Annotated in this window: 55 protein-coding genes, 1 tRNA gene and 1 pseudogene (1 of these 57 running past the window's edge); 29 read left to right on the top strand and 28 right to left on the bottom strand. The window is 63.6% G+C overall.

What is annotated here, in order from left to right:
- On the bottom strand, positions 1 to 389 hold a 389-nt coding region (locus JQ616_RS21825; protein ID WP_433995985.1), incomplete at its 3' end, for a carboxyl transferase domain-containing protein.
- Positions 390 to 522: 133 nt separating this feature from the next.
- On the opposite strand from JQ616_RS21825, the gene JQ616_RS21820 reads away from it, so the two are divergent.
- Both JQ616_RS21820 and JQ616_RS21815 read left to right on the top strand, forming a co-directional pair.
- The gene (locus JQ616_RS21820) at positions 523 to 1,929 is read left to right on the top strand and encodes a helix-turn-helix domain-containing protein (protein ID WP_212017807.1); all 1,407 of its coding nucleotides are present in this window, start codon (positions 523 to 525) and stop codon (positions 1,927 to 1,929) included.
- 308 nt (positions 1,930 to 2,237) lie between these two features.
- A complete protein-coding gene (locus JQ616_RS21815; protein ID WP_212017805.1) occupies positions 2,238 to 2,873 on the top strand; it encodes an Lrp/AsnC family transcriptional regulator in 636 nt (211 codons plus the stop codon).
- Between the two features lie 176 nt (positions 2,874 to 3,049).
- Here JQ616_RS21815 and JQ616_RS21810 read toward each other — a convergent pair whose 3' ends face one another.
- Positions 3,050 to 3,373, bottom strand: a complete 324-nt coding sequence (locus JQ616_RS21810; RefSeq protein WP_212017804.1) for a DUF736 domain-containing protein — start codon at positions 3,371 to 3,373, stop codon at positions 3,050 to 3,052.
- A gap of 914 nt (positions 3,374 to 4,287) precedes the next feature.
- Between JQ616_RS21810 and JQ616_RS39365 the strand changes: the two genes are divergently transcribed.
- A complete protein-coding gene (locus tag JQ616_RS39365) occupies positions 4,288 to 4,662 on the top strand; it encodes an excisionase (RefSeq protein WP_249137043.1) in 375 nt (124 codons plus the stop codon).
- Here the strand turns inward: JQ616_RS39365 and JQ616_RS39820 are convergent.
- Complete coding sequence (locus JQ616_RS39820; RefSeq protein ID WP_349630032.1) at positions 4,659 to 5,081, bottom strand: hypothetical protein; 423 nt, start codon at positions 5,079 to 5,081, stop codon at positions 4,659 to 4,661. The two genes, JQ616_RS39365 and JQ616_RS39820, sit on opposite strands and share 4 nt — an antisense overlap.
- A 24-nt stretch (positions 5,082 to 5,105) precedes the next feature.
- Between JQ616_RS39820 and JQ616_RS39815 the strand changes: the two are divergent.
- Positions 5,106 to 5,534, top strand: a pseudogene (locus tag JQ616_RS39815) (tyrosine-type recombinase/integrase); the annotation flags it as partial.
- 168 nt (positions 5,535 to 5,702) lie between these two features.
- Here the strand turns inward: JQ616_RS39815 and JQ616_RS21800 are convergent.
- Positions 5,703 to 5,779 (bottom strand) — tRNA-Pro (locus tag JQ616_RS21800).
- 79 nt (positions 5,780 to 5,858) lie between these two features.
- Between JQ616_RS21800 and JQ616_RS21795 the strand changes: the two genes are divergently transcribed.
- Genes JQ616_RS21795 through JQ616_RS21780 form a run of 4 tightly spaced genes read left to right on the top strand, consistent with a single transcriptional unit; the run spans position 5,859 to position 9,359 of the window.
- Positions 5,859 to 6,845 carry an L-threonylcarbamoyladenylate synthase gene (locus JQ616_RS21795; protein ID WP_212017802.1) on the top strand — a complete coding sequence of 329 codons (987 nt, stop codon included), beginning with the start codon at positions 5,859 to 5,861 and terminating at the stop codon, positions 6,843 to 6,845.
- Positions 6,846 to 6,875: 30 nt separating this feature from the next.
- A complete protein-coding gene (locus JQ616_RS21790) occupies positions 6,876 to 8,303 on the top strand; it encodes an FAD-binding oxidoreductase (protein WP_212017800.1) in 1,428 nt (475 codons plus the stop codon).
- A 14-nt stretch (positions 8,304 to 8,317) separates the two neighbouring features.
- Positions 8,318 to 8,758, top strand: a complete 441-nt coding sequence (locus JQ616_RS21785; protein WP_212017798.1) for a GNAT family acetyltransferase — start codon at positions 8,318 to 8,320, stop codon at positions 8,756 to 8,758.
- Between the two features lie 19 nt (positions 8,759 to 8,777).
- Positions 8,778 to 9,359, top strand: a complete 582-nt coding sequence (locus tag JQ616_RS21780) for a GDP-mannose pyrophosphatase (RefSeq protein WP_212017796.1) — start codon at positions 8,778 to 8,780, stop codon at positions 9,357 to 9,359.
- A 257-nt stretch (positions 9,360 to 9,616) separates the two neighbouring features.
- Here JQ616_RS21780 and JQ616_RS21775 read toward each other — a convergent pair whose 3' ends face one another.
- The 3 genes from JQ616_RS21775 to JQ616_RS21765 all read right to left on the bottom strand — a co-directional run bounded on the left by JQ616_RS21775 (position 9,617) and on the right by JQ616_RS21765 (position 12,640).
- On the bottom strand, positions 9,617 to 10,771 hold the full coding sequence (locus JQ616_RS21775; protein ID WP_212017795.1) for an acyltransferase family protein: 1,155 nt from the start codon (positions 10,769 to 10,771) through the stop codon (positions 9,617 to 9,619).
- Positions 10,772 to 10,887: 116 nt separating this feature from the next.
- Complete coding sequence (locus JQ616_RS21770) at positions 10,888 to 11,910, bottom strand: AraC family transcriptional regulator (RefSeq protein WP_212017792.1); 1,023 nt, start codon at positions 11,908 to 11,910, stop codon at positions 10,888 to 10,890.
- Between the two features lie 289 nt (positions 11,911 to 12,199).
- A complete protein-coding gene (locus JQ616_RS21765; RefSeq protein ID WP_212017790.1) occupies positions 12,200 to 12,640 on the bottom strand; it encodes a hypothetical protein in 441 nt (146 codons plus the stop codon).
- Between the two features lie 274 nt (positions 12,641 to 12,914).
- On the opposite strand from JQ616_RS21765, the gene JQ616_RS21760 reads away from it, so the two are divergent.
- Positions 12,915 to 13,169, top strand: a complete 255-nt coding sequence (locus JQ616_RS21760) for a hypothetical protein (RefSeq protein WP_212017788.1) — start codon at positions 12,915 to 12,917, stop codon at positions 13,167 to 13,169.
- Positions 13,170 to 13,265: 96 nt separating this feature from the next.
- Here JQ616_RS21760 and JQ616_RS21755 read toward each other — a convergent pair whose 3' ends face one another.
- A complete protein-coding gene (locus tag JQ616_RS21755) occupies positions 13,266 to 13,739 on the bottom strand; it encodes a hypothetical protein (RefSeq protein WP_212017786.1) in 474 nt (157 codons plus the stop codon).
- A 125-nt stretch (positions 13,740 to 13,864) separates the two neighbouring features.
- Here JQ616_RS21755 and JQ616_RS21750 point away from each other — a divergent pair, with 125 nt between their 5' ends.
- Positions 13,865 to 14,632, top strand: coding sequence for an SDR family NAD(P)-dependent oxidoreductase (locus JQ616_RS21750; protein WP_212017784.1), 768 nt, complete (start codon positions 13,865 to 13,867; stop codon positions 14,630 to 14,632).
- A gap of 171 nt (positions 14,633 to 14,803) precedes the next feature.
- Entirely contained in the window at positions 14,804 to 15,064 is a 261-nt protein-coding gene (locus JQ616_RS21745; RefSeq protein ID WP_016840962.1) for a helix-turn-helix domain-containing protein, read from the top strand.
- Between the two features lie 186 nt (positions 15,065 to 15,250).
- Here JQ616_RS21745 and JQ616_RS21740 read toward each other — a convergent pair whose 3' ends face one another.
- On the bottom strand, positions 15,251 to 16,240 hold the full coding sequence (locus JQ616_RS21740; RefSeq protein ID WP_249137041.1) for a GNAT family N-acetyltransferase: 990 nt from the start codon (positions 16,238 to 16,240) through the stop codon (positions 15,251 to 15,253).
- A gap of 130 nt (positions 16,241 to 16,370) precedes the next feature.
- Here JQ616_RS21740 and JQ616_RS21735 point away from each other — a divergent pair, with 130 nt between their 5' ends.
- Positions 16,371 to 16,907, top strand: coding sequence for a collagen-like protein (locus tag JQ616_RS21735; RefSeq protein ID WP_212017782.1), 537 nt, complete (start codon positions 16,371 to 16,373; stop codon positions 16,905 to 16,907).
- A 53-nt stretch (positions 16,908 to 16,960) separates the two neighbouring features.
- Here JQ616_RS21735 and JQ616_RS21730 read toward each other — a convergent pair whose 3' ends face one another.
- Both JQ616_RS21730 and JQ616_RS21725 read right to left on the bottom strand, forming a co-directional pair.
- Complete coding sequence (locus JQ616_RS21730) at positions 16,961 to 17,188, bottom strand: hypothetical protein (RefSeq protein ID WP_212017780.1); 228 nt, start codon at positions 17,186 to 17,188, stop codon at positions 16,961 to 16,963.
- A gap of 109 nt (positions 17,189 to 17,297) precedes the next feature.
- A complete protein-coding gene (locus tag JQ616_RS21725; RefSeq protein WP_212017778.1) occupies positions 17,298 to 17,564 on the bottom strand; it encodes a DUF2277 domain-containing protein in 267 nt (88 codons plus the stop codon).
- Positions 17,565 to 17,682: 118 nt separating this feature from the next.
- Between JQ616_RS21725 and JQ616_RS21720 the strand changes: the two genes are divergently transcribed.
- The gene (locus JQ616_RS21720) at positions 17,683 to 17,928 is read left to right on the top strand and encodes a DUF2188 domain-containing protein (RefSeq protein ID WP_016840968.1); all 246 of its coding nucleotides are present in this window, start codon (positions 17,683 to 17,685) and stop codon (positions 17,926 to 17,928) included.
- Between the two features lie 15 nt (positions 17,929 to 17,943).
- Here the strand turns inward: JQ616_RS21720 and JQ616_RS21715 are convergent, their stop codons facing one another.
- The gene (locus JQ616_RS21715; RefSeq protein WP_249137040.1) at positions 17,944 to 18,696 is read right to left on the bottom strand and encodes an ArsR/SmtB family transcription factor; all 753 of its coding nucleotides are present in this window, start codon (positions 18,694 to 18,696) and stop codon (positions 17,944 to 17,946) included.
- A 77-nt stretch (positions 18,697 to 18,773) separates the two neighbouring features.
- Here JQ616_RS21715 and JQ616_RS21710 point away from each other — a divergent pair, with 77 nt between their 5' ends.
- The 5 genes from JQ616_RS21710 (at position 18,774) to JQ616_RS21690 (ending at position 21,942) form a co-directional block, all read left to right on the top strand.
- Complete coding sequence (locus JQ616_RS21710; RefSeq protein ID WP_249137039.1) at positions 18,774 to 19,172, top strand: nuclear transport factor 2 family protein; 399 nt, start codon at positions 18,774 to 18,776, stop codon at positions 19,170 to 19,172.
- A gap of 237 nt (positions 19,173 to 19,409) precedes the next feature.
- On the top strand, positions 19,410 to 20,471 hold the full coding sequence (locus JQ616_RS21705; protein WP_212017772.1) for an alpha/beta fold hydrolase: 1,062 nt from the start codon (positions 19,410 to 19,412) through the stop codon (positions 20,469 to 20,471).
- Positions 20,472 to 20,488: 17 nt separating this feature from the next.
- On the top strand, positions 20,489 to 20,836 hold the full coding sequence (locus JQ616_RS21700; protein ID WP_212017770.1) for an MmcQ/YjbR family DNA-binding protein: 348 nt from the start codon (positions 20,489 to 20,491) through the stop codon (positions 20,834 to 20,836).
- Positions 20,837 to 20,992: 156 nt separating this feature from the next.
- A complete protein-coding gene (locus tag JQ616_RS21695; protein ID WP_212017768.1) occupies positions 20,993 to 21,346 on the top strand; it encodes a hypothetical protein in 354 nt (117 codons plus the stop codon).
- 167 nt (positions 21,347 to 21,513) lie between these two features.
- A complete protein-coding gene (locus tag JQ616_RS21690) occupies positions 21,514 to 21,942 on the top strand; it encodes a hypothetical protein (RefSeq protein ID WP_212017766.1) in 429 nt (142 codons plus the stop codon).
- Positions 21,943 to 22,038: 96 nt separating this feature from the next.
- On the opposite strand, the gene bfr is transcribed toward JQ616_RS21690, so the two are convergent.
- Positions 22,039 to 22,527: a bacterioferritin gene (gene bfr, locus JQ616_RS21685; RefSeq protein ID WP_212017764.1), complete on the bottom strand. Its 489-nt coding sequence runs from the start codon at positions 22,525 to 22,527 to the stop codon at positions 22,039 to 22,041.
- A gap of 209 nt (positions 22,528 to 22,736) precedes the next feature.
- Positions 22,737 to 23,012, bottom strand: coding sequence for a (2Fe-2S)-binding protein (locus tag JQ616_RS21680; protein ID WP_212017922.1), 276 nt, complete (start codon positions 23,010 to 23,012; stop codon positions 22,737 to 22,739).
- A gap of 353 nt (positions 23,013 to 23,365) precedes the next feature.
- Here JQ616_RS21680 and JQ616_RS21675 point away from each other — a divergent pair, with 353 nt between their 5' ends.
- Together JQ616_RS21675 and JQ616_RS21670 are read left to right on the top strand one after the other, a co-directional pair.
- A complete protein-coding gene (locus tag JQ616_RS21675) occupies positions 23,366 to 23,671 on the top strand; it encodes a hypothetical protein (protein WP_212017762.1) in 306 nt (101 codons plus the stop codon).
- Positions 23,672 to 23,906: 235 nt separating this feature from the next.
- The gene (locus tag JQ616_RS21670; protein ID WP_029084043.1) at positions 23,907 to 24,191 is read left to right on the top strand and encodes a hypothetical protein; all 285 of its coding nucleotides are present in this window, start codon (positions 23,907 to 23,909) and stop codon (positions 24,189 to 24,191) included.
- A 109-nt stretch (positions 24,192 to 24,300) separates the two neighbouring features.
- Here JQ616_RS21670 and JQ616_RS21665 read toward each other — a convergent pair whose 3' ends face one another.
- Positions 24,301 to 25,533, bottom strand: coding sequence for a lytic murein transglycosylase (locus tag JQ616_RS21665; RefSeq protein WP_212017760.1), 1,233 nt, complete (start codon positions 25,531 to 25,533; stop codon positions 24,301 to 24,303).
- 83 nt (positions 25,534 to 25,616) lie between these two features.
- On the opposite strand from JQ616_RS21665, the gene JQ616_RS21660 reads away from it, so the two are divergent.
- Positions 25,617 to 26,789 (top strand): toll/interleukin-1 receptor domain-containing protein, encoded by a 1,173-nt coding sequence (locus JQ616_RS21660; RefSeq protein ID WP_212017758.1) that lies wholly within the window; start codon positions 25,617 to 25,619, stop codon positions 26,787 to 26,789.
- A 77-nt stretch (positions 26,790 to 26,866) separates the two neighbouring features.
- On the opposite strand, the gene JQ616_RS21655 is transcribed toward JQ616_RS21660, so the two are convergent.
- Positions 26,867 to 27,451, bottom strand: a complete 585-nt coding sequence (locus tag JQ616_RS21655; protein ID WP_212017756.1) for a TIGR00645 family protein — start codon at positions 27,449 to 27,451, stop codon at positions 26,867 to 26,869.
- Between the two features lie 192 nt (positions 27,452 to 27,643).
- On the opposite strand from JQ616_RS21655, the gene JQ616_RS21650 reads away from it, so the two are divergent.
- Positions 27,644 to 28,120 carry a hypothetical protein gene (locus tag JQ616_RS21650; RefSeq protein WP_212017754.1) on the top strand — a complete coding sequence of 159 codons (477 nt, stop codon included), beginning with the start codon at positions 27,644 to 27,646 and terminating at the stop codon, positions 28,118 to 28,120.
- Here JQ616_RS21650 and JQ616_RS21645 read toward each other — a convergent pair.
- Positions 28,104 to 28,943, bottom strand: coding sequence for a hypothetical protein (locus tag JQ616_RS21645; RefSeq protein ID WP_212017752.1), 840 nt, complete (start codon positions 28,941 to 28,943; stop codon positions 28,104 to 28,106). The two genes, JQ616_RS21650 and JQ616_RS21645, sit on opposite strands and share 17 nt — an antisense overlap.
- A 25-nt stretch (positions 28,944 to 28,968) precedes the next feature.
- Positions 28,969 to 30,618, bottom strand: coding sequence for an energy-dependent translational throttle protein EttA (gene ettA / locus JQ616_RS21640; RefSeq protein ID WP_212017750.1), 1,650 nt, complete (start codon positions 30,616 to 30,618; stop codon positions 28,969 to 28,971).
- A gap of 274 nt (positions 30,619 to 30,892) precedes the next feature.
- On the opposite strand from ettA, the gene JQ616_RS21635 reads away from it, so the two are divergent.
- Both JQ616_RS21635 and JQ616_RS21630 read left to right on the top strand, forming a co-directional pair.
- The gene (locus JQ616_RS21635) at positions 30,893 to 31,144 is read left to right on the top strand and encodes a hypothetical protein (RefSeq protein ID WP_212017748.1); all 252 of its coding nucleotides are present in this window, start codon (positions 30,893 to 30,895) and stop codon (positions 31,142 to 31,144) included.
- 117 nt (positions 31,145 to 31,261) lie between these two features.
- Complete coding sequence (locus JQ616_RS21630; RefSeq protein WP_212017746.1) at positions 31,262 to 32,224, top strand: D-2-hydroxyacid dehydrogenase family protein; 963 nt, start codon at positions 31,262 to 31,264, stop codon at positions 32,222 to 32,224.
- 61 nt (positions 32,225 to 32,285) lie between these two features.
- Here JQ616_RS21630 and JQ616_RS21625 read toward each other — a convergent pair whose 3' ends face one another.
- Positions 32,286 to 33,041 carry a DUF4336 domain-containing protein gene (locus tag JQ616_RS21625; protein ID WP_212017744.1) on the bottom strand — a complete coding sequence of 252 codons (756 nt, stop codon included), beginning with the start codon at positions 33,039 to 33,041 and terminating at the stop codon, positions 32,286 to 32,288.
- Positions 33,042 to 33,146: 105 nt separating this feature from the next.
- Positions 33,147 to 34,307 (bottom strand): L,D-transpeptidase family protein, encoded by a 1,161-nt coding sequence (locus JQ616_RS21620; RefSeq protein ID WP_212017742.1) that lies wholly within the window; start codon positions 34,305 to 34,307, stop codon positions 33,147 to 33,149.
- A gap of 326 nt (positions 34,308 to 34,633) precedes the next feature.
- On the opposite strand from JQ616_RS21620, the gene JQ616_RS21615 reads away from it, so the two are divergent.
- A complete protein-coding gene (locus JQ616_RS21615) occupies positions 34,634 to 35,476 on the top strand; it encodes a hypothetical protein (RefSeq protein WP_212017741.1) in 843 nt (280 codons plus the stop codon).
- Positions 35,477 to 35,480: 4 nt separating this feature from the next.
- Here JQ616_RS21615 and sseA read toward each other — a convergent pair whose 3' ends face one another.
- From sseA to JQ616_RS21600, 3 genes are read right to left on the bottom strand one after another with little or no spacing between them, the layout of a single operon-like run.
- Positions 35,481 to 36,338, bottom strand: coding sequence for a 3-mercaptopyruvate sulfurtransferase (sseA, locus tag JQ616_RS21610; protein ID WP_212017739.1), 858 nt, complete (start codon positions 36,336 to 36,338; stop codon positions 35,481 to 35,483).
- Between the two features lie 30 nt (positions 36,339 to 36,368).
- Positions 36,369 to 36,782 carry a rhodanese-like domain-containing protein gene (locus JQ616_RS21605; protein WP_050422006.1) on the bottom strand — a complete coding sequence of 138 codons (414 nt, stop codon included), beginning with the start codon at positions 36,780 to 36,782 and terminating at the stop codon, positions 36,369 to 36,371.
- 56 nt (positions 36,783 to 36,838) lie between these two features.
- Positions 36,839 to 38,014: a vWA domain-containing protein gene (locus JQ616_RS21600; RefSeq protein ID WP_212017737.1), complete on the bottom strand. Its 1,176-nt coding sequence runs from the start codon at positions 38,012 to 38,014 to the stop codon at positions 36,839 to 36,841.
- A gap of 182 nt (positions 38,015 to 38,196) precedes the next feature.
- On the opposite strand from JQ616_RS21600, the gene JQ616_RS21595 reads away from it, so the two are divergent.
- From JQ616_RS21595 to JQ616_RS21580, 4 genes are all read left to right on the top strand, one after another.
- The gene (locus JQ616_RS21595) at positions 38,197 to 40,095 is read left to right on the top strand and encodes a diguanylate cyclase (RefSeq protein WP_349630031.1); all 1,899 of its coding nucleotides are present in this window, start codon (positions 38,197 to 38,199) and stop codon (positions 40,093 to 40,095) included.
- 114 nt (positions 40,096 to 40,209) lie between these two features.
- Positions 40,210 to 40,455, top strand: coding sequence for a GlsB/YeaQ/YmgE family stress response membrane protein (locus tag JQ616_RS21590; protein ID WP_212017733.1), 246 nt, complete (start codon positions 40,210 to 40,212; stop codon positions 40,453 to 40,455).
- 92 nt (positions 40,456 to 40,547) lie between these two features.
- The gene (locus tag JQ616_RS21585; RefSeq protein WP_021076064.1) at positions 40,548 to 41,390 is read left to right on the top strand and encodes an AAA family ATPase; all 843 of its coding nucleotides are present in this window, start codon (positions 40,548 to 40,550) and stop codon (positions 41,388 to 41,390) included.
- A 90-nt stretch (positions 41,391 to 41,480) separates the two neighbouring features.
- Positions 41,481 to 42,983, top strand: a complete 1,503-nt coding sequence (locus tag JQ616_RS21580) for a flavin-containing monooxygenase (RefSeq protein ID WP_212017731.1) — start codon at positions 41,481 to 41,483, stop codon at positions 42,981 to 42,983.
- Between the two features lie 176 nt (positions 42,984 to 43,159).
- On the opposite strand, the gene JQ616_RS21575 is transcribed toward JQ616_RS21580, so the two are convergent.
- The 5 genes from JQ616_RS21575 to JQ616_RS21555 all read right to left on the bottom strand — a co-directional run.
- Positions 43,160 to 44,803: a GMC family oxidoreductase gene (locus JQ616_RS21575; protein ID WP_212017729.1), complete on the bottom strand. Its 1,644-nt coding sequence runs from the start codon at positions 44,801 to 44,803 to the stop codon at positions 43,160 to 43,162.
- A 28-nt stretch (positions 44,804 to 44,831) separates the two neighbouring features.
- Positions 44,832 to 45,425, bottom strand: coding sequence for a GNAT family N-acetyltransferase (locus JQ616_RS21570; protein WP_212017727.1), 594 nt, complete (start codon positions 45,423 to 45,425; stop codon positions 44,832 to 44,834).
- A 134-nt stretch (positions 45,426 to 45,559) separates the two neighbouring features.
- Entirely contained in the window at positions 45,560 to 46,486 is a 927-nt protein-coding gene (locus JQ616_RS21565) for an SMP-30/gluconolactonase/LRE family protein (protein WP_212017725.1), read from the bottom strand.
- Between the two features lie 388 nt (positions 46,487 to 46,874).
- Positions 46,875 to 47,762 carry a 4-(cytidine 5'-diphospho)-2-C-methyl-D-erythritol kinase gene (locus JQ616_RS21560; RefSeq protein ID WP_212017723.1) on the bottom strand — a complete coding sequence of 296 codons (888 nt, stop codon included), beginning with the start codon at positions 47,760 to 47,762 and terminating at the stop codon, positions 46,875 to 46,877.
- 324 nt (positions 47,763 to 48,086) lie between these two features.
- Positions 48,087 to 48,385: the 3' end of a tetratricopeptide repeat protein gene (locus JQ616_RS21555; RefSeq protein WP_212017720.1), read on the bottom strand. It continues 1,489 nt past the right edge of the window; only the last 299 of its 1,788 coding nucleotides appear in the window; its start codon lies off the right edge, out of view; it ends in the stop codon at positions 48,087 to 48,089.

Raw genomic sequence — 48,385 nt, 5'->3', positions numbered from 1 at the left:
GCGCCGCCGGCATCATACAGGCCGATGATCGGCGCCCTCGCCTTCATCGCCATGTCCTGAAGTTTTGTGATCTTCAGTGCATGGGTTTCCGACAGCGAGCCGCCGAACACGGTGAAGTCCTTGGCGAACACGAAGGTCTTGCGACCGTTGACCGTGCCCCAGCCGGTGACGACGCCGTCGCCGGGGATCTTGGTCTTCTCCATGCCGAACTCGATCGAGCGGTGCTCGACGAACATGTCGAATTCCTCGAACGAGCCCTTATCCAGCAGGAGCTCGATCCGCTCGCGGGCGGTCAGCTTGCCGCGGGCGTGCTGCGCCTCGATGCGCTTTTCGCCGCCGCCAAGCCTTGCGCCGGCGCGACGTTCTTCAAGAGCTTCAATTGTGGAGATCACACATCACCCCGGTGGGTCCGCGAGCAGGTCCTTACCCCGCCATACACAAGCGATCCGAGACCTGAGAAGACTTGAAGACGCACATTTGCACATGTTACAAATCTGCAAATAGTAAATTGCGAAGTTGCAAATGGCAGGAAAGCTTTATATTGGTCGCAGGTTCCGCGAGGTAAGGGAGAGCAAAATGCTCACCCAGGCGGCGTTCGCGGAGCGGCTGGGTATCTCGCTGAGTTACCTGAACCAGATCGAGAACAATCAGCGGCCGGTCTCGGCCTCCGTACTGGTGCTGCTTGCTGAAAAATTTCAGGTCGACCTGAGCTCTTTGTCGCTCAACGACAGCGACAAGGTCATTTCGATGCTGGCCGAGACGTTGGCTGATCCGATCTTCGCCTCCTACGCGCCCAGCACACAAGAATTGAAGCTGGTGGTTCAGAACGCTCCCGGTTTTGCTCAAGCGCTCCTGAACGCTCATCAGGCATATCGGCGCAACAGCGAACAGCTCGCCAGCCTGGATGGCCAGATCGCCAACCTGGCGGGAGAACCGACCGCTTATGAGGAAGTTCGCGATTTCTTTCACCTGGTGGACAATTACGTCCATGAGTTGGATACCGCGGCCGAGGCTCTTGCCGACCGGCTGAATATTCCCGACAGCAACGCGACGACCGCGTTGATCAGCTACCTGGGATCGAAGCATGGCGTGCAGATTCGCCAGAGCGGTCCGAACGAGACTTCATTGCGACAATTCGATCGCGCATCGCGCACGCTGTTTCTGAGCCAATATCTGCCGACACCAACCCGAACATTCCAGATTGCCCTACAAATCGCGGCTCTTGAACAAGAAGTGCGGATTGATCAGATTGCAGATAAAGCGACATTTCGATCAGTCGACGCACGAAACGTATGCGCGGCCGGATTGCGAAACTATTTTGCGGGCGCCCTCGTTCTACCGTACCAACGATTCCTGCAATCCGCTCGAGAGCTGCGGCACGATCTCGAATTGCTCGCGACCAGGTTCGGCGCAAGCCTGGAGCAGGTTGCTCATCGCCTGTCGACGCTTCAACGGCAAGGCTCGAAGGGTGTGCCCGTTTTCTTCGCCCGATTGGACCGCGCCGGGAACATCACCAAACGCCACAGCGCGGCAAAACTGCAATTTGCACGCTACGGAGCCGCCTGCCCGCTCTGGAATGCGCACCAGGCATTCGAGGCCCCAAGCCAAATCATTCGGCAACTCGCCGAGACACCGGACGGCATTCGATTTCTTTGCATCGCAACCGAACTTTCGAAAGGCCGGGGCGGCTTCGGCTCTCCTCGTCCGCGCTATGCCATCGCGCTGGGATGCGAAGTCTCCTATGCAAAAGATTTCGTATATGCAGACGGGCTCGACCTCACAAGCAAAGGCACTTTCGATCCCATCGGAATTTCTTGTCGAATCTGCGAGCGGACCAACTGTCCTCAACGCGCGATCCCGCCGCTCAAGAGCAGATTGAGAATAGACCGCGATCGCAGGGACATACTGCCCTACCAATTACCCGGCTAGATTCGTCGACGGCAAAGCTGCGACCGCAATGATTGCGGGCTTGGGCACAGGTTCAGTTCCCGCAACCAAATCAGTGCACAGATTGCAGTCGCCTTGCTCATGACGACGGCAGCAGGCACCGGCGCCCAGGCCACGTGTTCGAGCGGCAAGATCAGATTGACCGTTTTTCGATACAAGTCGTCATTTTATCGAAATTCTACATGCCCGGGCGAGAGATAGCATTTATTTCATCGAGATGTCACCACGCGGAATAACGCGAGGGGCCGGGCCTCGATGGGACGACGAATGCTTGCCCATGGGAGAACGAAATGACGACGACGGCTTTGGACAGGATCGACATAAAGATCTTGAATGAACTGCAGCAGAACGCGAGTTTGACCAACGTTGAACTCGCTTCCCGTGTCAATCTCTCACCGTCTCCGTGCCTCGCTCGAGTTCGAACGCTCGAAAAACTCGGGGTCATTGACCGGCGAATTGCGGTGCTGGATCCCGCAGTTCTCGGCATCGGCGTTACGGCATTCATACAAGTAAAGCTTGAAAGGCAGGCCCAGCCATCACTCGAGAGCTTTACGCGTTCGATCGATCGCCTTGGCGAGGTGATGGAATGCTATCTGATGACCGGGGATAACGATTATCTTCTCCGCGTGATGGTGTCTGATATCGACGCTCTTGAGGATCTCATCGTAAACAAGCTGTCGCGCATAACCGGCGTTTCGAGCATTCGCTCGAACTTGGCCCTGAAGCGGATATCTCACAAGACGGTGCTCCCTATCGACACGAACCGGCCAGTTCAGGTCAAGTCGTGCAGTTCCTCGAGGCGCCTCGACAGGACCGCCAAACCGCAGTACGACGCCTCGCCTCAGGCACGGATCGATGGCGGAATGAATCTCGAGACTTCGCGGATTTTGCGGGGTGACGGGCAGTACCCCTCAAGCCTCCCTTAGGCAAGGGCGCCCAGGAGAACAGTCTCGACCTTGCGCTCGTTGTTCGTGCTTTTTTCTCCAACGCACAAAGATCGAGTGCCGTTCCGCGTTCGATCGCGCGCGCGGAAAGCGACGGTCAAAAAGCTGGCCGCTGGAGAAAGGCTCCCGCGCGAGGTGCGGGAGCCCAGGATCGACAGCTAGTCTCCGGGATTCCAGATCAGGAAGAAGCCGTTGTCGTCGCCCAAGCCGACGGCTCGGCCAAGGTTGGCGTAGAGCTTGCGAGAGCCGAGTTCAGGTGCCGCAAGTGACAGGCTGACGTAGTCCTTGCCGCTGCTCTCGCCGCGCCGGATCCAGCCGGCTCCGATCTCAACGCCCTGGGCGAGGATGCGGAAGTCCGGCTGAGCCTCAGTCGACTTGCCGCTGTTGGGAACGATGTCGATGTGGGCCCGGATGGACAAGGTCTTGAGCTCGCCCCTGAAGCCGCCGTTGTCGTTACGGGTAACGAATCCGATCGCAGTCATGGTCTGTCTCCTTCGCTGCCGCAGGGCCGATCCCCTGCGATGGCGAGACCGTCATGGCGGCCGGAACGCCGCCGAACCCCTGGGGCGAAGCGTCAGCGGCGCACCCGAGCTCGCGCCTTTTTTTGCAGCGAAGCGACCGCGAGGAGCCGGCTTGCCGGCGGGAAAAAAGACGCCTGCGAGGGTTTCGGGCGGCGGGACGGTTGCCATAGGTCGTGCCGCCACGAGCAGGGAAATTGTCCCTGGAGCAGAGGCAAGGCAGACATCGAGCGCATCGAGATCCCGAACCGAAGCGCACCCGCGGGCTCGTCAGGCTAATGCTCCACCTGTCAAATCTACCAGTACCGGCAAAACATCCGACCCGATAGAATCGAGCAAGCAATGTCCAGTAACTGCCGCATATTATTGAACGGGATAGACCTATCGGCCGGCTTTTGAACTGCTGCGGTAGCCAGGTCAGCGGACCAACTTCGTCGAGCCTGCTTCGCCCGCACCGATGACGGCAGCAATGATTGGCCAGTCAAGAATTCAGCCGATACGAACAACGTGAAATGAGGCCCTTTCGCAAAATTGATCAATATCCGTACCTAGGATAACGCTGGCGCTTCCGTCCCAGGCATTCTCCCTGCCCGCTCATGTCGGCCCTAACTGCGGCTCGTCGCAATTGAGTTGCCGTCCGCGGGTTGATTGTATGTGCCGATGGGCTCCGACAATCCCGAGACGTCCAGCACCGCGGGGCGGCTGATCAGAAACGGCAACGCTGATCAGGACCGCATCTTTGATCAATGCAGAAACACATGTCCGGCTCCCGCCGGCCCTGAGACAAACACACGCTCTGGACGATTAGAGAAACAAGAATGTCACTCGCTTGAGGCCCGATCACCGTTAGTGCGTTCGCAATTTGCGATGTCACTGACATGATCGACACAAAGCACCGCGAAGCCGTTGGTCTGCACGATCCACTTCGGCTTTCTGTGGCAGCGGCCGTGGCATTTCCCGATGGGTCAATGACCGCTTCCGGGTTGCGCAGAGAAAACGCTCGCGGCAGACTCGTCATCGAACGTGTTGCCGGCAAGGACTACACGACACTCTTTCATATAGAGCGAATGAGGGAATTATGCCGCGTCCAAGCAAAGGAGCCCGGCTCTACAGACGCAAAGCACGGTATCGCGGAGGCGACCTCGTCGCCCAGTCTGTTTGGATTATCAAAGACGGCGACCGGCATATCGCCACAGGATGCATTGCGAGCGCGTCTGAAACAAAGCCTCCGCAGAAAGCAGAGCAAGCGTTAGCAAACTACATCGCACAAAAATATCAACCGGAGCGCAGTCGACGAGATATTGACGACATCGATTGCGCCGACGTGCTGTCGATCTATCTGACCGATATCGGCGAGCCCGGTGATCAGTTTGAAATTGAAGCGAGGATCGACCGGCTCAACGATTTCTGGGGTGGCAAGAAGCTGTCGGCAGTCAACGCGAAAACCTGTGCCGGTTACGTTAAACACCGCGGCAGCCGGGGCGGTGCGCGCCGTGACCTCGAGACTTTCCGCGCCGCAATCAACCATCATGCAAAAGAGGGCTTTCACCGGGGCACGGTTCGCGTATCGCTCCCGTCGAAAGGCGAGGCGCGCGATCGGTGGCTGACACGCACTGAGGCGGCAGCCCTGGTTTGGCAGTGTTGGCGCTATCGCGAAAAGCAGACTGTCCACGCCGGTAGCTCAAAGGGCGCTCCCGTGCGGACAGACCGCCGACCGCTGCGACACGTGGCCAGATTTATCCTGATCGGCCTCTACACTGGCACCAGGGCGGGAGCGATCGCGGCGGCATCACCATACCCCGAGCTTGGACACTCGTACGTCGATCTCGAGCGTGGTATCTTTTACCGCAGGCCGATCGGGAAGCGAGCCACCAAGAAGCGTCAGACGCCAGCTCCGCTACCGCCCCGGCTCCTGGCTCACATGCGTCGTTGGAAAGACCGGAAGCTGATCAACACCTGCTTCGTCGAGTTCAATGGCAAGCCGGTGGCTTCCGTGAAGAAGGGCTTCAAATCTGCCGTGGATCTGGCCAAGCTGTCCGGGAAAGTGACACCGCATACCTTGCGCCACACGGCGGCGACCTGGCTGATGCAGCGCGGCGTGCCGATTTGGGAGGCGGCCGGGTTCCTCGGCATGTCGCCGGAGGTCCTGCAGGATACCTATGGCCATCACCATCCCGATCATTTGCACGGGGCGGCGGCAGCCATTGGCCAGAAAACGCGGTATGTTTCGGTGGTCAAATCGGTGGTTGACTCGGGAACAGTCACCGATGAGAAGAAAAAACCTAAGGAAATCTGGTCGGAGTGGCAGGATTCGAACCTGCGACCCCTGCGTCCCGAACGCAGTGCTCTACCGGGCTGAGCCACACTCCGACTAAGAGCCGGGCTTATAGCGTCGGGTTTCGGGGACCGCAAGGGACCACAAGGCACCCAATTGAGGAATCTAGTCACAGTGGATACAGGCCTGAAAACGCACGTTCTGCCCGCCGGCGCCGCCGCCACGGCCACCGCCGCCGGAGTCCTGGCCGAGGGCGGCCTGGTGGCGTTTCCGACCGAGACGGTTTATGGCCTCGGCGCCGACGCCGGCAACGCGTCCGCGATCGCCCGGCTCTACGAGGCCAAGGGCCGGCCAGCCTTCAATCCGCTGATTGCCCATGTCGCCGACCTTGGCGCCGCGCGCCGGATCGCCCTGTTCGACGGCCAGGCCCTGCGATTGGCGGAAGCGTTCTGGCCGGGTCCGCTGACCCTGGTGCTGCCGAAGGCGCTGTCCTGCCCGGTCGCGGAACTCGCGACCGCCGGGCTCGATACGGTCGCGATACGCATCCCGGCCCACAAGGTGGCGCGCGACATCATCAAGGCCTTTGGCGGTGCCGTGGTAGCGCCGTCGGCCAATCTCTCGGGCCATGTCTCGCCCACCACCGCCGAGCATGTGAACGGCGATCTCGACGGCCGGATCGATCTGATCGTCGACGGCGGCCCGGTCGAGGTCGGCGTCGAATCCACCATTGTCGGCTGCTTCTCCGATCCGGTGTTGCTGCGGCCGGGCGGGCTGACGCGTGCCGAGATCGAGCGCGTGCTCGGCCATCCCTTGCAGTCGCCGCCGCAGGGCGCCGAGAGCGACGCCCAGCCGGTCGCCCCCGGCATGCTCGCCTCGCATTACGCGCCGCGGACCCCGGTTCGGCTCAATGCCGGCGACGTCCATGTCGGCGAAGCCTTGCTGTCGTTCGGGCCGGCCAAGGTCGCGCGGCGCGAATGCGCCTCGGTGGAGATGAACCTGTCCGAGCGCGGCGATCTCGCCGAGGCCGCCGCAAATCTGTTCGGCTACCTTCGCACGCTCGACAAGAGACACGCGGATGCTATTGCAGTGACGCCCATTCCCGAGGACGGGCTGGGCGAGGCCATCAATGACCGGCTGCGCCGCGCAGCGGTTGGGCGGTAAATCCCGACCCACGTGAAAGACCAAGAAAAAATGAACATCGTCCAATCCGCGGTGCCGCCGCTTCCGCCCGAATTGCTTGCAAAATTCCGTGCCATCGTCGGCGAGAAATATGCGGTGACCGATGCCGCTGACATTGAGCCCTACGTCACCGAGGAGCGCGACCTGTTCCACGGCCGCTCGCCGCTGGTGCTGCGCCCGGGCTCGACCGCCGAAGTCGCGGCGATCTGCAAGCTTGCGAGCGAGCACAAGATCGCGCTGGTCCCGCAGGGCGGCAATACCGGCCTGGTCGGCGGACAGACGCCGCACAATGGCGAGGTCGTGGTGTCGCTGCGCCGCCTCGACAAGATCCGCGACATCGACGTCGAATCCAACACCATGACCTGCGAGGCCGGCGTGGTGCTGCAAATCGCGCAGCAGAAGGCGGCCGACGTCGACCGGCTGTTTCCGCTGTCGCTCGGCGCCGAAGGCAGTTGCACCATCGGCGGCAACCTCTCGACCAATGCCGGCGGCACCGGCGCGCTGGCCTATGGCGTGGCGCGCGAAATGGCGCTCGGGGTCGAGGTCGTGCTGGCCGACGGCCGCGTACTGAACGCGCTGTCGAAGCTGAAGAAGGACAACACGGGTTACGATTTGCGCAACCTGTTCATCGGCGCCGAGGGCACGCTCGGCATCATCACCGCGGCAACCTTGAGGCTGTTTCCGCGGCCGCGCGCGGTGGAGACCGCCTATGTCGGCCTGACCTCGCCGGCAGCTGCGCTCAAACTGCTGTCGATCTCGCGCAATCAGGCAGCAGGTGCGCTGACGAGCTTCGAGCTACTCGCCGACATCGCCGTCGATTTCTCGATCCGCCACGGCATCGATATCCGCGATCCCTTGACCAGCAAGCATCCCTGGTACGTGCTGATGGAATTGTCGTCGTCGCGCGACGATGCGCGCGACACGCTGGAGGCAATCCTCGCCCAGGGCATGGAGGACGGCATCGTCGATGACGCCGTGATCGCCGCCAATCTGAGCCAGCGCCAGGCGTTCTGGAAACTGCGCGACGAGATGTCGGCGGCGCAGAAGCCGGAGGGCGGCTCGATCAAGCACGACATCTCGGTGCCGGTCGCGGCGGTGCCCGCCTTCATCGAGGAAGCCAATGCGGCCGTCGTGAAGCTGATCCCGGGCGCGCGGCCGGTGCCGTTCGGCCATCTCGGCGACGGCAACATCCACTACAATGTCAGCCAGCCGGTCGGCGCCAATGCGGCCGACTTCCTGGCGCGCTGGCACGACGTCAACGCCATCGTGTTCGAGATCGTGCTGCGGATGGGCGGCTCGATCTCAGCCGAGCACGGCATCGGCGTGCTCAAGCGCGACGAGTTGCCCGACGTCAAGGACAAGGTCGCGATCGAGCTGATGCGGCAGCTCAAGGCAATGCTCGATCCGCTCGGCATCATGAACCCGGGCAAGGTGCTGTGAGCGTGCAGGCGACAATGTCCTCCTCCCTCGCGATTGCACCCATCACCGACGCCGACATCGCCGACGTCGTCGCGCTGTGGCAGGCCTGCGGCCTGACGCGGCCGTGGAACGATCCCGCTTCCGACATCGCGCTGGCGCGGCGCGGACCGAGTTCGGCCCTGCTGGTCGGCCGCGACGCCGGCACGATCGTCGCGACGGCGATGGTCGGCCATGACGGCCATCGTGGCTGGGTGTACTACGTTGCGGTCGACCCCGGCCGCCAGGGCAAGGGCTTCGGCCGGACGATGATGGAAGCGGTCGAGGATTGGCTGCGCGCGGCCGGCGTGCCGAAGCTGCAACTGCTGGTGCGGCGGGAGAACGCCAAGGCGAGCGCGTTCTACCAAACGCTCGGCTATGAGGAATCGACCTCGGTGATGCTGGCCAAATGGCTCGACGGCCGCGAAGCCACGCCGTGAGCGCGTTGAGGATCCATCCATGAGCATCGCCGACCGCGTCCGCGTCAAGGACGTCGAGCTGCTGTCGAAGCGCCGCTACGAGCTGAAGAGCGCGACCTTCGACTACCGCCGCAGCAATGGCGAATGGCAGACTCAGGTGCGCGAGGTCTACGACCGCGGCAACGGCGCGGTGCTGCTGCCTTACAATCTGAAGGCCCGCACGGTGGTGCTGGTGCGCCAGTTCCGCTACCCCGCTTTCGCCAACGGCTATGATGATCTCCTGATCGAGGCCGCCGCCGGCATGCTCGACGATGCCGCGCCGGAAGATCGCATTCGTGCCGAGGCGGAAGAAGAGATCAGCTACCGGCTCGATCGCGTGCGCAAGGTGTTCGAAGCCTTCATGACGCCGGGCGCGGTGACCGAAAAGCTGCATTTCTTCGTCGCCGAATACGACGCTGCGATGCGCATCGGCGACGGCGGCGGGCTCGCCGACGAGGGCGAGGACATCGAGGTGCTCGAGCTTGCGCTCGACGACGCGCTCGCCATGATCAGCGACGGCCGCATCGTCGACGCCAAGACCATCATGCTGCTGCAATACGCAGCGTTGCATCTGTTCAGGTAAGTCCCGCCGCGTTCCGGCCTTTGCCCGGACGCGTGATCAGGCTGGGTAGCATTCGCGGGAGACGATGCGCGCCCTCCCGCTCGCGGGGAAGGCGCGCTGCCAAAATATCGAAAACAACCCCATGCAAAGTAGCCGGCTGTCGCCTGCGCTCGACTTGACACGTCGGGCAACTCATGGATACATTTCCAATATTCCGAAATCATGCAGACGCACGTTGCCCCTGGCGGCATATGGCATTCCCATGGGCGCTGCTACCTTTACAGCACTGCGCGCAGCCCCGGAACGCGCCGAGCCAGCAATCCGACGACCAGAAAGCTGGCGACCACGCCGAGGAGGCTTGCCAGCAGGAATTTCCATTGCGGGGCAACGGTCCAATCGTGCATCGCGCGGGTCACCGCGATGAGCACAGGCGCGTGCAGTACGTAAACGCCGAAGGCATTCCGGCTGAGGAATTTCGTCACCGGACCCTGCCAGTCGAACCGGTCACGATACAGCACCACCAACCCCAGGCTGAGCGAGACGCACGTTGCCGACCGCCAAAAGTCCATGCCTGCCGCCTGCCAATGCCAACCGCCGCCGTAGTCGGCCAGCCGACCCTCGAGGGCTCCCCCGAAGACGACGATCGCTGCCCACAGCGCGATGCTCCCCACCAGCCCGCAGACCAGCCAGCGCCGTCCCGCGCCGCTCGAAATCTGTCGCAGCCAATCGCCACGCCACGCCGCGACCCCAGCGGCGAACATGAAGGGATACTGCGGCGCGTCGTGAATGGCGACGTTGAGGATGGTGCGGCCTTCAGGTGCCAGCAGCCCGACGGCGAACGTCACGGCGCTCATCACCAGGATAAAGCCAAGCATAGAGACGAGGCTCGGTACCGACCGGACGGAGGGCTGGCCGATCGGTCGGAATCTGCACAGCAGGGCAAAGCAGCCGGAAAACAGCAACAGCACCAGGCAGAACCAGAGCGGGCCGGAGCCGTCGAGAAGTTGGCCGTTGGAGAGGTGGTGCAGCCAGTCCTCTGTGAAACTCCGGCGCGGCTGCGACCACCATGATCCCGCTACGTAATACTCGGTCAGCGGCCCAATCAGCCCGATGTACAGGAGGAGCGGCATACCGAGACGGTACAGCCGTTCCTGCATGAAGCCGACGACGCCGCGGCGGGCGACCATACCGGCGGCGAAGTATCCAGCGATGCCGAACAGCAGCCCCATGGAGACTGCGTGTTGAAACGTCTGGTAGGCCGCAAAGGCCACCTCGGTACCCAGGCCCAGCGGCGGATGCTCGCGGTAGTACCAGCTCCCAAACGGCGAGTAGGTGACGGCGGCGTGCATGACCACAACCATGCTGATCGCCGACCAACGCAGATTGTCGATATAAAGCAGCCGGTGGGTCGTCGGTGAAGCGGGTTGCATCATGGGCATCTCCTGGGCTGGATGCGAACATGATGGCCAAGGCCGGGCCGGTCGCGCCGAAAGTCGCGCTCAGGATCGCCGAAACCCACAAAACCTGGCCGTTTCCGACAATCGGCGCGTCAGACCAGCTCCGCCAGGGTTCGTTTGCGGAATTCGCTGGGCGTCTCTCCGGTCTGCACCTTGAACGCTCGATTGAACGGGCCGATCGACTCGAAGCCGGCATCCATCGCAATCGTCAGGATCGGGACACGCACCTGACCGGGATCGGCCAGGGCCGCGCGCGCCTCCGCCAGCCGGAAGGAGTTGATGAAGCGGGCGAAGTTGCCGTACCCAAGCCGCTGATTGATGAGCTGACGCAATCGGTATTCCGGCGTGGCCAGTCGTTTGGCCAGGCTCGCAATGGTCATGCTGCCGTCGCGGTAGGCCCGCTCCACTTCCATGGTCGTCAGCAAACGCTGATACAGCGCGGCTTCCGGCTCCGTCATCGCTGATGTTGATGGGACCGGCTCCAATGCCGGTGGCGCGGCGGCGACCGCGGAGATCGGGCTTGCCCGATGCAAGCGGAGCAAGGCGGCAGCAAGGACGATGCCCAGCACACCGGGAAGCGCAGGCGTCATCCCGACATTGCTTGCCCCAATCAGCGTGCAGCCGACGATCGCGAAGCCCAAGCCCCATGCGAGCACAACCCGATCCCGACGGCGCATTTCGATCAGGTCGTTGGCTCGGCCCAGCAGAACGCGACCGATCGCGATCACCACAAGCATCAGAGCCGAGACATGGGTCGCAAGCCAGGCCCATGACGAGTCGGCGACCACGGCCCAAATGGCAAGCAAGGCCATCAAACCCAGCGCTGCCCCACCAAGCAATGGCGGCCTGGCCGTGTCATCGAACACCTCTTCGCTCCAGAGAACAAAGACGGCGGCGGCCATATTGCTCACCACCCGCAGGAAGAGGATCCACACTGCTTGGCTGTCGTGAAATTGCGGAGCCGTCTCGATGAGAAAGGCAATTCCGCACAAATTGAGAAGAAGGGTTATGCGGCCGAGCCGACTGTTCCGCAACCGTAACAGGGCGTCGAGCGCGAGAAGCACCAGTAAAGCGAGGGCCCCACCGCGAAGACCAATATCCAGGAGCATCTTCATCACCAAACTGGACGGAAGGCTCGAACTATGATCCACGAGCCCGCCAGGGTCGACGGGCAATTTGATGCCTGCGGACCTAGATCAGACTGAGGGCCTTGTCAGGCATCGGCACGATCGAACCTTCGACAGTTGGAAAGCCCGTCACCGCCTCGACACGTCCGTGCCGGCGCATCGGATCATTTCGAGGCCACGCAGCAATTCGCTATTGGTGCACAGCGGCCTCTGGCGACCACCGATCGCCAGATTTGTGGGTTCACGACCTAGACTCAAACGCCCCCAGACCGGCGAACTACCGCATCGTGATCGCAAGGCCGCTCAGATCGGCATTCGCCATCAGGCCGACCTGATGGCCGGTCAACTCGAGCACCGCGCCCTTCTGGTTGGTGAGCACGATCGCGCGGGCGCCACGGCCGAGCGCCAACCCCGCGCCCGCTGCGCCGTAGACACCGGCGACATCAGACGGGCGATTGATGTTGCTGACGCGGCCTCGCAGCACGGTCTTGGAGCCGCCGAACACCAGGCCGTAATCGAGACCGCCGGTGGACAGACGATAGGAGCGGCCGCGGAACGTCAGCACACCGCTGCCGCCGGAGCCGCCGATGATCCAGCCGGCCTTGTAGATCGTGAGCGTCACGAAGCCGCTGTCGGCACGCGCTGCGGATGAGAAAGTAACGCCGGTGAATGCCATCAGTGCAACCAGCGCGGCACGAAGCGTGGATGAAAGTTTCATGTGCAGTCTCCCCAAGATTTCCTCACAAGATTTGCTCACGCCGATCGGCTCGCGTCGCGACGCGGCTGCGAATCGCGCTGCTCCGACTCTAGCAAGCGCGTAGACCGGCACAATTTGGCACAGCGATGGCCGATTTGTTGACAGGTGCCTTCGCGCGACGGGCGTTGAACCTGTTCCCGGGATCGCAACACTCACTGCATGTCCGGGGCGATCGGCCCCTGAGCTCCAGGATTGCCCCTGCGGAGCATTCACATATTCAAACCGGAGATTTCCGATGCGTCGTCTTGCGATTGCCTGCGCCACCATTACCGCCACCGTGTCCGTGCTCGCCGCGACCAGCCCCGCCAGCGCCAACCCGTATCATCTGATCCGCTGGCAGGACACCGGCTTCTGCCAGATCTGGGATCAGAGCGTCCCGACCACGCCGTGGCCGGCAAACTTCGCCGTCGTCAGCGAAGAGCTGCCAACCTTCGACGCCGCATTCAGCTACAAGACCGGCCTCCTGAACAACGGCACCTGCTCGTTCTAGGCGACCCCAATCGCGCACAGGGCGGACACGCGGCAACGGCGATGTCCGCCCTTGTGCTGTCTGGCCTTGTGTTGTCAGCCTTGACGCGATCACGCCTCAATGATGCTTGATCAGCGCGTCGCGGGCGGCGGCAAGTTCGAGGAACGCCGCGCCATTGCCGCCGCCGTCGGGATGCACCGTCTTTGCGGCGCGCTTGAACGCCTGCTGGATTTCGGTCGTCGCGAGATGGCGGCCGAACGGCAGGCCGAGCAATTGCCGGTAGCGCTCGTCCTCCGTCAGCACCTTCGGCGTCAAGCCACGCCGGCCGAACTGCGGCGCGGACAGCATGTGCAGCGCATCGCTGACGATGCCGAGACGGCGCAGCGCCATGGATCTGGTCCGGCGGTCGGCCGATTTCAGCGCCGCCTGGCGCAGGATCGGCAGCACCTGTGCGGCCGCTTGCCGCAGCGTCTCGTCGATCTCGGTGGTGGCGATCTCGGCGACCATTTTGGCGATCTCGCGATAGTCGGGATCCGGCGCCGCGCAAAAGCGCTCGATCGCAACTTTCCAGTGTCTGATATGCGGGTCCATGATCGGTCCGTACTGTCATCCGAATCCGGATGACAGCAACGCACAAACACGGCTTGGCGTTTCGGTTGGCGCAGTTTTGAATAGTGTTGTCGACAACGCTCACAAAATCAGAACGAGGAAACACCATGGCCCTTCTCGACAATCACATCGCCGTCATCACCGGTGCGGGCTCGGGCATCGGGCGCGCCATCGCACTGGGCTATGGCCGCGAGGGCGCACGCGTGGTGCTGCTCGACATGAACGGCGATGCGGCGGCGGAAGCGGCCAGGGAGATCAGGAGCGCGAGCGGCAAGGCGGACAGCTTTGCGCTCGACGTGACCGATCGCGACGCCTGCATCGCGATGGCAAAGCAGGTTGCCGACAAGGTCGGGCCGGTCTCGATTCTGGTCAACAATGCCGGCATCGCGCGCCGCAACGGCATGCTCGGCGCGGACGAGGCCGTGATCAAGGATTGGGAAGACATCATCGCGATCAACCTCACCGGCGTCTTCAACGTGACGCATTCCTTCCTCGCGCCGCTGCGCCAGAACAAGGGACGCATCGTCAACATCGGTTCGATCCAGTCCTTTGTGCATCTGCGCACGCCGAGCTCGCCGGCCTATACCGCCTCCAAGCACGGCGTGCTCGGCTTCACCAAGGCGCTCGCCGCCGAGCTCGGCAAGGACGGCGTGCGCGTCAACGCGATCGGTCCCGGCTTCATCGAGACACCGCTGAACGAGAAGGTGCGCGCCACCAATCCCGACCTCGTCAAAGTCTTCATCGACCACACCCCGCTCGGCCGCGCCGGCAAAGCCGAGGACATCGTCGGCCCCGCGATCTTCCTCGCCTCTGATCTCTCGGCCTATGTCTCGGGATCGATCGTGATGGTCGACGGCGGTTACCGGACATTGTGACCGATGGAACCGCAATCGTGGCGATTTCTGGGTATTTTGCTTACAAAGCAGGGAGTTAGCCGCGCGTTAAGGTCTTGTTAACCAAACCGGCACACCGTGGATCTACGGGGTAGTTGGTTTTCTCGATGTCTCCGCCTCATCGACGAGGCGGGCGTTGATCGGGAGGAGTTCATGTCTTACGCGTCCACCGTACCGTCGCCGGAAGCATTGCTGCCGTCGCTGGCTCCAAATGAAATCGTCCCACTGCTGATCGGCGCGACCGTCGATGAAGTCGAACGGGAACTCGTGCTGCAAACGCTCGCGCGCTGCGACGGCAATCGCACCCGCGCCGCGCGCGTGCTCGGACTGTCGGTCCGCACCTTGCGGAACAAGATCCGCGAATATTCGGCCGACGGCATCGACGTTCCGCTGAGCGAGCACGCCGCAGCCTAGTGCACTAAAGCGCGGTGCGGGCAGGTTGTTACCGCCACCGCGCTCTGGCCTTTTGTTTGCGCATGATCTCCGCGCAAGCGCTTCGCGTTTGTCGCGAGGGAAAGCCGCTTCGCACTTTTCCGGATCATGCCTTTGTTTACGCATGATCTATTCGGAAAACCGCATCGCACTTTTCCGGATCATGCGCTAGATCGGCAGGTCGATCGCAAGACGTCGCCAGCGCGACAGCAGCGTGCTGTCCTCGTCAGCGAGGCAGCGTGCGAGGCGCACGTCGATCGTCGCGGTCTGTTGCATCGTCCGGGCCACCAGCGCGGTCGCATAGTCCCAATAGTCGCGTCGTCCATGCGGATCGTCATCGACAAGGGACTTTGCGAGGATCTCGACATAAATCGCGGCGACGGCATTTTGCCAGAGCTGATCGGCGCGCACCTCTGCTTGGAGCACGCCGGTCCGCGGCTGCCACATCAGCCAGTAGTCTTCTTCACCAGCGCTCCAGTCCGATGACGGCAGACACGGATCAAGACATGATGGATCAAGACTTGGCGAGCGGCACGCAAGCGGCCGCATCGCGCGCGCGTCGCTGAATACGGCGTAGCCGAGCTTGTCGTACCAGCCGACACGCAGCAATCGGAGGACCGCGTCCTGCTCATCCGCCGCAAGCTGACGCCTGCCCGTTCGCTCGAGATCGGCGATGATCGCCTCCAGACGATCGCGATCGAACGGTTCGACTTCGAGCACCACGCCGATATTGCGCGGAAATAGCGCATCGAGCATGGCGACCATCTCGCGATAGAACGCGCGCGCCAGGCCGCGGCCGCGCCATGCCTTGTCGATGCCGACATGGTTGCAAAAAATCAGATCACTGGCGTGATCATAGGTGAAGAAGCCGAGTCCGATCGCACGCCTGCCGGCACGCAGGATGAAGCAGCGCGAGTCGAGCCGATAGGAGATCTGCTGGCCGCCGACGCTGAAATGCCTGGGCTCGCCGACATCGTCCGACAACAGCCAGCGCACGATGTCATCAGGACTGTCGCGCTCGATCGCGGGAAACAAGCGCTCATAGAGCTCGAGCACGCCCGTGCTGCGAAAGCTCGCTTCGTCAAGCACATCCTGCCCCGTCACGACGATGTCGAGCGGTTGCGGCTCGTCGCCGTAGCTGCCGTGCAGAATCCGCAATGCGTCCTCCGCTGTCATAATGCCCATGGAATTATGACTGTTGATCGCTCGCATCGGTGCCTTCGGGCAGAATTGAAGCCGTCGTCCAACCTCTGTTACAACCGGCTTCAAATCGCGACGGAGTATATCAGTGGCTGACGAGACAACTTCCCGCCAGGGGGCACGAGGGGCACAGGGGCCGCAGGGCCGTCAGGGCGAGCCGGGAAAGCCCGGACCGCAGGGACATCCCGGGCGGCCGGGGCCGGAAGGTGCACGCGGCAAGCCGGGTCCGCAGGGCAAGGCGGGCGTGGTCGGAAAGGCAGGCCCCCAGGGCAAGCCGGGGGCGCAGGGCAAGGCAGGCGCACAGGGTCCGCGCGGCGAAGCTGGTGCGCAGGGGCCGCAGGGTCCGGCCGGTCCGCGCGGCGAAGCCGGCCCGCCCGGCCAGTTGCCGTCGATCGAGCAGGTGATGCCGTGGCTGCATATGATCTTCGACGCCTGGGAAGACCACAGGCGCACCAGGGAGCGCGAAGCCGCCGAGGTCGCCGAGCGAGAAGCCGCCGAGCTCGCTGAGCGCGCGGCAGCGGAAGCAATCGCGCTCGAGGTCGACGCGATCGACTTCGCCGATGATGAGGACGAAGACGACGATCACAAGAAAAAGAAGAAGCACCGCAAGAAGGACAAGAAGTAACCCTTCCTGTCATTGCGCGACACGGCCAGCGAAATCCGTGTCGCGCGCGAGGCTCAGTGCTCTGCGCCTGGCGTGGTCGGTGGATCGGACGGCCGGGCGAGCTGCATCAGCTGGAAGACCCAGCGCATCGCGTAGTACCAGGCGACGCCGGCGAACGCCCCACATGCCGACAGGATGATGACGTTGGCGAGGTCGATCGTGCCGCACGACCACAGCATGCCGCTGGTCCAGAGCACGGCGAACGCAATCGAGCAAAGGGTGAGCAGGGCGGCAGGCTTCATGGCGTTGCTCCGGGGGGCGGCTGAACGACCATGCTGCCCGGAAGCGTGGCGCTGTACCGTGACCTGGGTCACGGAATGCCGTGGACCTCCCCTTATATCCCCTTGGGCCTCAGCCGAACCGCAGGCGTGAACGCTCCCTCGCCTTCTCCGCCTCGATCTCGCGATCGCGCGCCGGCGCGTTGGTCTGCAACGAGATCAGCAGCTTGCGCGCGGCGTCCGAGACCTCGGTCACGGCAAGGTTGAAGGCCGCCTCATTGGACTGTGACGGCTTGTTGAAGCCACTCAGCTTGCGCACGAATTGCAGCGCCGAGGCGTGGATCTCGTCCTCGGTGGCGGGCGGCTCGAAGTTGAACAGTGTCTTGATGTTGCGGCACATGTCGGTCTCCCTCGCCCGCACCTCGGGCTTGTGTCTCAAGGACGATCGGCTGCTGCAAAATACGACATCGTGGTCTATTCTGGCAGCCTCATCGTCCACGACGGAAACGAGGTTCCGGATGAGCCACGTGATCTACAAGGTCGTCCAGCACGACGGCGGTTGGGCCTATACCGTCAACGGGGTGTTCTCGGAACCGTTTCCAACCCATGCCGCGGCGCTTGCGGCCGCCCGGCGCGCCGCCAACGAACAGCGCGTTCCCGGGCGCACCGAAGCGATCCAGTACGAGACGTCGGACGGCAAATGGCTGACCGAAACCGCCTCCGGCAATGACCGCCCGGAGACCGAGGTCGAGGACGGGCGCTAGCACATTCACGGGGCTTCAGAACGGAACCTGCACGCCGAGCCGATCGAAGAATGCCCGCCCGCGATCGGTGATCCGCAGCGCGCGCGGAATCCGATGCGGCGCGACGCCGCGCATCTCGACCAGCCGCGCCAGCACGGCATTGGCAAACGGACCGGCGAGATGCGGCACGCGCTCGGTCCAGTCGTTGCAGAGCCGCAGATGCGGCTGCCGCGCCGGATCGAAATCGATCTGTTCGGCGCGGCACCAGGCCAGCCCCTGCTCGGTCACACGCCCATCGCGGCCGTCGACGACGACGAGGCGGCGGCGGATCAGCGCATTCGACAGCAACACGCCGAGCTGGCCCGCGAGGTGATGGTAGCAGGTGCGCGATTGCCGGAGCTGCTCGGCCGGCATCGCACGCCTGGGCGCGGCAGTTGCCTTCGCGGCGAGATCGACCAGCTGCTCGATCAGCGCCGCGACGTCGTCGTCCCTGATGCGGTAATATCTGAACCTGCCCTGGGCCCACACCGACAGCACCCGCGCGTCGACCAGCTTCTGCAAATGCGCGCTGGCGCCTTGCGGCGAAATGCCGGCAACCGCGGCAAGCTCGCCCGCCGGCAGCGCCTTGCCGTCGGCCAGCGCACTGACCATCGCTTCGCGCACCGGATCGCCCAGTGCCTCGGCGATCCGCGAAAATCCGGTCTGCACGGATTGGGATGATCCCACCGCATCGCTCTCCATGTCGCGCTGAAACCGTCCTACGCGCATTCGCAACGTCGCGAAACTCATTTCAGATTTTCCTGAAGCGTTGCGGCCGCCACTTCCGGTCAAATCGGCGGCAGTCGACGACACACAAGGGAACAATCATGACAGCCAACACCGACGCAGAACGCATCTACAGGCTCTGGGACGAAGCCCTCGGCAACAAGGACCTCGAGGCGGCGCTGGCGCTCTACGCGCTCGATGCCTCGATCGAGAGCCCGCTGGTCCAGCATCTGATGCAGACCAAAGACGGGATCGTTCGCGGACGGGAGGCGCTGCGCGAGTTCATCACGCGCGTGTTCCGCACCAACCCGCCGCAGCGGCGGCGCTTCAAGCAGGGCTTCTTCAGCGACGGCCGGATTCTCACCTGGGAATATCCGCGCCAGTCGCCGGACGGCGACCAGATGGATCTGGTCGAGGTCATGGAGATCGAGGACGGCCTGATCCAGCGCCACCGGGTCTATTGGGGTTGGTATGCGCTGAACGTGCTGAAGGCTGGCTAAAGCACGATCCGGAAAAGTGCGAAGCGGTTTTCCCTCGCGACAAACGCGAAGCGTTTGCGCGGAGATTATGCTCAAACAACAGGCTAAAGCGCGATGAGGATTCAACCCAATCTCATCGCGCTTTAGCCGAACACGTCTTCGCCAGCCGCGCCGGCGTCCTCTCGGACAACGCTTTCCCTCATGCTAGGCTTGCGTCGAAGCGGCTGGACAAACGCGCCGCGCATGGGGAGAAGCACCATGATCCGTTTGTGCGCGGCGCTGCTGGCCGCTCTCGTCTCGATGTCGGTACCGGCCATGGCTGCAGATTATCCCGCGCCGCAGGACGGCGAGTGGACCGCGAAGGACTTCAAGTTCCACAGCGGCGAGGTGATGCCGGAACTGCGGCTGCACTACACCACGGTCGGCGCGCCGACCGGGCAGCCGGTGCTGGTGCTGCACGGTTCCGGCGGCTCAGCCGCCAGCATGCTGACGCCGGGCTTTGCCGGCCAGCTGTTCGGCCCAGGCCAGCCGCTCGACGCCACGAAATACTACATCATCATTCCCGACGGCATCGGGCACGGCAAATCGTCGAAGCCGTCGGATGCGATGCGGACCAGCTTTCCGAAATACGACTACAACGACATGGTCGACGCGCAGTACCGCCTCGTCACCGAAGGGCTCGGCGTCAAGCACCTGCGGCTCGTGATCGGCAACTCGATGGGCGGCATGCACACCTGGATCTGGGGCGTGCGCTATCCGCAGATGATGGACGTGCTGGTGCCGATGGCCTCGCAGCCGACGGCGATGGCGGCGCGCAACTGGATCCTGCGCCGGACCATGCTGGACACGATCCGCAACGATCCCGACTACAACAACGGCAACTACACCAGCCAACCGCGGATGATGAAATACGCCATCGCGGCCTATCGCTTCGCCAGCGCCGGCGGCACGCTCGGCTACCAGACGCTGGCGCCGTCGGCGCAGCAGGCCGACAAGATGGTCGACGACCAGCTGGCATTGCCGGTCACCGCAGATGCCAACGACTACATCTATCAATGGGAGGCCTCGCACGATTACGATCCATCGGCGGGAATGGAGAAGATCGAGGCCAGCCTGCTTGCGATCAATGCGGCCGACGACGAGCGCAATCCGCCGGAGACCGGTGTTACCGAAGCCGCGGTGAAGCGGATCAAGAACGGCAAGATCTATCTGATCCCGGCAAGCAGCGAGACGCGCGGCCATCTGACGACCGGCGACGCCAAGTTCTATGCCAGGCAATTGCAGGAATTGCTGCAGACCGCGCCGCAGCGCACGATGTAGCGCGCGGGCTCAGGGCGATGTCCGCAACTCGCTTCCGCAATGTTGCACTGAGCCTGCCCGACGTCGTCGAAGGCGCACATCACGGCACCGCCGATTTCCGCGTCGGCAAACGCATCTTCGCGACGCTCGGCCATCCCGACAAGGATTGGGGCATGGTGAAGCTGACGCCGGAGCAGCAGGCTGTCGTGGTCGAGGCCGAGCCTGAGATCTTCCGGCCGGTGCCGGGCGGCTGGGGCAAGAGCGGCAGCACCAATGTCCGCCTCGCCAAAGCCGATCAGATCACGCTGCGCAGCGCGCTCACAATGGCGTGGGACAATATCGCGGCGAAGCCTGTGAAGAAGATACGCGCGAAGAAACCATCCTGATCGCCTTGATCCCGCACTGCATCACGACGCACAGCAACGCTCCGCCGATTCTTTGAGCATGCATCCTGCGCGCGGTTCGTGCCTAATCGCGCAAACATTGGATTCGCGCGCGGAACGTTGCGCGGATCACGCAGAAGTTTTCGCCGGAGGAGGGCAATGCGAAGGCTCGCGCATGTCGCAGTGCTTGCGTCGCTCGTCACGTTGGCGGGCGCTGCGCTGGCGTTCGACAACGGCCAATACGACAACGTGCCGCCCGATATCCGCGCCTGGTTCAAGAGCGTGATCGCGCCGAACGGCGTGCCCTGCTGCGACATCTCCGACGGCCATCGCACGAGCTATGATGTTCGGGGCGGCGCCTATTGGGTGCCGATCGAAGGCGAGTGGATGATGGTGCCGGAACGCGCTGTGATCCGCGACCGCGGCAATCCGGTCGGCGAGGCCGTGGTGTGGTACGTGCACCACCGCGGCAACATCATCATCAGCTGCTTCGTCCCCGCGGACGCTGTCTGACCGGCGCCGGCCGCCTGCGCGGAGCCGCAGGTGCGATCGCGCCAATTTCAAACAATTACTCTCTGTTAACCTTACTTCTTAACCAATAATTAAGGATGAGTTTGCGGGCGCAACGCGGCCCGGCCTAGCGTCCGCACAATGCTCCTAACCGCGAGTTGGTGCGTGCCATGCCCCTGCGAACACATGCCTATCGAACACCTGGGGCGCTGATGGCGTCCCTTGGCGTTGCAGCGCTGCTGCTTGCCTGCTCCACCGAGACCTATGCGAGATCCGGAACGGCGCCGCGCGGCACGTTCTCCTCGCATCATCCGGGCTTCCGTCATCACCTGCGCGTGCCCGGCATCGTGTTGCCGGGAACGAGCGGATATTACGACGACGCGTTGGCCGCCGCTCCCCTCGCCGCCGAAGTCCCGGCGCCGGCCTCGAACGATGTCCGCTACACCTACACCCAGGACGTGCCCTGGGATTGGGCGCATCGCTATCCGCCGGCCGTGGTGCCGTCGGATCGTCCCTACGTGTCGAGCTGCCCCACCGAAAGCGTCACGGTGCCCGGACGCGGCGGCGACCGCACCATCAACATCACGCGGTGCTACTGATCGATCGCTTCACCCAGATCACGAAAACAAATGAGGCCGCCCGCAAGGACGGCCTCTCGTATTTTTGGCAACACGCTCCGAGCGCGAAGCCGCGGCTCAGTGGTCCTCGCCCTGGAGATGACCGACGTGCTTCTGGGTGTAGAGCTCAAGACCGATGCGCTTGATCAGGTCGAGCTGGGTCTCGAGGAAGTCGATGTGGTGTTCCTCGTCCTTCATCAGCTGCTCGAACAGGTCGCGCGTGACGTAGTCCTTGACGCCGTGGCAGTAGGTCGCCGCCTCCTGGTAGAGCGTGCGGGCGCCGATCTCAGCGGCGAGGTCAGCCTCGATGATCTCCTTGACGTCCTGGCCGATCTTCAGGGGATCGAGCACCTGCAGGTTCGGGAAGCCGTCGAGGAACAGGATGCGATCGACGAACTTGTCGGCGTGCTCCATCTCCTCGATGGACTCCTTGCGCCAGACCTTGGCCATTTCCAGGAGGCCCCAATTGTTGAGCATCCGGTAGTGCAGCCAATACTGATTGATGGCGGTCAGTTCGCTGCGCAGCCCCTTGTTCAGATAATCAATGACCTTCGGGTCGCCTTGCATGATCCACTCCACCTGTCGCGGCCACCGTTGGCCGGTCTGAATTTAGAACGCTTCTAAATCAGATTACCGGAGAGAGCAACCCTTCGCGGAAGCGACGCGTGGATAAACCGGATTTGGGGATTTGGCGGAGGCGGATCGTTGCCGCCGGCGGGAAAGCCGGCTCGCCGGAAGAAAACGGGAAGCAGATCGGATCGGAACCGGAAGTTGCCTCAGCAGGCCGCGAGCGCGAACTCGGTGGCCGGCTCGGCGTCTTCGTTGGCGGCGTGGGGATGCCCGCTGTGGGGGCAGCCGGAGCAGCAGGCCTTGGCGCAGGGGCCGAGCGCCTCGTCGATGATCGCCTTGATGGTGCGCGCGCAGCGGCCACACTCGGCACTGCAGCCGAGGCAGCCATAAACCTGCTTGGCATTACGTGTCACGGACCCACCGCCATTGACGGCATTGCGGACATCGTGGTCGCTGAGGACGTTACAGGAACAGACAATCATCAGAAGAAGCGGGTCCAACGGGTGATGCTCGCCAATATGGATATTGTCGGCCCTCGCCGGATGCAAAAGGAAAAAGCAGTTCTTGTAGCAATTCCAAACTGATGCGGGATTCATTCTGGAATGAATCTAAATCGGACGGCCCGGGCTTTCGGGAATACCAGGCGCGCCGGGCGGGTCCTGCCGGGCCGATCCCCACAAGCAGCTGTGCGTTGCAAGATATTCCAAAAGCTGCAAGCATTTGGACGCGAATACGGCAGCGTCGTTCATTGATCATTCAAGCGGAATATGGAACCCTTCAGGCGAGACAGATCGCCAACGTACGCTGTCCCTGCTCCCGTGAGAAAGGTGAGGTCATGAAGAAGACATTGCTGGCGCTTTGCGCCGTCGCCACTCTGGCGGTTTCGGCTGTGGCGGTGCCCGCCCCCGCCCAGGCACAACGCGGTGTCGCCGCTGGCGTCGCTGCGGGATTGATCGGTGGCGCCATCGTCGGCGGCGCGATCGCTTCGCAGAACGGATATTACGGTCCGGGATATGGCTACTACGCGCCCGGTCCCGCCTATGTCGCCGAGCCCGGTTATGGTCCCGACTGCTTCTGGCAGCGCCAGCGCTTCTGGGACGGCTACACCTGGCGCATTCGCCGCGTCCGCGTTTGCGATTGATCGCCATTCATCTCGATTAAATCGAACCAAACGTCCCGGAAAACCGACTGTTCTCCGGGACGTCGGCTGTAGATGGCCAGAAAAAACCGCTTTTCTGCGCGATGAGGCTGCGGACGTTTACTTTCGGTTGACTGTTCTGCGCTGTTTAGCAAGACAGCAGTTCGAGATCAGCGTGTGAGTCACCTAACCCCGGCGCCGAACCTCGACGCCACCATCTTCCAGGAGAGCCAAAGACATGAAGAAGACTTTAGCTGCCCTTGTCGCCGTTACCACGATTGCCGGTTCGCTGGCGGTTGCTCCGGCTGCCAAGGCTGGTGACGGCGGTGCCGTCGCGGCCGGCGTTGCCGGCGGCCTGATCGGCGGCGCCCTGCTCGGCGGCGCGATTGCCGGCGCTCGCCCGGCTCCGGTCTATGTTGCACCGGCCCCGACCTACGTCGAAGAAGCTCCGTGCCGCTGGGTTCGTGAGCGCTTCTGGGACGGCTACGGCTGGCGCTTCCGTCGCATCCAGGTTTGCGACTGATCGACCGACACGGTTTCAGCATCACACTCGAAAACCCGGCCTTGCGGCCGGGTTTTTGTTTTCCGCGCAGAAACAGTCTCGGCGCAGAAACAGTCTTGGCGATGACCGATCAACGCGCCCCGTTCATCGCGCGCAGCACCGCCTCGCTCGGCCAGCAATCGACCTTCAGCCCGGCCTGTTTCTGATAGGCGCCGAGCGCCGCGCGGGTCTGCATCCCGGCCTTGCCGTCGAGCTTGTCCTTGTAGAGCCCGATCTTGGTCAGCTGCTGCTGCATCGCCTCGACATCGGCGGAGCGCAGCTGCTTCGAAGCCGACCACGGCGTCGCGAACGGCTGCGGGCTCGTCATGCGATCGGCGAGATGGCCGACGAACAGCACGTAGAGGTCGGAGAAATTGTACTCCTTGATCACGAAGTAATTCGGCGTGGTCAGGAAGGCCGGTCCGTAGATGCCTTCCGGCTGCAGCAGCGAGGCCGATTGCGCCTGCTCGGTCGCGTTGAGCTTTTGCCCGCGCACCGGCACGAAGCCCGCCCGCAGCCACTGGCTGATCGGTTTTGTCACCTCGGGCACGCCCATCGTGCAATCGGCATTGGCGGGTGCCGTGACCTCGTAGGCCCAGCGCACGCCGGGCTGCCAGCCCTTGTTGACGAGTTGCTGCGCGGCGGAGGCGAGCGCGTCCGGCACCGAATGCCAGATGTCGACCTTGCCGTCGCCGTCGAGATCGACGCCGTGCTTGTAATATTCCGACGGCAGGAACTGGGTGTAGCCGGTCGCGCCCGCCCAGGACGAGCGCAGCTCCTTGCGCGTCACCACGCCCTCGCCGAGGATCTTCAGCGCGAGGATGAACTCGGTGCGGTACTGATCCTTGCGGCGGCCGACATAGGCCTGCGTCGCCACCACGCGCAGCGTGTCGTAGGGCAGCGAGTAACGGCCATAGTCGGTCTCGCGGCCCCAGATCGCCAGGACGATTGGCGCCGGCACGCCGAACCGCTTCTCGATCGCATCGAGCGACGGCCGATACTTCTGCAACAGCCTTTGCCCTTCCGTGGCGAGCCGCGCGATCGAGGCTTCCTTGATGTAATCGGCCGGCACCTGCACGAATTCGGCTTGCGCCGGCGCGCCGGTCTTGGGACGTCCGGGCAGGATCAGGTCGGGCAGCTTGTAGTCGGGCTCGAGCCCACGTGTTTCCCGATCGAAGGTGTCGCGCGACACGCCGGCCGCCTTGGCCTCCGGCCACAGCGAGGCGATGAACTGGGTGAACGCGGCGTCGGCGGCGTAGGCAGGCCGCTGCAGCGGCGCGCACGACAGCAGCGCCAATGCGACAATGGTGGCTGGCCATTTCATGATCGATCTCACCCTGCTGAAACAGGCATTGCGAAGCGGATTCGGCGATTGTCAGAATTCAATTCTGGGTGGTAAGTTTTACCATGCGCATATTTTTATCATTTCCCTCCGAGCTGGAATCGCAGGCTGACAGCATCGCCCAGTCCCTGCGCAATTGCGACCATCAGGTTTTCTTTTCGCACGACGATCTTCCGGCGGGCGACAGCTTCGATGCACGCGTCGAAAAAGCCATCGAAAGCAGCGATTTTATGGTGTTCCTGATCAGCCCGGAATCGGTGACCAGGGGACGCTACACCTTGAGCGAGCTCGCCTTCGCCAAGACCAAATGGCCGAACCCGAGCAATCGCGTGCTGCCGGTGATGATGGCGCCGACCCCGCTCGACCAGGTCCCGACCTATCTCAGGGCGGTCACGATCCTCGAGCCGCAGGGCAGCGCAGCGGCCGAAACGCGGGCCGCGGTGGATCGGATGCTGGCCGCCGACAGCGCGCAGTCGCGCGGCCGATCCAATTTGCCGTTCATTGCATTGGCGCTGGCTTCCGCCATCGCCTGCACCCTCGCCGTGAAATATGCCACCGGATTGCTGCGATTTTCGTTCGTTGATTCCGGGCCATACGGTGGAATAACGATCCTGCCCGGCGTTATATTTGGCGTCGTGGTCGCGACCTGCAATTTCATCTTCGGCATCAAGGACCGGTTCCAGCTGTTACTCGTGATTGCGATTACCGCAGCGGCGTGGATCTCGGCCTTCGATGCCAGCAGTGTCACGCTTCAGACACTCGGCCAATATTCGAAAGTTGCTACCACCGCCGCCGCAGATACCACCGCCGCCGATACCACCGCCGCTGCCGATAGCAGTGCCGCACCCGACAGCAGTGCCGCCGACGCAACCACCACGTCCGCAGCTGAGGTCAGAGACACGCTCACCAATAATCCTTTCATGGGCTACGTCATCGGTGGCGTCGGCGGAGCGGTTGGCGGTGCGATCACCATTCTCGGCATCATCCTGACAAATCCCAGCTTCCGACGGCTCAACAGTGTCGTCATGACCTGGATCGCAGCTGTCGCTGCCGGGATCGTCTACGGCACGGTCGTCAAGCTGCCGGATTTGCTCGGCTGGCTGGTGCTATTCGGCGTCTGGCAGCCTGTGTTCGTCGTTGCGATGGCGCGTGGATTCCCGAATGGCGCCGCGCAGATTCCGGAATGGCTCGGCAAGATCACCGCGGCAGCCTCGCTCGGCTCACGCGCGGCGCGGTAGCGCCGCGCCGCGCATAGAGCGTTTCCGAGCGAAGTGGGCACCGGTTCGTTTGAAGGAAGCGCGTCAACAAAGAGCCCCTAGTGTCCCGCTTGCTGCTTGGCGCCCTCGATCGAGTCGTTCGACAGCTTGTCGACGAGGGCGATGCCGATCGCAGACAGGATGAAGACGCAATGGATGATGGTCTGCCACATCACGCCGGTCTCGGTGTAGGTGCTCTTGCCGGACGATAGCGCGCCGGCCTCGATGAAGGTGCGCAGCAGATGGATCGAGGAGATGCCGATGATCGCCATCGCCAGCTTGATCTTCAGAACGCTGGCGTTGACATGGCTGAGCCATTCCGGCTCATCGGGATGTCCCTGCAGATTGAGCCGCGACACGAAGGTCTCGTAGCCGCCGACGATCACCATCACCAACAGGTTCGAGATCATGACGACGTCGATCAGGCCGAGCACGGCCAGCATGATCTGTTGCTCGCTGAAGTCGAAGGAATGCGCGAACAGGTGCCACAGTTCCTTCAGGAACAGCACGACATAGACGCCCTGGGCGATGATCAGGCCGACATAGAGCGGCAATTGCAGCCAGCGCGATCCGAAGATCAGCATGGGGACGGGACGCAGCGACCGGCCCTTCAGGGGGGCACGCGCGTCGGAAACAGCGGACATGTTGGAAAGCTCGCAGGATTGAAATTGCGGAGCGCTCTATCTACGCAATCCCGCGCGCTTGAAAAGCGACAACTGGCCGCAGATTGCGCCGCGATCCCGTCACGATCCTGCTAATCTTCGAATTCGATCCTTCTCCTGTCGCCGACAAGCGATAGTCTGGCCACATTGTCCGCCCAGCGCGAGCGCGCGCCGATGTTCTTTCCGAAGGTCAACGTCAAGGACGATCCGAAGCGCCGGTGGCATCGCCCCGATCGCCATTTCTTTGCGAATGGCGCCTGCCAGGTGCTCGCCTACGCGTTTCTCGAAAGATACGCCCAGCTTGGCTTCCACGCCCGCTGGATCAAGCCGGCTGCCGGCTACATCGGCAACCACATCTACGTCACGGACGGGAATGCTGCGTTCGACTATCACGGCCTGACGACAGAGGCGCAGCTGTTGTCGCTCGGCTTCCGGCGCGCGCGGCGGTTTTTCCCAGGCTGGGACGCGACGCTCGTCGATCTGCCGACCGAAGTCCTGATCTCGGAACCGCGCTCGCGGCAGATCGAAGGGCTCTGGCTGCGCGAGCCAAAGCAATTCCTTCACGACGCGCTGCCCCGCGCACGCGCCTTCCTCGACAGGTTCGGCGACCTGCGAGGCCGGCTCACCGCGTCAGCTAACCGTAGAGGCTAAATTCGTTCAGTCCGACACCTAGCGCGGTGCTGCATGTCTCTAGAAAGACGTCGGCGGCTTTGGCCGTGCTTTCGAGGAGTTCACCGTTGACGTCAGGCATATAAAGCGGCCACTCCTTGCCGAAATCGATGCTGATTGCAAAGCGATTGCACAAGCCACCCGGTTGGGGTGTTTTCTTGCCGGTCGCTCCATCCACAATCTCGGCAATCTGATCCTGCGGACGGAAAGCTGATCCGCAGGAAGGGCAAATTTGACGAATTCTCTCTGTCGCCGACCAACCTATCGCGTCATAGTCATATCCTAGACCGCATCCACACTTGCAGGTCGGACTCACCTGCCTGGCATCACCATGGCCATCAGTCCTTACATTCAGGAAATCATCGGACATCTCGATCGTCAGAGAGTGCGGAAAACTGTGGTCTCCTCGATAGATGCGTTCGGTGATAGTCCTCATCGGATAGACTGCGTTTGAGTCGCACTCCCATCGAATCACAGTGCTGGGCTTCGCGAGTGCCGACAGCGCTTCGCCCGTTGGCGGGACCGGAAACGGCTTCCAGATATCTCGACGAGGCGGCTTCGGAGCTCTCTTTCCCCAAAGCCGCGCCCAGAACCTGGATTGCGGCTTGGCGGCCTGCCTTTGCTCGACCGCTTCTTCAGGGGACAGTGCCGTCATGAAGCGAGCGGTGGGTTGTGAGCCCTGACCGTCCGCTACAGCGATGAAACCGTTCTCGATCCAGGCATGGATCAGAGCAACAATCCGATCCGGTGCGGGGCGAACGGTGTTATCCCGCGGTATCAAGTAATGAGAATAAGTAATTCCCATTGAGAACTTTCGCGATGCGGCTACCTCACCGCGTCAGCTTCTTGTACTTCACGCGGTGCGGAATGATGCTGTCCTGGCCGAGCCGGCGCATCTTGTCCTTTTCGTAATCCTGGAAGTTGCCCTCGAACCATTCGACGTGGCTGTCGCCTTCGAAGGCCAGGATGTGGGTCGCGATGCGGTCGAGGAACCAGCGATCATGGCTGATGATGACGGCGCAGCCGGCGAAATCCTCCAGCGCCTCTTCCAGCGCGCGCAGCGTGTCGACGTCGAGGTCGTTGGTCGGTTCGTCGAGCAGCAGCACGTTGGCGCCCGACTTCAGCATCTTGGCGAGATGCACGCGGTTGCGCTCACCGCCGGACAGCGCGCCGACTTTCTTCTGCTGGTCGGCGCCCTTGAAGTTGAACGACGAGCAATAGCCGCGTGAGTTGACTTCCTTCTTGCCGAGCAGGATCAGCTCGTTATTGCCCGAGATCTCCTCCCACACCGTCTTCTTGCCGTCGAGCGCGTCACGCGACTGGTCGACATAGCCGAGATGAACACTCTCGCCGACGGTGATGGAGCCCTTGTCGGGCTCCTCCTGCTTGGTGATCATCCTGAACAGCGTGGTCTTGCCGGCGCCGTTGGCGCCGATCACGCCGACGATGCCGCCCGGCGGCAGCTTGAAGGTGAGATCGTCGATCAGCATGCGATCGCCAAAGCCCTTGCTGAGGCCTTCGAAGTCGACGACGTTCTGGCCGAGCCGTTCGGCGACCGGAATCGTGATCTGCGCGGTCTGGGTCTGCTTCTCGCTGGCCTGCTTCAGCAGCTCCTCATAGCGCTGGTAGCGTGCCTTGGACTTGGCCTGGCGCGCCTTCGGCGAGGACGCGATCCACTCCTGCTCGCGGGCCAGCGTCTTCTGGTGCGCGGCGTCTTCGCGGCCTTCCTGCTCGAGCCGCTTCTGCTTCTGCTGCAGCCAGGACGAGTAATTGCCCTCATAGGGAATGCCGCGGCCGCGATCGAGCTCGAGGATCCAGCTCGTGACGTTGTCGAGGAAGTAGCGATCGTGGGTCACGATCAGGATCGCGCCCGGATAATTCCGCAGATGGCCTTCCAACCACGACACCGACTCGGCGTCGAGATGGTTGGTCGGTTCGTCCAGCAGCAGCAGTTCCGGCTGGTCGAGCAGCAGGCGGCACAGCGCGACGCGGCGGCGCTCACCACCTGACAGTTTTGTGACATCGGCATCGTCAGGCGGGCAGCGCAGCGCATCCATCGCCTGGTCGACCTTGCTGTCGAGATCCCACAGGCCCTGGGCCTCGATCTCGTCCTGCAGCTTGGTCATTTCATCGGCGGTCTCGTCGGAATAGTTCACCGCCAGCTCATTGTAGCGGTCGAGGATCGCCTTCTGCTTGGCGACGCCCTGCATGACGTTTTCACGGACCGAGAGCGTGGCATCCAGCTGCGGCTCCTGCTCGAGATAACCGACGCGGGCGCCCTCGGCGACCCAGGCCTCGCCGTTATATTCCTTGTCGAGGCCGGCCATGATCTTGAGCAGGGTCGACTTGCCCGAGCCGTTGACGCCGAGTACGCCGATCTTGGCGTCCGGGTAGAAGCTCAGATGGATGTTATCGAGCACCTTGCGGGTCGGATATGCCTTGGTCAGACCCTGCATGAAATAGATGAACTGGCGAGCCATCCGCTGTCCCTGGAATTGATCGGATTTAGAGGAAATTTTGCTGCCGCCGATGTAACGGCCGGCCTCCGAAAGCGCAACCGCGGGGGTCGCGTTTTCCATCCGTTCACCACGTTCGGTCCATTCACCACGGGTGACTACGGGTTCGCCACCATGTGTGCGCCGAATCACGACAATTGAAACCATCTTTTAATAAATCAGGCCAAAACTCGTTCTCAACGCCGAAAAACGGCGATTTTCGCGGCAGAACCGCGACCAAAACAGTTGAGGCCACATCATGGCTACCATTATTTCAGCACCTCTCTCCCGCCCGGCGATCAAGGGTGAGGCGACGCTGTTCGCCGAATTCCGCGCTTTCTGGCGTGCCTTCGTTGCCAAGGCTTTCAATCCCTACCGTCCGGAACTGCACTATATGCGCGGCCCCGGCCCGGCCTGCCGCGCCAAGCAGATGGCACTGTCGCCGGCGGTCAGATCGATGCTGGCCGATATCCGCACCGCCAAGGCGCGAAGGCCGTCCCGCCCGACGTGACAATCGCCCCGATGTGAAAGCGCGGCCGCTTGCGCGCCTGCCATTTGCGCGCGACCATGACGGGTATCCCGACGGCTGATTTCCGGCCGTCGCCCTCACCCTGAATGGACCTTCCCGATGACGCGGCTCCGCTGTGCAATCCTCGACGACTATTTCGACATCGCGCTTTCGCTCGCCGACTGGCCGGCGATCAAGGATGACGTCGAGGTCACCGTGTTCGACGAGCCGTTCGCGAACGAGGCTGACGCCGCCGCGAAGTTGAAGGATTTCGAGATCATCTGCGCGATGCGCGAGCGCACGGCGTTCCCGCGCAGCCTGTTCGAAGCGCTGCCCCAGCTGAAGCTTCTGATCACGTCGGGCATGCGCAACGCCGCGATCGACATGGAGGCGGCCAAGGCTTGCCAGGTGGTGCTGTGCGGCACCCAATATAGCCGCGATCCCACCGCGCCGCTGACCATGGGCCTGATCCTGGAGCTGACCCGCGGCATCGGCCGCGAGAATGCACGCATGCACGCCGGCGAGGCCTGGCAGAGCTTTGCCGGCACCGAGATCGAGGGCAAGACGCTCGGTGTCATCGGCCTCGGCAAGCTCGGCAGCAAGGTCGCCGGCATGGCCAAGGTATTCGGCATGAACGTGATCGCCTGGAGCCCCAATCTGACGCCGGAGAAGTGCAAGGAGGCCGGCGTCGGCTACGCCAGCAAGGACGAGCTGTTCGCGACATCGGACATCATCACCATCCATGTCGTGCTGAGCCCGCGCTCGCGCGGGCTGGTGGGCGCCGCCGATCTCGCCCGCATGAAACCATCGGCCTATCTGGTCAACACCGCGCGCGGGCCGATCGTCGACGAGGACGCCCTGCTTGCGGCGCTGCGCGAGAAGAAGATCGCGGGTGCCGGCATCGACGTGTTCTCGGTCGAACCGCTGCCGCTGGATCACCCGCTGCGCAAGCTCGACAACGTCGTGATCACGCCGCATCTCGGCTACGCGACGCGCGAGAGCCTGCAGACGCATTATCAGCAGATGGTCGCGTGCATCGATGCCTTCACCAAGGGTGCCGAGCCGCCGCGGCGGCTGGGCTAACGCGTTTTTGGTGGAACATGATCGTTTCGGAAATCCGCTTCACACTGTTCCGGATCATGCTCTAGCCGAGCCAGCGGAACGCGCGTTCGAGCTCGGCGCGGCCGTTCCGGTCATACCAACGCCCATGGGCGAGGATGATCCGCTCCGGGTTCCATTCGATCATGCGCGCGACGGCGGCCTTCAGCGCGTCGCGGTCGCGCGAGAACGTCACCCGCATGTCGCGCGGCGTGCTGCCGTCCGGATCGCGCACGCCACCGATCCAGGTCAGCAACCGCATCAACGGCGAACGAATGCGGTCGGCTTCAAAGTTTTCAATCAGGTCGGTCAGCAGCAACGTCCGTGACTTCAGATCGAAGAACACGGTCTCCGTCATGTAGCTCCCGGCCACCGGAAGCGTCGCGATGCATTCGTCCCACGGGTATCCTGACCGCGCCTCGAGCGGCTCGCCATCAAGAGCAAGCCGGTCGCCGGCCTGCTGCGCAATTCCCCGCGCGAGAAACACGCGCGCGTCGGGATAGGCCGCATGCCAGTCCGGGATCCACCAATAATGCAGGCGGTTCGGCCCGATGATCCAGCTCGGCACGCCGAGGCGCGCGATCTCGGTCTTCAGTTCATCTCCCAATGGAGTCGGCGAGTGGATGAAGAGCCGCGCGCCCGGCAGACGAATGATCGTTGCCCGTGTCGGGAACGGCATCCTGAGCCAGCGCGGGCCGAACCGGATCACTGGCCCGTCGATGATCCACACATCGTCGGCGACCGGCTTCGGCGTGTTCAGCGGCGGGTAGGTCAGGCGGGATTCTTGCCAGGATTCTTGCATCGCATTGCCTCCCGGGTGGCAACGTCGAGACCGACCAGCTTGTTGCAACAAAAAAGGCGCGCCGTTGGCGCGCCCTTTTCAATGATCAGTTTGCCGGCTGGCGCCTTAGCGCACCGTGACCGGCGCGGGCAGCGGCTGCACCGAGGTCGGCTGGGTGCCGGGCAGCGGCGCGGCCTGAGCCGGCGCCATCGGGTTCGGCGGCGGCGCGGCGGAGGCCGTCGTCGTTCCCGGAGCGGAGCCGCCGGGCAGCACGACCACGCGGGTGCCGACCTTGGCCCGATCGAACAGATCCGAGACGTCCTCGTTCAGCATGCCGATGCAGCCGGACGAGACGAACTTGCCGATGGTCGACGGCTGGTTGGTGCCGTGGATGCGATACACGGTCGAGCCGAGATACATCGCGCGGGCACCGAGCGGATTGCCGGGACCACCCGCCATGAAGCGCGGCAGATAGGGCTGGCGCTCGATCATTTCGGTCGGCGGATGCCAATCCGGCCACTCGGCCTTGCGGGTGATCTTCTGCACGCCGGTCCAGGTGAAGCCGTCGCGGCCGACACGGACGCCGTAACGGATCGCCCGGCCATTGCCGAGAACGTAATAGAGGTAGGTGTTGGGCGTATCAACGACGATGGTGCCGGCCGGCTCCTTGGTCGCGAACGCCACTTCCTGGCGACGCAGGTTCGGCGCCAGCTGCGCCGGTCCGTCTTCGGGCTGCTCGTCCGGCGGCAGCGCTGCGATCTGCACCGGCTTGCCATTGGCGTCGACCGGCGCCTGCTGCGGCGGCACGGCTCCGGTCACGCCCTCCGGCGGACGCATGCCGCCGCGGTCATCGCCATAGGAAACACCGGCGGCGGGAACGCCATTGTCGCGATACGCCTGCTGCGGACCACCACCCGGCGCGCGATCGCCATAGATCACCGGCGGCGGTCCCATTGGCCGGCCATAGCGCGGATCGTCGGGCGACATTACCGGACCGGTCGGGGCACGTTCGGAGTAGACCGGCGGCGCATTCATCGGACGGCCGTAACGCGGATCGTCCGGCGACATCACCGGGCCGGGCGGCGGCAGCGCGGCCGAGTTGCGCGGCGCGTCTTCATCGTCGGTCGCATCGAAATCAGGCATGTTGCCCTGCGAGTAGGGCTGCGGCGCGGCCGAATAGACCTGACCCTGAGGCGCCGGATAACCCTGCTGCGCATGCGCGAGCGAGGTTCCTGCCACGCCGAGAGCCGCGGCAGCGCAAATCGTCAGAATGCGGTTGATCATCATTGCTCTGTTATAGTCCCCAAGCCACACCGGACCGTTAACGGCCCAATGCAGGAAGATAGCGGCGCATTCAAGACAAATCCGCGAAACCCGGGCGATTTCGGGCATTTGTGATGTCGACGAACGCTGCGGTAAAGATGTCTCATGGCCCGTCAAACGCTGTCTACGTGGCCAAAGTCATCAATCGCCCGCATTTTGTAACAAACAGTCTCCGGGCGTTGCGATATTCTCGAATCGGCCTGATTCGCGCTCGCGACGCCGGCTTTCTCGTGTGGTCACCGCGTTCCCTTGATATCTGCACCCTCCCGTAGAAGGGGGAACCCGCGCCCATGCTTCCCGGCCTTCGTTTCCTGTTCGCTGCGACCGTGCTGGCGATCTCGCTTCTGGTGTTTGGGCTCGGGGCGGCCGCGCTGTTCCGCGCGGCGCATGAAGAGTTCGCGAGCATTCCGGCCCGCCGGGCCCCGCCCGAGCCGCAGTTCGCGCAACAACCCGAGGCACCACCGGTGCTCGCGATGGTGCGGGTCGATCCACCCGCTGCGGACAAGACTACGACCAATACTCCGGCACCTTCGACCCCGTCCGAGCCCGCTGCGGCCGAGCCGGCCGCTCCCGCTGAAGCCGCACCTGCAGCCCAACCGGAGCAGGTCACAGCCGTGAAGGCGGATGATCCGGTGCCATCAGCTCCGCCGAAGCCGGAAGCCCAGGCCGCCGAGACGCCCGCGCCAGCTCAATCGGCTGACACTGCGGCACCGGCGCCGAGCGCAGATCCTGCGCCGGCATCGGAGCCTGCGCCCGCTGCCGCCGAAGCGATACCAGCGCCCACCGAGGCCAAGGTCGCCGTCGTGGCTGATCCACCCGCCGCTACGAGCGAGCCCGCACCTGCTGCACCGGCACCCGCTATGGCTGCGCCGGAGCCCGCACCGCCGCCGTCACCGGAGGCGATCGCGGCCGCGACAAAGATCGCGACGCTGGGCGGACCTGAAGTCGTGATCGAAGCCCCAGCGGCGCCGAAGGCCGCCGAGGCGAAGAAGCCGGAGCGCAACGCAACCGGCAAGCCGGCACACCGCAAGGAGCGACGGCGGATTGTCCGCACGCGCCCGGTTCGGCAGGTCATGCAGCAGCAGATTGATCCGTTCGGCAATACGACCCTGGTGCCGGTCACGCGGCGCTAGGCTATCAAGCTGGTCCCGTCGCGATCGGCGGGCCGTTGGCCTGGCCCCATTCCGACCATGAACCGTCATAGAGCGCGCTGTCGGTGACGCCGAGCCGGTAGAGCGCCAGCGTCAGCACGCCGGCGGAGACGCCCGAGCCGCAGCTCGTCACGATCGGCGCATCGAGCTTCACGCCGGCGCCGGCGAATGATTTGCGCAGATCATCGAGCGGCTTCATCTCGCCGGTCGCGGCATCGAACAATTGGTTGTAGGGCACGTTGCGGGCGCCGGGGATATGCCCAGCGCGGATCCCCGGCCGCGGCTCCGGCGCACGGCCCTCGAAGCGATCGGCAGCGCGCGCATCGATCACCTGCTCGGCGCGGCTTTCGACATTGGCGATCATCTGCTCGATGCTGCGCACGCGCTTCGGATCGTAGCTCGTCTTGAACGTCGCGGGATTCGGCTTCACCTCGCCGCTCTCGATCGCCCTGCCCTCGGCGCGCCACTTCTTCAGACCGCCGTTGAGGATGCGCACATTGCGATGGCCGTAGGACAGGAACATCCACCAGGCGCGCGGCGCTGCGACCCAGCCGCCGGAATCATAGATCACGACGGTATCGGCATTGCTGACGCCGAGCCCGCCGATGTCGCGACCGAACTGCTCGGCGCTCGGAAACATATGCGGCAGCGGATTGGCATGATCGGACACCGCATCGACGTCGAAGAACACGGCGCCGGGCAGATGCGCGGCGAGATAATCATCCTTCGGCAGCGGCAGCACGCCGGGCAGCTTGAAGGTCGCGTCGAGCACCTTGACGCTGGCATCGCCGAGATGCGCAGCCAGCCATTCGGTCGAAACGAGCGGATCGTCGTTAGCAGTCATGATCTGATGTCCTTGCGGGCGTGAGGCCTTTCAGCCCTTCTTCTTCGGCTCCCAGGCCTCGATCGGCCCGCCGGCCTCGCGCCATGCGGCGAAGCCGCCGCCCATATGGGCGACCGGCTTCAGGCCCATGTCCTTCGCGGTCTTGGCGGCGAGCGCCGAGCGCAGGCCCCCGGCGCAATGGAAGATGAACTTCTTGTCTTCCTGGAAGATCGGCTTGGCGTAGGGGCTGTTCGGATCGATCCAGAACTCGAGCATGCCGCGGGTGCAGGAGAACGCGCCGGGAATCTTGCCGTCCCGCTCGATCTCGCGGGGATCGCGGATGTCGACGATGACGACGTCGTTCTTGCCGATCATCGTGATCGCATCGGCCGCGCTGATGGTCTCGATCTCGGCATTGGCCTCGTCGATCATCACCTTGATGCCGCGGTGGATGTTCTGGGGCATGGGGCTCTCCCTGGATGGTGTTGGCGCGCCCGGTAAGCGCGCGACGCATGTAGCGTTTAGCGCACCAGCTCCCGCATCGCGTTCTCCAGACCCTCGATCGTGATCGGATACATGCGTTCGGAGAACAGGCGGCGGATGATGGTGGTCGATTCCGAATAGTCCCAGTGCTTCTGCGCCACCGGATTAAGCCACACCGCATGCGGATAGGTGCGGGTGATGCGGTCGATCCAGACCGAGCCGGCCTCTTCGTTGACATGCTCGACCGAGCCGCCGGGCACCATGATCTCGTAAGGCGACATCGAGGCGTCGCCGACGAACACCACCTTGTAGTCGTGCGGATACTTGTGCAGCACGTCCCAGGTCGGCGTGCGATCGGTGAAGCGCCGCTTGTTCTGCTTCCAGACGCCTTCATAGAGGCAGTTGTGGAAGTAGAAATATTCCATGTGCTTGAATTCGCTCTTGGCGGCCGAGAACAGTTCCTCGACCTGCTCGATATGCGAATCCATCGAACCGCCGATATCGAAGAACACCAGCACCTTGACCGCGTTGCGCCGCTCGGGGCGCATGTGCACGTCGAGATAGCCGTGGTTGGCGGTCTCCTTGATCGTGGTGTCGAGATCGAGTTCGTCGGGGGCGCCGGTGCGCGCGAACTTGCGCAGCCGCCGCAGCGCGACCTTGATGTTGCGGATGCCGAGCTCGACATTGCCGTCGAGATCCTTGAACTCGCGCTTGTCCCACACCTTCACGGCGCGGTTGTTGCGGTTCTTCTCCTGCCCGATCCGCACGCCCTCGGGATTGTAGCCATGGGCGCCGAACGGCGAGGTACCGGCGGTGCCGATCCATTTGCTGCCGCCCTGATGGCGGCCCTTCTGCTCCTCGAGGCGCTTCTTCAAGGTCTCCATGAGCTTGTCCCAGCCCATGGCCTCGATCTGCTTCTTCTCTTCCTCGGTGAGATATTTCTCGGCGAGCTTCTTCAGCCACTCCTCGGGGATCTCGGCCTTGCCCATGGCGTCGAGCAGGCTCTCGAGCCCCTTGAACACGGTGCCGAACACGCGGTCGAACTTGTCGAGATTGCGCTCGTCCTTCACCAGGGCGGCGCGCGACAAATAGTAGAAGTTCTCGACGGTCTGTTCGGCGAGATCGGCGTCAAGCGCTTCCATCAAGGTCAGATATTCCCGTAGCGTCACGGGGACCTGGGCGTCGCGCAGCGATGTGAAGAACTGCAGGAACATGGTTACTTAAATCGCCCGCCCTGCCGGTGCCGTCAAGGGCCTCTCCCCCGCCCGTTCCGGCGGATCAGCCATTCACTTTCACTTAACCACCCCGGCCAGCTTCGGCTCCCGGGGCCGAAACGTGACGTTAAGATGGGACGTTGATCACTGGAGGTAAAACGACGCCAGTGGACCCGATCGACGTGCCCAACAGCACCGCCAAGCTGCCGAAACTGTTCTCGCCGACGGCGATCGTCGCCGCCGTGGTGACGGCGATGAGCATTTTCGTGCTCGGTCTGCTGATCTGGAAGGCGGCCGATGCGCGCACCGTGGCGCTGGTCCAGGGCGAGCGCGACATCCGCAACCTGACCCACTCGCTGGCGGAACACGCCTCGCATTCGGTGCAGGCGATCGACGTCGCCATGAACGCGATGGTCGATCTGCTGAAATACCAGAAGCCGCGCGTCGACCGCTTCAACGCCGCCCTGCGCAAGACCGCCAATGCGCTGCCGCAGATCAGGGAGATCGGCGTGATCGATCCTGATGGCAACAGGATCTATTCGTCCGACGCGGAGCTGCCGGCGCACAACAACGCGGATCGGAGCTATTTCATCGCCCATCGCGACTCGACGGACGCCTCGCTGCACATCAGCGAGCCGTTGCAGTCGCGGGTGACCGGACATCCGACCATCGTGCTGTCGCGGCGCGTCACTAAGGAAGACGGCAGCTTCGGCGGCGTATTGTTTGCGACCATCGAAAGCAGCTATTTCGACAATTTCTACCAGGCCTTCAAATTCGGTCCGCACGCCGGAATTACCCTGCTTCGCCTCGACGGCATCGTGCTGGCACACTGGCCGGCAGGCAAGTGGAGCAAGGAAGTGTCCGCGGCTTTCAAGGCGCAGATCGAGCGGGACCGGACCGGCTATACGAAGACCACGTCGCCATTCGATGGACGCGTCAAGTATCTCGGCTTCGAGCGCGCATCGCAGTATCCGATCGTGGTCACGGTCGCCCTGCCGGAAGCCCAGGTGCTCGCCGCATGGCACCAGGATCTACGCAACGACCTGATGGTCGCCGTGATCCTGATGGGAAGCGTCATTTTGTTCGCGATCCTGCTCGGCAAGGAGTTCGCCAAGCGGACCAAGGTCGCGCGGATGCTCCGCGAGCGCGAGGCGCGCTACCGGCTGCTTGCCGACAACATCGCCGACGTCGTGATCCTGCTCGACCGCGACGGCCGCTTCCTGTTCGTCTCGCAGTCGGTCGAGACCATCCTCGGCCGCAAACCTGACGACCTGATCGGCAAATCCTGCTTCGAATTCGTGCACCCCGATCACCTCGCCGACGTCGCCAGGGCGACATCGGAGTTGACCAACTGGACCACCACCAAGACCGTCGAGTTCAAGACCTTCCGCGCCGACGGCAGCGAGCTCTGGGTCGAGATCAATTTCAAGCTGGCCGGGCTTGCCGAAGATCACCATGCCATCGAGGTCGTCGGCGTGCTGCGCGACGTGACCGAGCGCCGCAAGATGGAGGACGAGCTCAACGCGCTGAACATGCGCCTGTCGGAGCTGGCGACGACCGACGGCCTGACCGCACTCGCCAACCGTCGCAGCTTCGACAACGCGCTGCCGCGCGAGTTCCGCGACCGCGAGCAGATTTCGCTGATCATGCTCGACATCGATCACTTCAAGGGCTTCAACGACACGCAGGGCCACCAGGCTGGCGACGAATGCCTGAAGCGCGTGGCGCGCGTGATCGCGGACGCCACCGACAACACCGCCGCGCTGTCGGCGCGATATGGCGGCGAGGAATTCGCGGTCATCCTGCCCGGCATCGGCGAGCAGGATGCGCTGAAGGTCGCCGAAGCGATGCGGCTCACGGTGCGATCGCTGGCAATCGCCAACCCGGCCGCGCGCCGCGGCGTGGTCTCGATCAGCCTCGGGATCGCCAGCCGATCGGCCGCGACCGCGAACGAGACCGAATTGCTCGGTCAGGCCGACCTCGCGCTCTACGAGGCGAAACGTTCGGGACGCGACTGCACGGTGCTGGCCTCGTCGCTTGCGGGCGACGATCATTCCGCAGGACGGAAACAGTACGCCTGACATACTATGCACAAGGTGCCGTTCAGGGCACCGCTGCGCTGCGGAATCCACCCTAGACCGTCCGGCTTTTTCAATTACAATTGCGCCTGACAAGACATTGGGCAGGACGTTTGAATGGGCATCATTGCAGCACTCGTGATCGGCGCGATTGCCGGCTGGCTCGCCGGACAGATCGTGCGTGGCGCCGGGTTCGGGCTGATCGGCAACATCGTTGTCGGGATCGTCGGCGCGCTGGTGGCCAGCTGGCTGTTGCCGCGCCTCGGCATCAGCCTCGGCGGCAGCGCGATCCGCGACATCATCAACGCGACCATCGGCGCGGTCATCGTGCTGGTGATCGTGTCGTTCATCAGACGCGCGTGACCGACAAAATTGCACCCGAACGGCCGCTGTGACAGCGGTCGTTTCATGTTGAGGCCCGAACGGCCGACGAACGAACCAAGGCAAACAGATAGATGAAATTCACGGGTACCAAGGACTACGTCGCCACCGATGACCTCAAGGTCGCCGTCAATGCCGCCATCGTGCTGGAGCGCCCGCTGCTGGTGAAGGGCGAGCCCGGCACCGGCAAGACCGTGCTGGCCGAGGAAGTCGCGAAAGCGATCGACGCGCCGCTTCTGACCTGGCACATCAAGTCGACCACCAAGGCGCAGCAGGGCCTCTACGAATACGACGCCGTCTCGCGGCTGCGCGACAGCCAGCTCGGCGACGCGCGGGTCTCCGACATCAAGAACTACATCAAGCGCGGCAAGCTGTGGGAGGCATTCACCCACGAGAAGCGCCCGGTGCTGCTGATCGACGAGATCGACAAGGCCGACATCGAATTCCCCAACGACCTCCTGCTCGAACTCGACCGCATGGAGTTCCACGTCTACGAGACCGGCGAGACCATCAAGGCCAAGCTGCGCCCGATCGTGATGATCACGTCGAACAACGAGAAGGAACTGCCGGACGCCTTCCTGCGCCGCTGCTTCTTCCACTACATCAAGTTCCCCGACGCCGACACAATGAGCCAGATCGTCGACGTGCACTTCCCCGGCATCAAGAAACGGCTGGTGGAAGAGGCGCTGCGGATCTTCTTCGAGGTCCGCGAGGTGCCGGGCCTGAAGAAGAAGCCCTCGACCTCCGAACTGCTCGACTGGCTCAAGCTGCTGCTCAACGAGGACATCACGCCCGAGATGCTCAGGGAGCGCGACCCGCGCAAGCTGATCCCGCCGCTGCACGGCGCGCTGCTGAAGAACGAGCAGGATGTGCACCTGTTCGAGCGGCTGGCGTTCCTCAGCCGCCGCGAAGTCTAGTTTCGAGATCGGCAGACGCCGGGGCGATGGCTCCGGCGTTTTGCTTCCGGTGCCCAACAAACAAGCCAACAAGCAAGAAGACCAGGGAAGATGAACGTCCAGAGCCAAATCCGCGCCGCCGAACCGGTCACCACAGAGCATTTCGACGTCCTGATCGCAGGCGCCGGCATCTCCGGCGTCGGTGCCGCCTATCACCTCACCACGCAATCCCCCGGCACCAGCTTCGTGGTGCTGGAGACGCAGAAGACCTTCGGCGGCACCTGGTCGACCCACCGCTATCCCGGCATCCGCTCCGACAGCGACCTGCACACCTTCGGCTATCGCTTCAAGCCGTGGACCAGCGCACCGATCGCCAGCGCCGAAGAGATCCTGAAATACATGGGCGAGGTGATCGAGGAGAACGATCTCGCCCGTCACATCCGTTATCGCCACACCATCACCGCGGCAAAATGGTCGAACGAGACCAATCTCTGGACCATCGATGCGACGCGGATCGACACCGGCGAGCGGCTGCGCTTCACCACCAACTTCTTCTGGATGTGCCAGGGCTACTATCGCCACGATGTCGGCTACACCCCCGAATGGACCGACATGGCGAAGTTCAAGGGCACGGTCGTGCATCCGCAGACCTGGCCCGACGACCTCGACTACAAGGGCAAGCGCGTGGTCGTGATCGGTTCCGGCGCCACCGCTGCGACCCTGATCCCGGCGATGGCCAAGGACGCCGGCCATGTCACCATGTTGCAGCGTTCGCCGACCTATTTTCGCACCGGCCGCAACGCGATCGAGATCGCCGAGGAGCTGCGCCGGCTGCAGGTCGACGAGCACTGGATCCACGAGATCACCCGCCGCAAGATCCTGTTCGAGCAGGACGCCTTCACCAGGCGGACCTTCGCCGACCCCGAGGGCGCCAAGAAGGACCTGCTGGCCGCGGTCGAGGCCGTTCTCGGCAAGGACTACGACATCGCCACCCATTTCACGCCGAGCTACCGGCCGTGGCGGCAGCGCATCGCGTTCGTTCCGGATGCCGACCTGTTCCAGGCCATCAAGGGCGGCAAGGCCTCCGTCGTCACCGACGAGATCGACCGCTTCACCGAGAAGGGCATCCTGCTCAAGTCCGGCAAGGAGCTCGAGGCCGACATCATCATCACCGCGACCGGCTTCCATCTCTCCGCCAATGGCGGCATCGACTTCGAGATCGACGGCAAGCCGCTCGACTTCAAGGACACCGTGACCTATCGCGGCATGATGTTCACCGGCGTGCCGAACCTGGTCTGGGTGTTCGGCTATTTCCGCGCCAGCTGGACCTTGCGGGTTGATCTGGTCGGCGACTTCGTCTGCCGCATGCTCAACCACATGAAGGCGACCGGCGCGAAGAAGGTGACGCCGGAGCTGCGGCCGGAAGACCACAACATGCCGCTGCTGCCGTGGATCGATCCGGAGAACTTCAATCCCGGCTACATGATGCGCGGCATGCACCTGCTGCCGAAGCGCGGCGATAAGCCGGAGTGGCAGCACAATCAGGACTACTGGGCCGAGAAGGACGAATTCCCAGCGATCGACCTCAAGGACAAGGCCTTCGTCTACGGGTGAGTCCTCTCATCCGCTGTTGGTCCCGTCATCCTGAGGAGCGCGAAGCGCGTCTCGAAGGATGCACGGCCACCGGCCGGGCCGTCGCCCTTCGAGACGCGCTTCGCGCTCCTCAGGGTGACGGTGATAGATCAAGAGCGCGCTGATCGAGAACGAGCGTCGCGCGCTCACCTCATCCCTCACGCATACTCCGGCAGCTTCGCCGCCGCCTCGGGCGTCTTGCCGCGGATCATGTCGGAGGCCTTGTCGGCGATCATCAGGGTCGAGGCATTGAGGTTGGCGGAGATCATCCGCGGCATGATCGAGGCGTCGATCACGCGCAGGCCCTCCATGCCATGGACCCGAAGCTGATCGTCGACCACGGCCCACGGCGCATCGGCCGGGCCCATCCGGCAGGTGCAGCCGGGATGGAAGGTGGTGGTACCGCGCTGGGTCGCGGCCGCGAGCAGCTCGTCGTCACTCGTGACCTTCGGCCCCGGGAAATCCTCATAGGCGTAATACGGAGCGAGCGGCTCGGAGGCGAGCAAGCGCCGCGCCAACTTCATGCCCGCGACCACGACGCGGCGGTCGATCTCCTCGGCCAGATAATTGGTCTGGATGATCGGCGGCGCGAACGGATCGGCGGAGCGGATGCGGACATAGCCGCGGCTCTCCGGCCGCTGCTGCCATGAGGCCACCGTCATGCCGGGCTCGTCCTCGAGCTGGCCCTGCACGCCTTCCTTGTAGCTCGCCGGCGTAAAGGTGAGCTGCAGATCGGAGCTCTCGGTGGTCTCGCCGGAATGCCAGAAGCAGTAGACCATGGTCGGCGACAGCGACAGCAGGCCGCGCCGCGTCGTCGCCCATTTGATCGCCTCGCCCCACAGGCTGAAGCCGCGGCGCATTTCGTTGATGGTCCTGATGTTCTTGACCCGCGCCACCGAACGCGGCGCGTAGTGATCCTGCAGGCCTTCGCCGACACCCGGCAGCGCGTGGCGCACCTCGATGCCGTGCGACTGCAACAAATCGGGCGAGCCGACGCCGGAGAGCTGCAACAGCTGCGGTGAGTTGTAGGCGCCGCCGGAGAGGATGACCTCCTTGGTGGCGCGGATCTCCAAGGGATCGCCGTGCTTGCCGCCGCGGTTATAGCGCACGCCGACCGCGCGCTTGCCCTCGAAGATGATGCCAGTGACATGAGCATGCGTGCGCACGTCGACATTCGGCCGCTTCCGCGCCGGATGCAGGAACGCGGTCGCGGCGCTGACCCGACGTCCGTTCAGGATGGTGCGCTGGCAATACGACACGCCCTCCTGGATCTGGCCGTTGTAATCTGGGTTGCGCGGAATGCCGAGGCTGACGGCGCCCGCCATGAAGGCCTCGCAGAGCGGGTCCTGCCAGTCCATCGTGGTGACGGTAAGATTGCCGTCGCGACCACGATAAGTGTCGTCGCCCTCGCCGACCCGCTTCTCCATCCGCCGGAAATAGGGCAGCACGTCGGGATAGCCCCAGCCGCGATTGCCGAGCTGCGCCCAGGTGTCGAAATCCTGGCGCTGGCCGCGGTTGTAGATGTGGCCGTTGATCGAAGACGAGCCGCCGAGCGTCTTGCCGCGCGGCGCGTAGATGCTGCGCCCGCCGGTGTAGGGACCCACCTCCTGCTGGTAGGCCCAGTTCACGCTCTTCATGTGGAAGGTCTTGATGAAGCCGGCGGGCAGATGGATGTAGGGATGCCAGTCGCTCGGCCCCGCCTCGAGCACGCACACCCGCGTGCCCGCATCCTCACTCAACCGGTTGGTCAGCACGCTCCCGGCGGAGCCTGCGCCGATGATCACATAATCGAACGTTTCCATCGTCTCTTTTCTGGCGCCGACCAACCTGTCAGCGCGGCTTTTCGTTGAGTTGATAGTTGAGATGCGCCTTCACCGTCGGCCATTCGCTGGCGATGATGCTGTAAACCACGGTGTCGCGCAACGTGCCGTTGGGCGCGATCTGATGGCTGCGCAGGATGCCGTCCTGTTTTGCACCCAGGCGCTCGATGGCGCGCCGGCTCTGGTGATTGAAGAAGTGCGTGCGGAACTCGACCGCGATGCAATCCAGCGTCTCGAAGGCGTGCGTCAGCAGCAGCAGTTTGCACTGCGTATTGAGCGCGCTGCGCTGCACCCGCTTGGCGTACCAGGTCGAACCGATCTCGACACGACGGTTCGCCGTGTCGACATTCATGTAGGTCGTCATGCCGGCGATCCGGCCCTCGGCGTCGAACACCGTGAACGGCAGCATCGTGCCCGCGGCTTGCAGGCCGAGCCGGCGGTCGATCTCCTTGCCCATGGCCTCCGCCTTCGGGATCGCGGTGTACCAGATCTTCGAGAGATCACCGTCCTTCGCGGCCTCGACCAGGCCGCCGGCGTGATCGTGCGACAGCGGTTCGAGCCGCGCATGCGCGCCGCGAAGGGTGACCGGTTCAAGCCAGGGCATTCGAACATCCTCTACGTAGAAGCAGGCCTCACACTAGCCCGTCATTGCGAGCGACGCGAAGCAATCCATCTATCCGCACCTGTGGAGGGATGGATTGCTTCGTCGCTTCGCTTTTCGCAATGACGGCAAGTGCATCATTTATTCAAAAAATTCAGCGGCAATCCGGGCCGCGACCAGTCCATCGCGATCAGTTCGCCCTTGCCCGACAGCGTGATGTAGGCCGTCTTCAGGTCGGGGCCGCCGAAGGCGATGTTGGTGGTGACGCGGTCGCCGGTCGGCACCTGCTCGACCACGGTGCCGTCGGGCGCGATCACCGAGATGCAGCCCGAGATCAGGGTCGCGACGCAAACGTTTCCGTTGGCTTCGACCGCGAGCGAGTCGAACATCTGGTAGCCGCCGAGGCCGGCGATCGGCTTGCCGCGCTCGCCGCGATAGATCACGTCGCGCGGCTTGATGGTGCCGGGCTCGGACACCTCATAGGCCCACAGCCGCGCGGTCGGCGTCTCCGCGATGTAGACGGTCTTCTCGTCCGGCGAGAGACCAATGCCATTGGCCGGCAGGATGCCATGCACGGCCTCGACGATCTCGTTCATGCCGGGCTTCAGGTAATAGAACGCGCCGACATCCATGTCGCGGGCGCGGCGCTTGCCGAGATCGGAAAACCACAGGCCGCCCTGCCTGTCGAACACCAGATCGTTCGGCCCGCGCAGCTCGTGCTCGCCGCATTTGGTGACGACCGTCTCGACCTTGCCGGTTTGCAGATCGACGCGCTGGATCGAGCCGCCGAGATAATCCTCCGGCTGCGGACCCGGCATGATCATGTTCTTGGTCGGGATCCAGGAGAAGCCGCCATTGTTGCAGATGTAGACCTTGCCGTCGGGGCCGAGCGCCGCGCCGTTCGGGCCGCCCGGCACCTTGGCGACGATCTCCTTGCGCCCGTCGGGATAGACCCGGGTCAGCCGCTGGCCGCGGATCTCGACCAGCACGACCGAGCCGTCGGGCATCACGACGGGACCTTCGGGAAATTCGAGATCGGTGGCGAGAACTCGGATATTGGCCATGGCATCCTCCCGGCTCTTTGGCTGCCGGCGGTCTCCGAACGGCCCCGCACGCGCAACGTTGTTGTTCATCCTGTTATGGCAAACGGGGTTTGGCTTGCCAAGCAACCGGGGGTGCAAGGCTGCCCGGCGTTGAGGTCGCGGTGCCAATCGCCCTCGCTATCACGCAGCATAGCCACGGCGTCATCACCCGCGAAAGCGGGTGATCCAGTATTCCAGAGGCGGAAGTACTTGAGCTGAGAGGCCGCGGCGTACTGGATCGCCCGGTCGAGCCGGGCGATGACAGTTGAAGTTGGGGACGCGGCTTCGCGCCGCACCTCTCCTTCGTCATTCCGGGGCGCGCGTAGCGCGAGCCCTCAGGCGCGCAATTGCGCACCGGGGAATGACGAATTCAACTCAACGAGCCCGCATGCACCCACCAGCCGGGATGCGCGGCGCGGAGCTTCTCGCCGGCGGCCTCGGCGTCGGTGTCGGTGGCGAACACGGCAAAGCAGGTCGCGCCGGAGCCCGACATGCGCGCCAGACGAACGCCCGTGGTCGCGCGCAGTGCCGACAGCACGTCGCTGATGACGGGCTCGATGCGTGCGGCGGGGCCTTCGAGATCGTTGGTGCCGCGCGACAGTGCGGCGATCCAGTCGTCGACCGCGCGGCCGGCCTCCGGCCAGGACGGCGCTTGCATCACGACATCGGTGGCACCGATCAGGAGCTCGCCATGGCGCAGGCCGAGCGCGTTGAAGACATCCTTGGTCGCAACCGGCACGCGCGGATTGACCAGCACGGCAGGCATTGTCGGCAGATCGAGCGGCAGCAGGCCTTCGCCGACGCCGGTCATGTCGCAGGCGCGCGAGGCGACGCACACCGGTACGTCGGCGCCAGTGGCCAGCGCCACCTCCATGATCCTGCTGTCGTCAAGCGAGAGCTCATTGAGCCGCGCCAGGAGCCGCAGCGCGGCCGCGGCATCCGCCGAGCCGCCGCCGATGCCGGCCGCGACCGGCAGCACCTTCTCCAGGGTGAAGTGGCCGACCTCGAGGTCCACGACGCGCTCGCCGAGCAGCCGCGCGGCCTTGAGCACCAGATTGTCCGAGGTATCGCCGCAGGCATCGGCCAGCGGCCCCAGCATCGAAAGCGACAGCTCGGGGCCCGGCTCGAGCGTGAGACGGTCGGCGCAATCGGCGAACGCAACGACGCTCTCCAGGTCGTGAAACCCATCGACGCGCCGCCCGACCACCTTCAGCGTCAGGTTGACCTTGGCACGCCCTTCTTCAATCAGCGCCGGCACGGCGATAAACCCCTAAAAAACAATGATCGTGAGCGATTAGCGTAAATCGCCGCACGATCCTATCCCTTTGTTTGGATGGAAATTCCGGGTTTTTGCATGCGCCGGACGCGCACCCCACCGTCATGCCCGGGCATAGCCGTCCGAACGACGGCGTCGCTTCCGCTCGCCTATGACCCCGGCATCCATCAACCGAAAGGGCCTCTTACGAAGAGGATGGATGGCCGGGTCAAGCCTGGCCATGACGATCCGGAAACGTCGATGCCCGGGACCAGCCCGGGCATCACGGCATTTTATGCAGTTGCGCGCGCGGCCGCCGTCTCCGGCCTAGCCGCCCTTGCCGTCGTCGTCCTTCTTCTTGTCGGCCGCGGCGGCGTTCGAGGTATCATCCGGCAGGCCGTTGTCGATCTTGGCCTGGATCTTCGGCAGCTCTTCCGGCTCGGGCTTGAGGTCGCGGGCATGAGCCCACTGGAACTTGGCTTCCAGCGTGCGGCCGACGCGCCAATAGGCATCGCCGAGATGGTCGTTGATGGTCGGATCTTCCGGCTTCAGGTCGATCGCGCGCTCGAGGTTCTTCACCGCCTCGTCGTAATTGCCGATCCGGTAATAGGCCCAGCCGAGGGAGT

This window comes from Bradyrhizobium tropiciagri (assembly GCF_018130545.1).
Classification (GTDB): domain Bacteria; phylum Pseudomonadota; class Alphaproteobacteria; order Rhizobiales; family Xanthobacteraceae; genus Bradyrhizobium; species Bradyrhizobium tropiciagri_A.
Note: the sequence above shows the minus strand (reverse complement) of the source record. Positions and strands in the feature narration are given on the sequence as shown.

Coding starts and splice junctions, on each gene's coding strand:
- JQ616_RS21820 (WP_212017807.1), top strand. CDS start 523: ATGGCAGGAAAGCTTTATATTGGTCGCAGGTTCCGCGAGGTAAGGGAG.
- JQ616_RS21815 (WP_212017805.1), top strand. CDS start 2,238: ATGACGACGACGGCTTTGGACAGGATCGACATAAAGATCTTGAATGAA.
- JQ616_RS21810 (WP_212017804.1), bottom strand. CDS start 3,373: ATGACTGCGATCGGATTCGTTACCCGTAACGACAACGGCGGCTTCAGG.
- JQ616_RS39365 (WP_249137043.1), top strand. CDS start 4,288: ATGATCGACACAAAGCACCGCGAAGCCGTTGGTCTGCACGATCCACTT.
- JQ616_RS21790 (WP_212017800.1), top strand. CDS start 6,876: ATGAACATCGTCCAATCCGCGGTGCCGCCGCTTCCGCCCGAATTGCTT.
- JQ616_RS21785 (WP_212017798.1), top strand. CDS start 8,318: ATGTCCTCCTCCCTCGCGATTGCACCCATCACCGACGCCGACATCGCC.
- JQ616_RS21780 (WP_212017796.1), top strand. CDS start 8,778: ATGAGCATCGCCGACCGCGTCCGCGTCAAGGACGTCGAGCTGCTGTCG.
- JQ616_RS21775 (WP_212017795.1), bottom strand. CDS start 10,771: ATGATGCAACCCGCTTCACCGACGACCCACCGGCTGCTTTATATCGAC.
- JQ616_RS21770 (WP_212017792.1), bottom strand. CDS start 11,910: ATGAAGATGCTCCTGGATATTGGTCTTCGCGGTGGGGCCCTCGCTTTA.
- JQ616_RS21765 (WP_212017790.1), bottom strand. CDS start 12,640: ATGAAACTTTCATCCACGCTTCGTGCCGCGCTGGTTGCACTGATGGCA.
- JQ616_RS21760 (WP_212017788.1), top strand. CDS start 12,915: ATGCGTCGTCTTGCGATTGCCTGCGCCACCATTACCGCCACCGTGTCC.
- JQ616_RS21755 (WP_212017786.1), bottom strand. CDS start 13,739: ATGGACCCGCATATCAGACACTGGAAAGTTGCGATCGAGCGCTTTTGC.
- JQ616_RS21750 (WP_212017784.1), top strand. CDS start 13,865: ATGGCCCTTCTCGACAATCACATCGCCGTCATCACCGGTGCGGGCTCG.
- JQ616_RS21745 (WP_016840962.1), top strand. CDS start 14,804: ATGTCTTACGCGTCCACCGTACCGTCGCCGGAAGCATTGCTGCCGTCG.
- JQ616_RS21730 (WP_212017780.1), bottom strand. CDS start 17,188: ATGAAGCCTGCCGCCCTGCTCACCCTTTGCTCGATTGCGTTCGCCGTG.
- JQ616_RS21725 (WP_212017778.1), bottom strand. CDS start 17,564: ATGTGCCGCAACATCAAGACACTGTTCAACTTCGAGCCGCCCGCCACC.
- JQ616_RS21720 (WP_016840968.1), top strand. CDS start 17,683: ATGAGCCACGTGATCTACAAGGTCGTCCAGCACGACGGCGGTTGGGCC.
- JQ616_RS21715 (WP_249137040.1), bottom strand. CDS start 18,696: ATGAGTTTCGCGACGTTGCGAATGCGCGTAGGACGGTTTCAGCGCGAC.
- JQ616_RS21710 (WP_249137039.1), top strand. CDS start 18,774: ATGACAGCCAACACCGACGCAGAACGCATCTACAGGCTCTGGGACGAA.
- JQ616_RS21705 (WP_212017772.1), top strand. CDS start 19,410: ATGATCCGTTTGTGCGCGGCGCTGCTGGCCGCTCTCGTCTCGATGTCG.
- JQ616_RS21700 (WP_212017770.1), top strand. CDS start 20,489: ATGTCCGCAACTCGCTTCCGCAATGTTGCACTGAGCCTGCCCGACGTC.
- JQ616_RS21695 (WP_212017768.1), top strand. CDS start 20,993: ATGCGAAGGCTCGCGCATGTCGCAGTGCTTGCGTCGCTCGTCACGTTG.
- JQ616_RS21690 (WP_212017766.1), top strand. CDS start 21,514: ATGCCCCTGCGAACACATGCCTATCGAACACCTGGGGCGCTGATGGCG.
- bfr (WP_212017764.1), bottom strand. CDS start 22,527: ATGCAAGGCGACCCGAAGGTCATTGATTATCTGAACAAGGGGCTGCGC.
- JQ616_RS21680 (WP_212017922.1), bottom strand. CDS start 23,012: ATGATTGTCTGTTCCTGTAACGTCCTCAGCGACCACGATGTCCGCAAT.
- JQ616_RS21675 (WP_212017762.1), top strand. CDS start 23,366: ATGAAGAAGACATTGCTGGCGCTTTGCGCCGTCGCCACTCTGGCGGTT.
- JQ616_RS21670 (WP_029084043.1), top strand. CDS start 23,907: ATGAAGAAGACTTTAGCTGCCCTTGTCGCCGTTACCACGATTGCCGGT.
- JQ616_RS21665 (WP_212017760.1), bottom strand. CDS start 25,533: ATGAAATGGCCAGCCACCATTGTCGCATTGGCGCTGCTGTCGTGCGCG.
- JQ616_RS21660 (WP_212017758.1), top strand. CDS start 25,617: ATGCGCATATTTTTATCATTTCCCTCCGAGCTGGAATCGCAGGCTGAC.
- JQ616_RS21655 (WP_212017756.1), bottom strand. CDS start 27,451: ATGTCCGCTGTTTCCGACGCGCGTGCCCCCCTGAAGGGCCGGTCGCTG.
- JQ616_RS21650 (WP_212017754.1), top strand. CDS start 27,644: ATGTTCTTTCCGAAGGTCAACGTCAAGGACGATCCGAAGCGCCGGTGG.
- JQ616_RS21645 (WP_212017752.1), bottom strand. CDS start 28,943: ATGGGAATTACTTATTCTCATTACTTGATACCGCGGGATAACACCGTT.
- ettA (WP_212017750.1), bottom strand. CDS start 30,618: ATGGCTCGCCAGTTCATCTATTTCATGCAGGGTCTGACCAAGGCATAT.
- JQ616_RS21635 (WP_212017748.1), top strand. CDS start 30,893: ATGGCTACCATTATTTCAGCACCTCTCTCCCGCCCGGCGATCAAGGGT.
- JQ616_RS21630 (WP_212017746.1), top strand. CDS start 31,262: ATGACGCGGCTCCGCTGTGCAATCCTCGACGACTATTTCGACATCGCG.
- JQ616_RS21625 (WP_212017744.1), bottom strand. CDS start 33,041: ATGCAAGAATCCTGGCAAGAATCCCGCCTGACCTACCCGCCGCTGAAC.
- JQ616_RS21620 (WP_212017742.1), bottom strand. CDS start 34,307: ATGATGATCAACCGCATTCTGACGATTTGCGCTGCCGCGGCTCTCGGC.
- JQ616_RS21615 (WP_212017741.1), top strand. CDS start 34,634: ATGCTTCCCGGCCTTCGTTTCCTGTTCGCTGCGACCGTGCTGGCGATC.
- sseA (WP_212017739.1), bottom strand. CDS start 36,338: ATGACTGCTAACGACGATCCGCTCGTTTCGACCGAATGGCTGGCTGCG.
- JQ616_RS21605 (WP_050422006.1), bottom strand. CDS start 36,782: ATGCCCCAGAACATCCACCGCGGCATCAAGGTGATGATCGACGAGGCC.
- JQ616_RS21600 (WP_212017737.1), bottom strand. CDS start 38,014: ATGTTCCTGCAGTTCTTCACATCGCTGCGCGACGCCCAGGTCCCCGTG.
- JQ616_RS21590 (WP_212017733.1), top strand. CDS start 40,210: ATGGGCATCATTGCAGCACTCGTGATCGGCGCGATTGCCGGCTGGCTC.
- JQ616_RS21585 (WP_021076064.1), top strand. CDS start 40,548: ATGAAATTCACGGGTACCAAGGACTACGTCGCCACCGATGACCTCAAG.
- JQ616_RS21580 (WP_212017731.1), top strand. CDS start 41,481: ATGAACGTCCAGAGCCAAATCCGCGCCGCCGAACCGGTCACCACAGAG.
- JQ616_RS21575 (WP_212017729.1), bottom strand. CDS start 44,803: ATGGAAACGTTCGATTATGTGATCATCGGCGCAGGCTCCGCCGGGAGC.
- JQ616_RS21570 (WP_212017727.1), bottom strand. CDS start 45,425: ATGCCCTGGCTTGAACCGGTCACCCTTCGCGGCGCGCATGCGCGGCTC.
- JQ616_RS21565 (WP_212017725.1), bottom strand. CDS start 46,486: ATGGCCAATATCCGAGTTCTCGCCACCGATCTCGAATTTCCCGAAGGT.